The 55,257-nt window shown below is 72.1% G+C and carries 55 protein-coding genes and 1 pseudogene (1 of these 56 only partly in view); 26 read left to right on the plus strand and 30 right to left on the minus strand.

The genetic code is table 11. From position 1 onward, the window contains the following. Positions 1-313 precede the first annotated feature (313 nt). Positions 314-2,266 carry a glycoside hydrolase family 9 protein gene (locus tag ACZ52R_RS33845; protein ID WP_465754734.1) on the minus strand — a complete coding sequence of 651 codons (1,953 nt, stop codon included), beginning with the start codon at positions 2,264-2,266 and terminating at the stop codon, positions 314-316. Positions 2,267-2,490: 224 nt separating this feature from the next. Here ACZ52R_RS33845 and ACZ52R_RS33850 point away from each other — a divergent pair, with 224 nt between their 5' ends. Together ACZ52R_RS33850 and ACZ52R_RS33855 are read left to right on the plus strand one after the other, a co-directional pair. Beyond that, positions 2,491-3,165, plus strand: a complete 675-nt coding sequence (locus ACZ52R_RS33850; protein WP_465754735.1) for a winged helix-turn-helix domain-containing protein — start codon at positions 2,491-2,493, stop codon at positions 3,163-3,165. Continuing rightward, positions 3,162-4,415 carry a sensor histidine kinase gene (locus tag ACZ52R_RS33855; RefSeq protein ID WP_465754736.1) on the plus strand — a complete coding sequence of 418 codons (1,254 nt, stop codon included), beginning with the start codon at positions 3,162-3,164 and terminating at the stop codon, positions 4,413-4,415. The genes ACZ52R_RS33850 and ACZ52R_RS33855 overlap by 4 nt, the downstream gene beginning before the upstream one ends. A 26-nt stretch (positions 4,416-4,441) precedes the next feature. Here ACZ52R_RS33855 and ACZ52R_RS33860 read toward each other — a convergent pair whose 3' ends face one another. The 4 genes from ACZ52R_RS33860 to ACZ52R_RS33875 are packed head-to-tail and all read right to left on the minus strand — an operon-like array spanning position 4,442 to position 6,057. Further along, positions 4,442-4,777 (minus strand): hypothetical protein, encoded by a 336-nt coding sequence (locus tag ACZ52R_RS33860; RefSeq protein ID WP_465754737.1) that lies wholly within the window; start codon positions 4,775-4,777, stop codon positions 4,442-4,444. A 31-nt stretch (positions 4,778-4,808) separates the two neighbouring features. After that, a complete protein-coding gene (locus ACZ52R_RS33865; RefSeq protein WP_465754738.1) occupies positions 4,809-5,120 on the minus strand; it encodes a TfoX/Sxy family protein in 312 nt (103 codons plus the stop codon). Further along, positions 5,117-5,464: a nuclear transport factor 2 family protein gene (locus ACZ52R_RS33870; RefSeq protein WP_465623846.1), complete on the minus strand. Its 348-nt coding sequence runs from the start codon at positions 5,462-5,464 to the stop codon at positions 5,117-5,119. Before ACZ52R_RS33870 ends, ACZ52R_RS33865 begins: the two co-directional genes overlap by 4 nt. Then, on the minus strand, positions 5,461-6,057 hold the full coding sequence (locus tag ACZ52R_RS33875; protein WP_360502583.1) for a TetR/AcrR family transcriptional regulator: 597 nt from the start codon (positions 6,055-6,057) through the stop codon (positions 5,461-5,463). Before ACZ52R_RS33875 ends, ACZ52R_RS33870 begins: the two co-directional genes overlap by 4 nt. A gap of 210 nt (positions 6,058-6,267) precedes the next feature. On the opposite strand from ACZ52R_RS33875, the pseudogene ACZ52R_RS33880 reads away from it, so the two are divergent. From ACZ52R_RS33880 to ACZ52R_RS33895, 4 genes and pseudogenes are all read left to right on the plus strand, one after another. Beyond that, positions 6,268-6,494, plus strand: a pseudogene (locus ACZ52R_RS33880) (NUDIX hydrolase); the annotation flags it as partial. A gap of 496 nt (positions 6,495-6,990) precedes the next feature. Beyond that, positions 6,991-7,479 carry a hypothetical protein gene (locus tag ACZ52R_RS33885; protein WP_465623848.1) on the plus strand — a complete coding sequence of 163 codons (489 nt, stop codon included), beginning with the start codon at positions 6,991-6,993 and terminating at the stop codon, positions 7,477-7,479. A gap of 222 nt (positions 7,480-7,701) precedes the next feature. Continuing rightward, positions 7,702-8,598, plus strand: a complete 897-nt coding sequence (locus ACZ52R_RS33890) for a polysaccharide deacetylase family protein (RefSeq protein ID WP_465754739.1) — start codon at positions 7,702-7,704, stop codon at positions 8,596-8,598. Between the two features lie 245 nt (positions 8,599-8,843). Further along, positions 8,844-10,406, plus strand: coding sequence for an amino acid permease (locus ACZ52R_RS33895; RefSeq protein ID WP_465754740.1), 1,563 nt, complete (start codon positions 8,844-8,846; stop codon positions 10,404-10,406). Here ACZ52R_RS33895 and ACZ52R_RS33900 read toward each other — a convergent pair. The 3 genes from ACZ52R_RS33900 to ACZ52R_RS33910 all read right to left on the minus strand — a co-directional run bounded on the left by ACZ52R_RS33900 (position 10,357) and on the right by ACZ52R_RS33910 (position 13,293). Then, positions 10,357-11,031: a TetR/AcrR family transcriptional regulator gene (locus ACZ52R_RS33900; RefSeq protein ID WP_465623852.1), complete on the minus strand. Its 675-nt coding sequence runs from the start codon at positions 11,029-11,031 to the stop codon at positions 10,357-10,359. The genes ACZ52R_RS33895 and ACZ52R_RS33900 overlap by 50 nt on opposite strands. 103 nt (positions 11,032-11,134) lie before the next feature. Then, positions 11,135-12,385: an MFS transporter gene (locus ACZ52R_RS33905; protein WP_465754741.1), complete on the minus strand. Its 1,251-nt coding sequence runs from the start codon at positions 12,383-12,385 to the stop codon at positions 11,135-11,137. After that, a complete protein-coding gene (locus ACZ52R_RS33910) occupies positions 12,382-13,293 on the minus strand; it encodes a pirin family protein (protein WP_465754742.1) in 912 nt (303 codons plus the stop codon). The genes ACZ52R_RS33905 and ACZ52R_RS33910 overlap by 4 nt, the downstream gene beginning before the upstream one ends. Positions 13,294-13,788: 495 nt before the next feature. Between ACZ52R_RS33910 and ACZ52R_RS33915 the strand changes: the two genes are divergently transcribed. The 4 genes from ACZ52R_RS33915 (at position 13,789) to ACZ52R_RS33930 (ending at position 18,913) form a co-directional block, all read left to right on the plus strand. Next, positions 13,789-14,628, plus strand: a complete 840-nt coding sequence (locus ACZ52R_RS33915; protein ID WP_465754743.1) for a TrmH family RNA methyltransferase — start codon at positions 13,789-13,791, stop codon at positions 14,626-14,628. A 157-nt stretch (positions 14,629-14,785) separates the two neighbouring features. After that, the gene (locus ACZ52R_RS33920) at positions 14,786-15,958 is read left to right on the plus strand and encodes a serine hydrolase domain-containing protein (protein ID WP_465754744.1); all 1,173 of its coding nucleotides are present in this window, start codon (positions 14,786-14,788) and stop codon (positions 15,956-15,958) included. 138 nt (positions 15,959-16,096) lie between these two features. After that, a complete protein-coding gene (locus tag ACZ52R_RS33925; RefSeq protein WP_465754745.1) occupies positions 16,097-16,933 on the plus strand; it encodes a phytanoyl-CoA dioxygenase family protein in 837 nt (278 codons plus the stop codon). A 501-nt stretch (positions 16,934-17,434) separates the two neighbouring features. Continuing rightward, the gene (locus ACZ52R_RS33930; RefSeq protein WP_465754746.1) at positions 17,435-18,913 is read left to right on the plus strand and encodes an alpha/beta hydrolase; all 1,479 of its coding nucleotides are present in this window, start codon (positions 17,435-17,437) and stop codon (positions 18,911-18,913) included. 65 nt (positions 18,914-18,978) lie between these two features. On the opposite strand, the gene ACZ52R_RS33935 is transcribed toward ACZ52R_RS33930, so the two are convergent. The 3 genes from ACZ52R_RS33935 to ACZ52R_RS33945 all read right to left on the minus strand — a co-directional run bounded on the left by ACZ52R_RS33935 (position 18,979) and on the right by ACZ52R_RS33945 (position 23,590). Further along, a complete protein-coding gene (locus ACZ52R_RS33935; RefSeq protein ID WP_465665647.1) occupies positions 18,979-22,281 on the minus strand; it encodes an AfsR/SARP family transcriptional regulator in 3,303 nt (1,100 codons plus the stop codon). 360 nt (positions 22,282-22,641) lie between these two features. Continuing rightward, positions 22,642-23,001, minus strand: coding sequence for a hypothetical protein (locus tag ACZ52R_RS33940; protein ID WP_465664569.1), 360 nt, complete (start codon positions 22,999-23,001; stop codon positions 22,642-22,644). A gap of 226 nt (positions 23,002-23,227) precedes the next feature. Further along, a complete protein-coding gene (locus ACZ52R_RS33945; RefSeq protein ID WP_465623865.1) occupies positions 23,228-23,590 on the minus strand; it encodes a peptidoglycan-binding domain-containing protein in 363 nt (120 codons plus the stop codon). Positions 23,591-23,793: 203 nt separating this feature from the next. Here ACZ52R_RS33945 and ACZ52R_RS33950 point away from each other — a divergent pair, with 203 nt between their 5' ends. Then, the gene (locus ACZ52R_RS33950; protein WP_465623866.1) at positions 23,794-24,813 is read left to right on the plus strand and encodes a S66 peptidase family protein; all 1,020 of its coding nucleotides are present in this window, start codon (positions 23,794-23,796) and stop codon (positions 24,811-24,813) included. A 370-nt stretch (positions 24,814-25,183) separates the two neighbouring features. Further along, complete coding sequence (locus ACZ52R_RS33955) at positions 25,184-26,497, plus strand: hypothetical protein (RefSeq protein WP_465754747.1); 1,314 nt, start codon at positions 25,184-25,186, stop codon at positions 26,495-26,497. Positions 26,498-26,686: 189 nt separating this feature from the next. Here the strand turns inward: ACZ52R_RS33955 and ACZ52R_RS33960 are convergent, their stop codons facing one another. After that, complete coding sequence (locus tag ACZ52R_RS33960; protein WP_360502624.1) at positions 26,687-27,052, minus strand: hypothetical protein; 366 nt, start codon at positions 27,050-27,052, stop codon at positions 26,687-26,689. Positions 27,053-27,142: 90 nt separating this feature from the next. On the opposite strand from ACZ52R_RS33960, the gene ACZ52R_RS33965 reads away from it, so the two are divergent. Next, on the plus strand, positions 27,143-28,186 hold the full coding sequence (locus ACZ52R_RS33965; protein ID WP_465754748.1) for an ArsR/SmtB family transcription factor: 1,044 nt from the start codon (positions 27,143-27,145) through the stop codon (positions 28,184-28,186). A 387-nt stretch (positions 28,187-28,573) separates the two neighbouring features. Here the strand turns inward: ACZ52R_RS33965 and ACZ52R_RS33970 are convergent, their stop codons facing one another. Next, positions 28,574-29,578 carry a S41 family peptidase gene (locus tag ACZ52R_RS33970; RefSeq protein ID WP_465754749.1) on the minus strand — a complete coding sequence of 335 codons (1,005 nt, stop codon included), beginning with the start codon at positions 29,576-29,578 and terminating at the stop codon, positions 28,574-28,576. Positions 29,579-29,635: 57 nt separating this feature from the next. Between ACZ52R_RS33970 and ACZ52R_RS33975 the strand changes: the two genes are divergently transcribed. Together ACZ52R_RS33975 and ACZ52R_RS33980 are read left to right on the plus strand one after the other, a co-directional pair. Then, positions 29,636-30,157 carry an ArsR/SmtB family transcription factor gene (locus ACZ52R_RS33975; RefSeq protein WP_465623872.1) on the plus strand — a complete coding sequence of 174 codons (522 nt, stop codon included), beginning with the start codon at positions 29,636-29,638 and terminating at the stop codon, positions 30,155-30,157. 155 nt (positions 30,158-30,312) lie between these two features. After that, a complete protein-coding gene (locus ACZ52R_RS33980) occupies positions 30,313-31,002 on the plus strand; it encodes a hypothetical protein (protein WP_465664573.1) in 690 nt (229 codons plus the stop codon). A gap of 205 nt (positions 31,003-31,207) precedes the next feature. Here the strand turns inward: ACZ52R_RS33980 and ACZ52R_RS33985 are convergent, their stop codons facing one another. Continuing rightward, positions 31,208-31,378 carry a zinc-binding dehydrogenase gene (locus tag ACZ52R_RS33985; RefSeq protein WP_465623875.1) on the minus strand — a complete coding sequence of 57 codons (171 nt, stop codon included), beginning with the start codon at positions 31,376-31,378 and terminating at the stop codon, positions 31,208-31,210. Positions 31,379-31,413: 35 nt separating this feature from the next. On the opposite strand from ACZ52R_RS33985, the gene ACZ52R_RS33990 reads away from it, so the two are divergent. Next, positions 31,414-31,650, plus strand: coding sequence for a winged helix-turn-helix transcriptional regulator (locus tag ACZ52R_RS33990; protein ID WP_465623876.1), 237 nt, complete (start codon positions 31,414-31,416; stop codon positions 31,648-31,650). A 303-nt stretch (positions 31,651-31,953) separates the two neighbouring features. On the opposite strand, the gene ACZ52R_RS33995 is transcribed toward ACZ52R_RS33990, so the two are convergent. From ACZ52R_RS33995 to ACZ52R_RS34005, 3 genes are all read right to left on the minus strand, one after another. After that, positions 31,954-33,753 carry a hypothetical protein gene (locus tag ACZ52R_RS33995; protein WP_465754750.1) on the minus strand — a complete coding sequence of 600 codons (1,800 nt, stop codon included), beginning with the start codon at positions 33,751-33,753 and terminating at the stop codon, positions 31,954-31,956. 57 nt (positions 33,754-33,810) lie between these two features. Then, a complete protein-coding gene (locus ACZ52R_RS34000; protein WP_465623879.1) occupies positions 33,811-34,029 on the minus strand; it encodes a hypothetical protein in 219 nt (72 codons plus the stop codon). A gap of 197 nt (positions 34,030-34,226) precedes the next feature. Then, entirely contained in the window at positions 34,227-34,604 is a 378-nt protein-coding gene (locus ACZ52R_RS34005; RefSeq protein ID WP_360502636.1) for a peptidoglycan-binding domain-containing protein, read from the minus strand. A gap of 309 nt (positions 34,605-34,913) precedes the next feature. Here ACZ52R_RS34005 and ACZ52R_RS34010 point away from each other — a divergent pair, with 309 nt between their 5' ends. Next, entirely contained in the window at positions 34,914-35,171 is a 258-nt protein-coding gene (locus ACZ52R_RS34010; RefSeq protein WP_465664575.1) for a DUF5302 domain-containing protein, read from the plus strand. Between the two features lie 271 nt (positions 35,172-35,442). On the opposite strand, the gene ACZ52R_RS34015 is transcribed toward ACZ52R_RS34010, so the two are convergent. Continuing rightward, positions 35,443-36,168, minus strand: a complete 726-nt coding sequence (locus ACZ52R_RS34015; protein WP_465623883.1) for a hypothetical protein — start codon at positions 36,166-36,168, stop codon at positions 35,443-35,445. Between the two features lie 151 nt (positions 36,169-36,319). Further along, on the minus strand, positions 36,320-37,114 hold the full coding sequence (locus ACZ52R_RS34020) for a DJ-1/PfpI family protein (RefSeq protein ID WP_465664576.1): 795 nt from the start codon (positions 37,112-37,114) through the stop codon (positions 36,320-36,322). Between the two features lie 163 nt (positions 37,115-37,277). Between ACZ52R_RS34020 and ACZ52R_RS34025 the strand changes: the two genes are divergently transcribed. Beyond that, a complete protein-coding gene (locus ACZ52R_RS34025; RefSeq protein ID WP_465664577.1) occupies positions 37,278-38,306 on the plus strand; it encodes a GlxA family transcriptional regulator in 1,029 nt (342 codons plus the stop codon). Between the two features lie 178 nt (positions 38,307-38,484). On the opposite strand, the gene ACZ52R_RS34030 is transcribed toward ACZ52R_RS34025, so the two are convergent. Beyond that, the gene (locus ACZ52R_RS34030) at positions 38,485-38,877 is read right to left on the minus strand and encodes a hypothetical protein (protein ID WP_360502650.1); all 393 of its coding nucleotides are present in this window, start codon (positions 38,875-38,877) and stop codon (positions 38,485-38,487) included. Positions 38,878-39,337: 460 nt separating this feature from the next. Here ACZ52R_RS34030 and ACZ52R_RS34035 point away from each other — a divergent pair, with 460 nt between their 5' ends. Both ACZ52R_RS34035 and ACZ52R_RS34040 read left to right on the plus strand, forming a co-directional pair. Next, on the plus strand, positions 39,338-40,975 hold the full coding sequence (locus ACZ52R_RS34035) for a serine/threonine-protein kinase (protein ID WP_465664578.1): 1,638 nt from the start codon (positions 39,338-39,340) through the stop codon (positions 40,973-40,975). A gap of 129 nt (positions 40,976-41,104) precedes the next feature. Beyond that, positions 41,105-41,902 (plus strand): DUF1963 domain-containing protein, encoded by a 798-nt coding sequence (locus ACZ52R_RS34040; protein WP_465754751.1) that lies wholly within the window; start codon positions 41,105-41,107, stop codon positions 41,900-41,902. Between the two features lie 285 nt (positions 41,903-42,187). Here ACZ52R_RS34040 and ACZ52R_RS34045 read toward each other — a convergent pair whose 3' ends face one another. The 5 genes from ACZ52R_RS34045 to ACZ52R_RS34065 all read right to left on the minus strand — a co-directional run bounded on the left by ACZ52R_RS34045 (position 42,188) and on the right by ACZ52R_RS34065 (position 47,611). Then, a complete protein-coding gene (locus ACZ52R_RS34045) occupies positions 42,188-42,997 on the minus strand; it encodes a PLL family lectin (RefSeq protein ID WP_465754752.1) in 810 nt (269 codons plus the stop codon). Positions 42,998-43,702: 705 nt separating this feature from the next. Next, positions 43,703-44,281 carry a GNAT family N-acetyltransferase gene (locus tag ACZ52R_RS34050; RefSeq protein WP_465623893.1) on the minus strand — a complete coding sequence of 193 codons (579 nt, stop codon included), beginning with the start codon at positions 44,279-44,281 and terminating at the stop codon, positions 43,703-43,705. A gap of 220 nt (positions 44,282-44,501) precedes the next feature. Beyond that, entirely contained in the window at positions 44,502-44,993 is a 492-nt protein-coding gene (locus ACZ52R_RS34055; RefSeq protein ID WP_465623895.1) for a hypothetical protein, read from the minus strand. A gap of 218 nt (positions 44,994-45,211) precedes the next feature. Continuing rightward, positions 45,212-46,348, minus strand: coding sequence for a nucleotide disphospho-sugar-binding domain-containing protein (locus ACZ52R_RS34060; protein WP_465623896.1), 1,137 nt, complete (start codon positions 46,346-46,348; stop codon positions 45,212-45,214). Between the two features lie 462 nt (positions 46,349-46,810). Next, complete coding sequence (locus tag ACZ52R_RS34065; RefSeq protein WP_465754753.1) at positions 46,811-47,611, minus strand: MerR family transcriptional regulator; 801 nt, start codon at positions 47,609-47,611, stop codon at positions 46,811-46,813. Between ACZ52R_RS34065 and ACZ52R_RS34070 the strand changes: the two genes are divergently transcribed. After that, on the plus strand, positions 47,612-48,088 hold the full coding sequence (locus ACZ52R_RS34070) for a DUF6194 family protein (protein WP_465754754.1): 477 nt from the start codon (positions 47,612-47,614) through the stop codon (positions 48,086-48,088). 170 nt (positions 48,089-48,258) lie between these two features. On the opposite strand, the gene ACZ52R_RS34075 is transcribed toward ACZ52R_RS34070, so the two are convergent. Together ACZ52R_RS34075 and ACZ52R_RS34080 are read right to left on the minus strand one after the other, a co-directional pair. Further along, on the minus strand, positions 48,259-48,861 hold the full coding sequence (locus ACZ52R_RS34075; RefSeq protein WP_465754755.1) for a hypothetical protein: 603 nt from the start codon (positions 48,859-48,861) through the stop codon (positions 48,259-48,261). Positions 48,862-49,010: 149 nt separating this feature from the next. After that, a complete protein-coding gene (locus ACZ52R_RS34080) occupies positions 49,011-49,412 on the minus strand; it encodes a nuclear transport factor 2 family protein (RefSeq protein ID WP_465623902.1) in 402 nt (133 codons plus the stop codon). A 141-nt stretch (positions 49,413-49,553) separates the two neighbouring features. Here ACZ52R_RS34080 and ACZ52R_RS34085 point away from each other — a divergent pair, with 141 nt between their 5' ends. Beyond that, on the plus strand, positions 49,554-50,480 hold the full coding sequence (locus ACZ52R_RS34085; RefSeq protein ID WP_465754756.1) for a LysR family transcriptional regulator: 927 nt from the start codon (positions 49,554-49,556) through the stop codon (positions 50,478-50,480). Positions 50,481-50,701: 221 nt separating this feature from the next. Beyond that, positions 50,702-51,730 (plus strand): hypothetical protein, encoded by a 1,029-nt coding sequence (locus ACZ52R_RS34090; protein WP_465754757.1) that lies wholly within the window; start codon positions 50,702-50,704, stop codon positions 51,728-51,730. A gap of 128 nt (positions 51,731-51,858) precedes the next feature. Here ACZ52R_RS34090 and ACZ52R_RS34095 read toward each other — a convergent pair whose 3' ends face one another. Both ACZ52R_RS34095 and ACZ52R_RS34100 read right to left on the minus strand, forming a co-directional pair. After that, the gene (locus ACZ52R_RS34095) at positions 51,859-52,008 is read right to left on the minus strand and encodes a hypothetical protein (protein ID WP_465754758.1); all 150 of its coding nucleotides are present in this window, start codon (positions 52,006-52,008) and stop codon (positions 51,859-51,861) included. A 160-nt stretch (positions 52,009-52,168) separates the two neighbouring features. Then, on the minus strand, positions 52,169-52,546 hold the full coding sequence (locus ACZ52R_RS34100; protein ID WP_465623908.1) for a hypothetical protein: 378 nt from the start codon (positions 52,544-52,546) through the stop codon (positions 52,169-52,171). Between the two features lie 166 nt (positions 52,547-52,712). On the opposite strand from ACZ52R_RS34100, the gene ACZ52R_RS34105 reads away from it, so the two are divergent. After that, positions 52,713-53,201, plus strand: coding sequence for a hypothetical protein (locus ACZ52R_RS34105; protein ID WP_465623910.1), 489 nt, complete (start codon positions 52,713-52,715; stop codon positions 53,199-53,201). Between the two features lie 195 nt (positions 53,202-53,396). After that, positions 53,397-54,002: a DUF6461 domain-containing protein gene (locus ACZ52R_RS34110; RefSeq protein ID WP_360502699.1), complete on the plus strand. Its 606-nt coding sequence runs from the start codon at positions 53,397-53,399 to the stop codon at positions 54,000-54,002. A gap of 45 nt (positions 54,003-54,047) precedes the next feature. Here ACZ52R_RS34110 and ACZ52R_RS34115 read toward each other — a convergent pair whose 3' ends face one another. Then, positions 54,048-54,446 carry a VOC family protein gene (locus ACZ52R_RS34115; RefSeq protein ID WP_465623911.1) on the minus strand — a complete coding sequence of 133 codons (399 nt, stop codon included), beginning with the start codon at positions 54,444-54,446 and terminating at the stop codon, positions 54,048-54,050. Positions 54,447-54,540: 94 nt separating this feature from the next. Here ACZ52R_RS34115 and ACZ52R_RS34120 point away from each other — a divergent pair, with 94 nt between their 5' ends. Then, positions 54,541-55,257, plus strand: the 5' portion of a protein-coding gene (locus ACZ52R_RS34120) for a helix-turn-helix transcriptional regulator (protein ID WP_465623913.1). 276 nt of this gene lie beyond the right edge of the window; 717 of the gene's 993 nt are visible here — the first part of the coding sequence; it begins with the start codon at positions 54,541-54,543; its stop codon lies off the right edge, out of view.

Raw genomic sequence — 55,257 nt, forward strand, 5'->3', positions numbered from 1 at the left:
TGGCCGCGCCGGATACCGCCTCCTACGCCAGCGCATCCTGCTCAGCTGACACACACTCAGAAACGATCACAGGCTACGAAAATCTTGTATGAGCCTGATTCATGACACTCCCCACCTGGTGGTGGTCGGCGCCCCGCCGCCTGTCAGAACCCGCTGCGACGCACGTGCGGAGGAGCGGGCCCAGGCGTGCTCGGTGCCGCGCAGCGCGAGGGCCGTGGTGCGGTTGCGCCAAGGGTCGGATCGGCTCGCCGCGGCTGTGCTCCAGCGCGTCCGGTGCGCGGTGGCGCGGCGGCGTGCTGCTTGTTGCTTGGTGTCAGCTGCGGCTGGTCTCTGGGCTCTGGGGTGCGGCGGAGAGGGTGAAGGAGAGCAGGGCGGTGGCGGTGAAGTCGTCTGCGGATTCGACGGTCTGCCAGGCGCCCACGTGGTCCATGAAGCCGCTGCCGTGGCCGTCGAACGCGGCGAAGGGGTTGCCGTCGTTGGTCGGGCACTTGCGCATGCCGGGGAAGGAGTTGAGGTCCTTGAGCTTGTCTGCCGCGTTGGGGCCGTTGACGACGCCGCCCCGGAGGATGTCGCCTTCGCCGTTCAGGTCACCGGCGAGGTTGGCGGGCTGGTGTTCGGGGCAGTGCGGGAAGGTGCTGCCGGCTCCGATGACGAAGGAGGAACCCCAGGCGTTGGCGCCCAGTGTCCAGTTGCGCTGCTGGGTGGCGAACGCCTCGTAGTGGGAGTCGCCGGTCACGCGCTGGTACAGCTGGGCCGTGGCGGCCAGGCCGAAGGTGTGGGGTACGGAGTCGAAGTCGGTGTAGACGGCGCCGGCCCGGAAGGGGTCCTTGGCGGCGCGGGAGCTGCCGTCGTCGAGCTGGCGCTTGAGGTCGGCGACGAGGTCGCCGCGGGTGGCCTCGGTGCTCTGGGCGCCGGAGTCGAGGAGCTTGGCGAGGTCGGCGTGCGCGAGTGCGCTGACGTCGCCGAGTCCGAGGGTGCCGAGGGTGTCGGAGGCGAGGTACTGCTTGGCCCAGTGGCCGGCCTGCTTGGTCCAGCCGGCCGCCCGGCTGTCGTCGAGGGCCTGCGCGGCGAGGGCCATCTCGGTGGCGCCGAATTCCATGTCGTCCTGCCAGGACGCCTCGGGGTAGAAGCTGTGCGGGAAGGCGGTGACGAGCTTGTCGCCGGGAGTGGTGTCCGCGAGTGCGTAGACGTGCGCGGCCTTCTCCAGCTCCTCGTGTGCCCGGGCGGGGTTGTCGGCGGCGTCCAGCTGTGCGGCCAGGGCGAAGGTCGCGGCCACGCGCCCGGCGAGGTTGGGGCTGATGGGCTTGCCGGGGGGCGCCGCGCGGAAGACCGGGCGGTGCTTGATCAGGTAGTTCGGGTCGCCGGGCTTGACCTGCAGAGCGTCGTCGGCCTCGGGCAGGCGCCAGTCGTCGTGGTCGGAGCGGATCTTGCCGGAGCCGTCGTCCGTGTCGCCCTTGCCCAGGCCGACCTGGGCGTAGAGGGTGCGGGACTTGTCGTCCCACATCTTGTCGAGCCAGTCGAGCCCGTGGCGGGCCTCGGCGGCCAGTTCCTTGCCGCCGACGGGCGTGGTCCGCTGCGCGAGCAGGAGACCGGCGGTGGAGTAGGACGCGGTGTGCGTGAACTTGAGGAAGTCACCGGCGTCGTTCCAGCCGCCGGAGACGTCGACCGGGCCGCCGACCGGCTTGAGGGGCGCGGTCAGGACCTTCTCGTCCCCGTCGTAGGCGGGGGTGTCGTACACGGTGGCCTGGCGGTCCGTGAGGTGGGAGGGCTGGCGCCGCAGCTTGGTGGGCACGACGTCGGCTCCGTCGCGCTGGGCCTGGAAGAAGCCGACGTTGTCCTGGATGAGCTTGCCGAACAGTTCACCGGCGGGTGCGATGTGGAACTGCGGGGAGACCGCGTTGATGTTCCCGAACACCTCCACCCGGTAGTCGCCGGGCTCGGTCAGGCCGGACAGGTCCAGGGTGTGAACGTTGCGGTAGGCGTCGTTCCACCGCCCGGTATAGCCTCCGACCCTGCCGCTCAGCACCTCCTTCCCGGCCGCGTCACGTACCCGGAAGGACGCCGTCGACGCGGGGTGGGAGGACATGAGGTAGGCGTGCTTGGTCTCACCGGGCGTGTAGCCGACCTGGTCGACACGCACCTCGGCGCGGGGTGCTCCCGCCAGGGCGTCGGATCCCTGAGCGGACTGGACACAGAAGACCGCGACGACCGAAGCGGCCAGGCCTGCGGCGGTGATGCCGATTACACGAGTACGAATCTTTGCCATGCCCGCACACTGTCAGCCGGCCCATGAGGCCAACATGAGGAAGCCCGGGCAGCCCCCAGAACCAGATTCCCCGGCCCTCCGACGGCACAGACACACCGCCCCGCACGCGGAAGTCCATCCGGCCGCGGCGTGACGGCACCGGGCCTTCGGACACCGACCGGATAACGGCCAAGCACCGCTACAGCGGCGTTCGTACCCTTTTCGGCCCAGTAGGCTCGCCCGTCATGCGTGTACTTGTCCTGGAGGACGACCCCGAACTCGGCCCCGTGATCATCAGAGGCCTGCGCGAAGCCGGCTTCGCCGTCGACTTCGCCGGCGATCTCGCCGACGCCGACTTCAAGCTCGCGGTCAACACCTACGACTGCCTCATCGCCGACCGCATCCTGCCCGACGGCGACGCGCTCACCCTCCTCGCCGCCCAGCGCTGGCGGGGCTCCACCCTGCCGGTCCTCCTGCTCACAGCCCTGGACGCGGTCACCGACCGCGTGGCCGGCTTCGAGCACGGCGCCGACGACTACCTCGTCAAACCCTTCGCCTTCGCCGAACTCAGCGCCCGGGTGCGGACCCTGTGCCGTCGCGGCCAGCCCGCACGGCTGCCCGAGCTGCGGGTCGGCGACCTGGAACTCGACCTGCCGCGCCGCCGGGTACGGCGAGCGGGCGTGCTCCTCACCCTCACCGCGAAGGAGTTCTCCGTCCTGGAGGTCCTGATGCTGCGGGCCGGCGACGTGGTCACCCGCACCGACCTCATCGAACGCTGCTGGGACGAGCAGGCCGAACCGCTCTCCAACGTCGTCGACGTCCTCATAGGCCAACTGCGCCGCAAACTGGGCCCGCCCGAACTCATCCGGACGGTGCGCGGTGTCGGCTACCGCATCGACGACCAGGCCCCGGGCCTGTGACAACGCGCACTCCCGCCGTCGCACGCCTGCACCGCGCCCGCTGGGCGATGACCCTGCTGTTCGCCGCGACCACCGCCGCCTGCCTTCTGGTGCTCGCCGTCATCGCGGTGCGCACCGACGGCCGGTCCCGGACGGACGAACTCGACAACGGCGTCAGCCACCGGGCGGACGGGCTCGCCCGCACGACGTACTACGACGGCGGCGTCCTGCACCTCGACGCGCTGTCGGAGGACGACCTGGCCCGCAGCGCCGAGATGCTCGGCGTCCTCCAGGCACCCGAACACGCCCGGCCGCAGATCCGCTACGCCCGCGACTCCCCCACCGCCCTTCCCGGCCAGGCGGCGCTGGACGAGATCTGGCAGCAGGTCCAGCACGACCAGGAGACCGTCCTGGTCAGCGCCGACGTCGACGGCCGGGAATACCAGTGGGCCGCGGCCCCTGTCTGGGACAACGACAGGATCGGCGCCGCCGTCCTGGTCGGCGCCGACCCCGCCCGGAGCCTGGCCGCCCACACCCGACTGCTGCACTGGCTGGCCGCGGGCTGCGCGGCCCTGGTGCTGGCCGCCGCCGCGGTCGGCCACCTCCTGTCCGGGCGGGCCATGCGACCCGCCCTGCAGGGGCTCGAACAGCAGGAACAGTTCCTCGCCGAGGCGGCACACGAACTGCGCACCCCGCTGGCCACCCTGCGGCTGGTGGTCGAAGGCGGCAGCACCACGCCGACCCGGGCACCCGCAGCCCTGGACGAGGCCGTCCGACTGGTCGACCGCCTGGGCCGCCTGGTCACCGGCCTGCTGGCCCGCGCCCGCGTCGAAGCCGGCACCCAGGAAATCGAGCTGACCCCGCTACGGCTCGACCAGCTCGTCGAACAGACCGTCGAGGAACTCCCCGACCACACCGGCGTCACGCTCACCACCGAGGCCGCCATCGTCAACGGCGACCCCGAACTGCTCGCCCAGGCCGTCCGCAACCTCGTCGAGAACGCCCTGCGCCACGGCGGCGGCACCCCGGTCGACGTGAGCGTCACCCCGGGACGCATCACCGTCCGGGACCACGGCCCCGGCATCCCCGCCGAAGACCGCGCCCGGGTCTTCGAACGCCGCGTCACCGGACCCGCGAGCACCGGCACCGGCACCGGCCTCGCCATCGTCCGCTGGGTGGCCGAACTCCACGGCGGCACCGCCCAGCTCTCCCCGGCCCCCCGCGGCGGGACGCTGGCCGAGCTGCTGCTGCCCCAGCACACCGACACCTGAGCCGGCCCCGCCCGGCCCGACCATCCCTACCGGTCGGCCAAGCGCCGAGGTCGGAGCGAGCAGGAACCACGTCGCCGGTGAAGCGGGCCGGTTCGAAGGCCCGCATCACCGGCGACGTGGCGTTCCCAGGCCTCGCCCATGGCCGGGAGGTCCTGCGCCGAGAAGGAGTCGAAGGAGCGCTCGACCAGTGTCCGGATGACCTGTTCGCGAGTCAGCGGCGTCCCGTCGAGCGTGCCGTCCGGTCTACCGGCGGGTGCCTGGAACATCTCCTCGCGGCTGACCCGCAGGCGGGCCTGGGCGACGAAGTTGCGGAACGGGATCGGGGCCGCCGCCCACGCAAAACGGGCCGTTCCCTGAGACATCCCAGGCGGGTTACAGCAACGGATCGGCTGATCAGCGGAGTGCCGTGCGGGCCAGGGAGCACAGCTCAGCCTGATCGTCCATCGCCTCCACCGGGACGCTGTAGTAGGAGTGCACCACCACCTCGCGGCCTGCGGCGTGGTAGGTGAACGGCTTGGATCCGGAATTCGCATGGGACGAGCGGGCCGCGCTGTCGACGCGGAGGTAGAGGGTGTCCATCACCATCGCGAACTGCCTGCCGTGGCGGCGCAGTGCCCAGCCACCGAAGTAGCGCTGGATGGTGACCTCGCCGAGCGGCGCCAGTTGATCGGCGACGTACTCGGCGAGGCTGCGAGATCCGCTCACGCGGGGAGGAAGAACCCGGTGATGTCGGCGAGTCGGCCGTCGCGGTGGAGCGCGGTGCTCACGCCCGCCATGGCGGGTTCGTCCTGCTCGCCGAGCTGGGTCCACCGCGCGAGCGAGCGGTCATGGTGGTCGAGGACCTCGTCTATGCGGAACCGGTGCCCGGGGAAGGCTCCTGCGAATCCGGTCATGTAGGCGGCCAGCTCGGTCAGCCCGCTGACCTCCGTGCCCGGGTCCCGGTAGGCGACGTCTTCGACCGCGACCGTGCGAAGGGCGGCGAGCCGCTCGCCGGGGTCGGCCGACCAGCACGCGGCATAGTTCGTCCAGAGCTGCTGTGAGTCACTCATCGCTGTCCCTCTTTCATGGGGCCGATCGACGCGATCGCGCCATCGGTGATGGTGTGCAGTTTCGTGTGGGGCGTGCCGGCTCTGACCAGCACCAGGAGCCCCTGATAGAGCGCCAGCAGCCGGGCTGCCGACACCTCGACGTCCAGATCCGCCGACAGCAGGCCCAGGGCGCGGGCCCGCGTCAGCGCGTCGGCGAAGCCGGACTCGATCACGTCCAGCCCTCGGCGCACTCCGGCGGTGGCCTGCGGAACGGTGAAGGACTCCACGGCGGTGTTGGTGAGCAGACAGCCCGGATCGGGATCGAGGCCGGTCTCGAACGCCGAGGTGAAGAACGACCGGATGCCCGCCACGGGGTCAGTCGGTTCCAGGAGGTGGACCCGGACCCGGCCCTGCACCACCTGGTCGTTGTAGGCGTCCAGGGCAGCGCGGAACAGGCCGTCCTTGCTTTCGAAGACCCGGTACAGGCTGCCCGGGTGCAGCCCGGTCGCCTCCTCGATGTCCCGCAGCGAGGCGCCGAGGTAACCCCGGTGGCGGAACAGTCGCATGGCGGAGGCCAGTACCTCCGCCTGATCCCAGAGCTGTCTGCGGCCCACCGAAACCTCCGTAGTTGAACGACTGCTCACAAAAAATAGCACGCCGGCCCGACCAGTCGCTCCCGGGCAACTCCACCAGGCCCACCAACCGACCCCACGGAAGGTCGCCGACAGCGTTGTCCTCGGCAATCGGGACTGAGCACGCGACCCTGTACCTGGAGCTGCACCGGATCGAGGCCCTCGGTGTGGTGCGGGCCGCCGCGGCGCGGCCCCGGCTCGGTCACCGAGCGGCTGCACTTCTACGCCGCCCCTACACCCCGGCCCACCGCACCGGAAACGGCGGCGGCCTCGAGGAGGACGGCAAGGACATCGAGGTCCTCGAACTTCCCTTCGCCGGCGCCCTCGCCATGGTCCGCGACGGACGCATCACGGCTGGCAAGACCATCCTGCCCCTGCAACGGGCCGCCCCGGACGGCCCCTTCGTCACCACGGCGGGCACCGGCTCACACCGCCGCCCCGGCCCTGGCGCTCCGCCAGGGCCGGGGCGGCGGTGGCGCTACGATACGCGCATGCATGCCATCAGTGCCGGTGTCCGCACGCTCATGAACGCAGTCGTCAACGGCGATCCGCTCTGGCCTGCGGTGACGCTCTTCCTGGTGTCCTTCCCGATCGCGATCGTCATCGGCGCGGTTCGCGCCTCCCGTAGGTAGCGCGGCACGCCTGCCGCGCCCGTTCACCCGGGTCACGACGCCGCCGGTCCCGGGCACCCGGGGCCGGGTCGGCTCGCCGTCATGCTGCTCCAGCCGTTGCCGAGGAGATGTGAAGTCCACACCGTCGTTGCGGGACGGTATTCAGGGCGAGATACCCGAGTGAGGCCGGCCTCATCGCCATGAATACGAAGGGCGAAATATGCCTTTTTTGGGGGGGAGTTGCGGGAGTTACGCGACTGAAAGGGTTTTACGAAGACCGGCCCCCATCGTAGGCTCCACGATCATGAGCGATTCCCCCGCAAAGCGTCACTGGCGCATGTCGATATTCCTCTGGATCGGCTTGCCCTTCATAGCCTTCGTCGGCATTGCCAAGGCCGCGCCTGATCTCGTACCGGCCTGGAAGGCGCAGAGCGGCAGCGGAGTCGTCGGGACGTTCACTGCCGTCCGGGAGTCCTGCAGCCACGGGTCCTGCGACTTCTACGGCGGCTGGAAGGCGGCGGACGGCGCTTCCACGCGCACGGACGTCCTCCTTTACGACGGACCGGATTCCATGCGGATCGGCGGGACGGCCGCAGCACTGGACTCCGGTGCCCCTGGCGGAGTCTTTTCAACGGGGGGCGGTTCTTCCTACCTGCTGGTGACGGCCTTTGCCGTTGGCGGTCTGGCGGCAGCAATTGCCTGGCCGGTGTTTCTCTGGCGCACCTGGCGCACCTGGCACTCTTCGCGCGGGCGCCGCACTTCGTCACCGGAGTCAGCTGAGGCAGCCGCCTGACGCGGCATCGAGAGAACGCGCCTCCGCAGTTCGCTGAACTGGGCCGAGTAGGAGCCTGGCACCGCCGCCCGGGCGGCGGTGCCGGCGGCGTCGGTGAAGGACGGCTCGCTCGTCAGTTGGTGATCGGCAAGCTCGTGGATGTTCACGAGAGTTGACGGTGGTGTCGCCTCGGGGCAGGCATATTCCGGTGCGTGACTTCCGGCTGGGTCTCAGACTGCGGACATGGATGAAACCACCAATCCCGCGGCCGTCGCGCCTGCGGAGCAGTCGAGTCAGTTACTGGGGTACCCACCTGGTGCGCGGCTGTTGATCGTCAACTGCGATGACTTCGGGATGTATCCGGCGATCAACGCGGCGGTGATCGGGTCGATCGAAGAGGGCATCGCGAGTTCGTGCAGCCTGATGGTCCCGTGTCCCGCGGCGCCGCAGGCCATGGAGATGCTCAGCCGACGCCCTCGGATCCCGTTCGGAATCCACCTCACCCTGGTGTGCGAGATGCCCGGCTTCCCGTGGGGGCCGCTGACCGCCAAGGAACGAGTCCCCTCACTGCTGGACCACGCAGGCGAGCTGTTCTCGCCGTCGCCCGCCGGACGGGCGGCCTTGCTCGGCCAGGCGCGGCTCGATGAGATCGAACTCGAGTTCCGCGCCCAGATCAACGCCGTCGCCGACGCCGGGCTCACACCGACCCACCTGGACTTCCATTGCCTGGCCGATGGCGGCCGCGACGACATCCTCGACCTGACCGTCGTGCTGGCCGCGGAGTACGGCCTCGCGGTCCGGGTCTGGCTCGAACCAGGGCGCCGGACGATGCGCGAACGCGGGCTTCCGGTCACCGACAACGACTTCCTGGACAGCTTCTCCCTGAGCATCGAAGGAAAGACGGCCGGATTCGTTCGAATGCTGCGCGACCTGCCGGCTGGACTCAATGAGTGGGCGGTGCATCCCAGTCTGGGCGACGAGGAGTCGCAGGCCGTCGACGGTGGCTGGCCCGTGCGTCGGACGGACTACGAGTTCCTGACTTCGCAGCAAGCCCGTGATGTTCTCCAACAGGAGGACATAGCCGTGATCGACTATCGAACGGTCCAGCACGTCTGGTCCCGGGGCACGAGCTTCGGATGAGCGATCCGGCCCCTCACACGTGCGGTGACGGGCCGCTGATCGGCCGCGGTGGTCAGCCGGCCTTCGCCGGCGCGTGGCGAGGCACCGGCAGGCTGGGGAATTTCACCCCGGGGCCGGGCCGACGGCCGTCCCGCACTCCGGTCGACGGGTGTCCACGCCTCGGTCGGACCGGCCGGAGGACTTGATCACGACGGGCGGTCGGGGCCAGGATCTCCCCCGGTTGGATCACAACGGGGGGAGACGTGATGTCCGAGGACCGGTCGGTCAGTCGTGGGCTGAGACAGCGCCACATTGCCATGATCGCGCTGGGTGGTGCGATCGGAGCCGGGCTGTTCGTCGGCTCCGGCGTCGGGATCGCAGCGGCGGGGCCCGGGATCGTGGTGTCGTACGTGGTGGCCGGGGTGCTCACGGTGCTGGTCATGCGGATGCTCGGCGAGATGTCCGCCGCCCGCCCCGGCTCCGGGTCGTTCGCCGCGCACGCCACCCGCGCCTGGGGGCCGTGGGCCGGGCTGCTGGCCGGCTGGATGTACTGGGCGCTGCTGGTGGTGAGCGTGGCCGCGGAGGCGATCGGGGCGTCCCGGATCGTGGCGGGATGGCTGCCGCAGGTGCCGGCCTGGGTGTGGGTGGCGGCGTTCATGGCGCTGTTCACCGGGACGAATCTGGCGGGTGTGCGGCACTTCGGCGAGCTGGAGTTCTGGTTCGCCGGGGTGAAGGCGGCCTCGATCTGCGCGTTCATCCTGCTCGGCGCCGCCGCCGTGCTCACCGGCCGGACGCCGGCCGCGGAGAACCTGACCGCGCACGGCGGCCTGCTGCCGCACGGCTGGCACGGGGTCGCGGTGGGCACCATCGCGGCGGTGTTCGCGTACGGCGGGCTGGAGACGGTGACCATCGCCGCCGCCGAGTGCGAGGACCCGGTGGCCGCGGTGCGCCGGGCGGTGCGCACGGTGCTGTGGCGGGTGGCGCTGTTCTACATCGGCTCGATGGCGGTGATCGTCGCCGTGGTGCCGTGGGACGACCCGGCGGTCGCCGGCGGCCCGTACGCGGCGGCGATCGGCCGGATCGGGGTGCCGGGCGCGGCGCAGCTGATGAACGCCGTCGTGCTGGTGGCCCTGCTGTCAGCGATGAACGCCAACATCTACGGCTCCTCGCGGATGCTGCACGCCCTCGCCACCCGCGGCGACGCCCCACGTCTGCTGACCCGCCGCGGCCGGTCGGCCGACCGCGGCGGCGACGGCTCGGCCGACGCGGCCGGCACCTCGGCTGCCCCGACCGGCACCGGCCGCGCCGTGCTCGCCTCGGCCGCGTTCGGCTTCGCGTCGGTGGTGCTCAGCCTGCTGTGGCCGCGGACCGTCTTCCCGTTCCTGCTGAACTCGATCGGGACGGCGATCCTGGTGGTCTGGATCCTGATCGCCGCCTCCCACCTGCGGCTGCACGGCCGGCCGCAGCGCACGGACGGGCCGCAGCAGGAGCACGGGCCGGAGCAGCAGCGCGGGCCGCAGCAGGCGGCCCCGATGCGGGGCTTCCCGTACCTGGGCTACCTGGCGCTGGCGGCGATGGCCGGGGTGCTGGTGTTCATGCTGGTGGACCCGGGCAGCCGCAGCCAGGTGCTCTGCACCGGCGCGTGGACGGCGGTGCTGCTGCTGGTGGCCGGGCTGCGGCGGCGCCGTCGCCGGCCGGACGCCGCTCCGGCCGCGGCGCCGACGTCCGCTGCTCCGACCGTGACGGCGGCCCCGGCCGCCGGGCCCGCCGTCGCCGTGGTCACTGCTCCCGCGCGTACCGTGCCAGGAACAAGTCGACCCCGGAGCTGATCATCCGGTGCATCTCGGCCTCGTCCAGTTCGGCCTCCGGGCTGAACGTCCGCACCAGCTGCGGCACGCCCACCGTGCAGGCGACCAGCTGCTGCACGGCCAGCGCCGGGTCCTCCACGGCGAGCACGCCGCGGCGGTCCAGTTCGGCGAAGGCCTCGATCAGCGGGCCGTTGTTCATGTCGTAGCTGACCCGGTACCAGAGCTGGCCCAGCTGCGGGAAGCGGTCGATCTCGCCGATCACCAGGCGGCGCAGCGACATGATGTCGGGGCGCAGCAGGATGCGGGTCCAGTCGAGGGTGAGCGTGATCAGTGCGGAGCGCAGGTCGTCGGCCTCGGCGATGGTGGAGTTCCACGGCTTGAGGTCCTCGTAGGTGGTGGGCAGTATGCCGCCGATCACCGCGAGGAAGAGCCGTTCCTTGTTCCCGAAGTGCTTGTAGATGGTCGCCTTGGAGACACCGGAGCGCGCGGTGATGGCGTCCATCGAGGCGGCGGAGTAGCCCTCCTTCAGGAACTCGGCCAGGGCCGCGTCGATGATCGCCTGCCGGCGCCGCTGGGCGGCGTCGACCGGGCTCGGGATGATCGGGATGCCGAACTCGTCGGTCGGCTGGGGGCTGTCGGCGGCCATCGGGGTTCTCCTCGGGGTGCTCGGGGGGAGACGGTACGGACCAGCATAGGAAACTGAACGGTTCGGTCGGTACTCCTGGCGCCCGGCCCGGCGGCGCGTCCGGTCAGTGCACCAGCGAGGCGACGTACGGGCCCAGCCCGGCGATCCGCTCGCCGAACACCGCCAGCTGCGGGCCGAGCGCCGCCCCGAGCAGGAACACCAGGTTGAACAGCCCGATCGCCTCCGACCGCCGCTGCGGCGCCACGGCCTCGGCGGCGGCGCCGGTCAGGACGCCCTGGCCGCCCGCGGTGACGGAGGCGCTGGCCCCGGCGCCCAGCAGCACCAGCGGCGCCCAGGGGCCGAACGCGGCGAGCGCGAGTGCGGCGAACGAGACGCCGAGCAGCAGGCCGGTGGTCCGCCGCAGGCCCAGCCGGGGCGCGGCGCGCACCAGCGACCAGGAGAGCAGCGCGCCGGTCAGGGTGGCGAGCGAGCCGACGGCGCCGGTCTGGACCGCGCTCCAGCCGGTCAGCGCGGCGGCCCGCCGGGGCGCGCCGTACACCAGGCCGAAGTTGACGGTCGTCAGGACCAGCATCACCGCCGCGACGGCCCGGAAGCGCGGCACCGCCAGGGCGTCCAGGCCGAGGAACGAGCGGCACGCCGCACCCGCGCCCGCGCCCCGCGCCGGCTCCACACCCACACCCACACGCGCGCCCCGGGCCGCCTCCGCCTCCGCACCCGTGCCCGGCGCCGCCTCCGGTCCGGCGCACCCGCGCAGTGCGGCCGGCAGCACCGCGAAGGTCAGCACCGGCAGCACCAGGCAGGCCCGCCAGCCCAGCCCGGCCGCCACCGCCGCGCCGATGAACAGCCCGGCAGTGCCGCCCGCCGCGCTGCCGATCGCGACGACCCCGGAGGCTCGTCCGTCCGGTTGGCGCGCGGCCAGCTGGAAGGCGGCCACGTTGAATCCGGCGGCGCCGACCGCCAGCAGAGCGCGCCCGGCGACCAGCGGGCCGAGGGCCGCCCCGGCGGCGAGCGTGACCAGCACGCCGAGCAGCAGCGCCCCCGCGGAGGCGAGCAGCAGCGCCCGGGGGCCGCGCCGCCCGGCAGTGCCGGTGAGCAGCGGGGTGCCGAGCATCATGCCGAGCCCGTAGCCGCTCATCAGCCAGGCGGCGGAGTCGGGGCTGGTGTGCAGCTCCCGCGCGATGGCGGGCAGGACGAGGCTCGGACTGGAGAGTCCGGCCGCTCCTGGGGCGGCGACCGCCGCGAGCAGCAAGCCGGTCCGGAGCGACCCCTGTACGCCCCGGCCGGCGCTGCCCGTCGGCGGCTGCGCCGAGCGCGTGCCCGCCCCTGCCGCCGTGTCCAGCACTCCCGGACTCACGCCGGGATCCTCCCGAACTTTCCGTTCGAGAAGTCGAGTTGGGCCTGCCGGAGCTCGGCCGCGGTGTTCATCACGAACGGGCCGCCGCGGGCCACCGGCTCGCCGATCGGCTCGCCGGCCAGGACCAGTACCTCGGCCGGGCCGTCCGGCGCGGCGACGGCGATCCGCTCGCCGTCGTGCGCCAGTACGGCGAGTTGGCCGTCCGCCAGCGGCGCGTCGGGCAGTTCGACGGCGCCGGAGAGCACGTAGACGGCGGCGTTGTGGCCGACCGGCACGGTGAATTCGGCCCGCCCGCCGGCGGCCAGCACGGCGTGCGCGAGCAGGACCGGCAGGTGCGTCTCGAAGGGTCCGGCCACGCCGTGGCTGCGGCCCGCGATCACCTTGACCCGGCTGCCGTCCTCGGTGTGCACCACCGGGATGGTGTCGGGCCCCTGGTTCTGGCTGCGGGCCGGGAGGTCCTTCAGCCGGGCGGGCAGGTTCACCCAGATCTGGAGCATGTGCTGGCGGCCGCCGTGGGCGAGCAGTTCGGCGGTCGGCTCGTTGGAGTGGACGATGCCGGCACCGGCGGTGAGCCACTCGACCTCGCCGGCGACGCTGGTGCCGCGCCGGCCGGTCGAGTCGGCCCAGTCCATCGAGCCCTCGATGAGGTAGGAGACCGCCTCGAACCCGCGGTGCGGGTGGGCGGGGGCGCCCTTGGCCTCGCCGGGGGCCAGCAGCAGCGGACCGGTCTGGTCGACCATCAGGAACGGGTCGAGCATCGGGAGCTCGGCCACCGGGAACGGGCGGCGGACGGGGAAACCGGCGCCCTCGAAGGTGTGCACGGGATCGATGACGGTGGTGGTCGAACGGACGGGGGCGGTCGAACGGACGGGGGCGGCCTGGGCCGCGGCGAGCTGAGTCGTCGTCATGCCTCAACTGAACTACACGATCCAGTTCAGAGTCAAGACTGAACCGTCTGGTTGATCAATTGAACTGAACGGTTCAGATTCATCCGGACCTCCCCCGGCGGCATACCGATGGGACAACAGCGCCTCCTGGAGCGCTCGTCGGCTTCGACACCACTGGGAGTACCAAGAGGCCCTGCGCTCGTGCTCGGCAGCCGTCGCAGCCACCCGTCCGAGACCTCCGCTCGGCCGCCACCTCTCAGGGTCGAAACGGCAACAGCCACGCACTGTCGTGCTCCTCTCCCGTGGCCGCAGCATGTCGGCGACTTCGCCCGCAGCGGTCGGCATCGACGGGCGACGCACGCGAGTTCAGGGTCTGAGTTGCCGTCAGCACCGCTTCTGCGCACTCGCCGCCACGGGCCGGTCATGATCTTGCGGGGTGTAGTGTGTCGAGAGGTGCTGGTGCGGACTCCGTCGGGGTGGAGCGCACTGCAGATGGCGGTCGACTTGGGGGGTCAGGTGCCGGCGATTCAGCGGATCATGTCGCGCAACGCGCGCTTCCAGCAGTGGGAATCACTGCTCGGCAACCGCAACAAGCGGACGCGGGCGGGAGAGTTCCTGGTCCAGGGCGTACGTCCGATCTCCTTGGCGGTCCAGTACGGCTGGCCCGTCCGGGCGTTGATCTTCGACTGCAAGCGGAAGCTGTCCCGATGGGCGCAGGAACTGCTGCGGACGCTCGACGCCGAACAGATCGCCATGGCACCCGAGATGCTGGCGGATCTGGGGGAGAAGAACGAGAGCGCGCCGGAAGTGGTCGCCGTGGTGGAGATGCCGGCCGACGATCTGAGTCGGCTGCGACGGGCCGGGAACAGCTTCCTGGGTGTCCTGTTCGACCGGCCGACCAGCCCCGGCAACATCGGCAGCATCATCCGGTCCGCGGACGCCTTCGGTGCGCACGGGCTCATCGTCTCGGGCCATGCCGCAGACGTATACGACCCCAGGGCGGTTCGGGCCAGTACGGGATCCCTGTTCGCACTGCCCGCCGTGCGCGTGCCGTCGCCCGACGACGTGATGGCCTGGGTCGGCGAGCAGCGGGCCGAGGGGCAGCCGATCGCCCTGGTCGGCACCGACGAGAAGGGTGACTGCGACGTCTTCGACTTCGACTTCACCCAGCCGGTGCTGCTGCTGATCGGCAACGAGACGTCAGGGCTGAGCAGCGCTTGGCGGGAGTTGTGCGACCACACGGTCAGCATTCCGATGAGCGGCTCGGCGAGCTCTCTGAACGCGGCGAACGCCGCGACCGCCGTGCTGTACGAGGCTTCGCGGCAGCGGCTCGCCGCCGTGAACCGCCCGGCCTGACCTATACCCCTCCCGGCCCCTTCGACCCGACCAAAGCGCTCCTCGAAGGGTCGGGTCGACTCACCGTCACCCCTCCTAGCGTTGGTGCTACGACCTGCGCCGCCCCGGTGTGTCCGAGGCGCAGGCCCGGTTGGACCAGCCACCCGAGGAGGAAGAGATGACCGTGAACGACACTGGCACGACAGGGGGCGATGCCGGCCTGGCGCCGCCCGACAGTGCGTTGGCCGGTTTCGTCGAGGCCACCGCGACCGGGTCCGGGATCCCCGGTGTCGCCGTGGCGGTGTGGGCGAACGGCCAGGAGACCTTCGCCTGCCACGGTGTGACGAGTGTCGACGACCCCCTGCCGGTCACCCGGGACACCGTGTTCGCCCTGGGGTCCGTGACGAAGACGTTCACCGCGACCGCCCTGATGTGGCTGGTCGAGGACGGGCTGGTCGACCTCGGCTCGCCGGTGCGCCGCTACGTGCCGCAGCTGCGGCTCGCCGACGAGCAGGCCGCCGTGCAGACGACCGTGTCGGACCTGCTCAACCACACGGCCGGACCGGACCGCGGCCCGGTCCTCGACACCGCGGAGGGCGACGACGCCCTGGCCGCCGAGGTGGCCCGGCGGATAGACCTGCCGCTCCTGGCAGCACCCGAGGAGCGGGCCTCCTGCAGTCAGGCCGGCTACAACCTGCTCGGACGGGTGATCGAGAAGGTCAGCGGGATGCCCTACGAGCAAGCCATCGCCGAGTTCGTCCTCGACCCCCTAGGACTCGAAGACTCCCTCTTCGCATCCGGCGACGTGCCGAGGTGGCGCTTCGCCGCCGGACACACAACAGACGCAGAAAGAAAGTCGGCGGTCTCGCGACGCCGGAACGGAACCCGCGCGAACAGCCCCGGAGGGGGCCTGTCCTCCTCGCCTGCCGACCTGTTGCGCTGGGCACGGTTCCATCTCGGCGACGGTCGGACGCAGCGTGGCGAACACCTGCTCCCCGCCGACTCGCTGCGGCAGATGAGGGAACCACCCGGCACCGTGCGCTCCAGCGCACTCGCCGACGCGATCGGGACCTGCTGGGTCCTGCGCGATATCGATCAGGTACGCACCGTCTGGCAAGGCGGCTCGGCCTTCGGTCAGTTCGTCGAACTGCTCCTGGCGCCGGAACGCGACTTCGCCGTCGTGTCCGCCTCCAACGCCGGGCCGCAGGGCATCCCCGGCAGCCATGCCATCGTCCGATTCGCGCTCGAGCACTACGCGGGCCTGGTCGACCGTGACCCCGAGGACGAGCACGGCCGCGCCCCGGGCGTCGACCTCGCCGACCGGCACGTCGGCCGGGCACCGACATCCTGACCGGAACAAGCGGCGACCGGCCGGACACCCGGCCGGCTCCCGGACGTGGCCGAACGGGTCGGCGGTGCCATGAAGCGCCGGTCTGCGCGGCACCGGAAACCCACTAGCCGTCCACCGACTGCGATGGAAAGTAGCAGCATGCGAGATGTTCTGACGTCGGATCAGATCGACCGATTCGTTTCCGATGGCTTCATCCACCTCGAAGAGGCATTCTCCCGGTCGCTGGCCGATGAGTGCCGGGCGTTCCTGTGGCGCGAGACCGGTCTTGATCCGGACGATCCCGCCACCTGGACCCAACCGGTGGTCAGGCTGTGGGGATACGCGCAGGCGCCGTTCCAGCGCGCCGCGACCACCGAGCGCCTGCACGGTGCGTTCGACCAACTGGTCGGCCCGGGCCGCTGGTTGCCGCGTATCGGCCTGGGCACTTTTCCCATTCGCTTTCCGCACCCTGACGATCCCGGCGACACCGGGTGGCACATGGATGCCAGTTACACGCCAGAGGGGGAGACCGGCTACTGGCTCAACCTCCGCTCCCGTGAGCGGGCGTTGCTGATGCTGTTCCTGTTCTCGGACGTCGACGCCGACCACGGGCCGACCCGGATCAAGGTCGGCTCGCACCTGGACGTTCCCGCCTTCCTGGAGCCGGTGGGCGAACGCGGTATCGACGGGATGGAGCTCTGCCGGACCATGGACACCGCGGGCAAGCTTGATGCCCCTGACCGCCCGCCGGCGCTCGCCACCGGGCGAGCCGGAGACGTCTACCTCTGCCACCCGTTCCTGATCCACGCCGCCCAGCCCAACCGCGGCACCCAGGCGAGGTTCCTCGCTCAGCCTCCGCTGTACTCGGCCGCCCCGCTCGACCTCGACCGCACCGATGGCGCGTACACACCGGTCGAACGCGCGGTGCGGCTCGGACTGCGCCAAACCAGCGGCTCAACGACTCGGCAGGGGCAGCCACCCCTGGGCCGGCAATAGCCGCCGAACCACCGGCCACTGGTGGAGGCTGCCGGATTGCCTTCTTCCCAGGCGAGTTGGCCGATCGCCAGAACCAGGCAGGCACGTGTCACAGGGTCGTCCTCGCGAGTGAGGAGGGCAGGCAGGGCGGCCGGGGGTCTCCGGGTGGGGGCAGCGCGGCTGCCAGGGCGTAGGCGGTGGCCACCGCCCTGCCCCGCCCTGCCACCGCCCTGGCGGACGGTGCCCGAGCCGCTGCCAGCGGGATGCCAGCGCTCTGCCAGTGAGGTGCGGAACTGTCGGATGTGCCGGGCGGTACGCCGCGACACAGGAGCGCGCGACTGTCCGGCCCGTTGACGAAAGGGCACTCACGTGACTCGCACCTCCCCTCCCACCAGCCCCGCGGCAGGCCCACGCCGGCCCAAGACTTCCCGTGCTGCAGTCCGACGGTCGGTGGCCTCGTGGCGGCTCGGCGCGGGAGCCGCCGCGGCCGCGCTCCTGGCCGCGGTGTGTCCAGGGACCGCCGTGGCCGCGCCGGACACCGCCCCGGTACCGCGACTCGCCTGGGCGACGTGCGCGGACGGCTTCGAGTGCGCGACCGCCCGCGTCCCGCTCGACCACCACGATCCGCGCGGCGCCGGGATCGACCTCGCCGTCATCCGGCACCCGGCTGGCGACCCGGCCCATCGGATCGGCTCGCTGTTCTACAACCCGGGAGGCCCTGCCGTGGCCGGCACCGTGGCTCTGCCCCTGATGCTCGGCCAGTTCCCCGAGGAGGTGCTCAAGCGCTTCGACATCGTCAGCTTCGACCCGCGCGGCACCGGCGGCGGCGCACCCGTCCAGTGCTTCGACGACCCGGCCGACGAGCAGGCCCTGCTGGCCGGCACGGCCGCCGGCTACCCCGAGGGCGCGGACCAACAGAACGCCTGGGCCGACGCCTACCAGCGCCTCGCCCGGCAGTGCGCGGCCCGCAACCCCGCCCTGCTGGCGCACATCTCCACCGCCAACGTGGCCCGCGACATGGACCTGCTCCGCCGGGCGGTCGGCGACCGGCAGCTCACCTACCTGGGCACCTCGTACGGCAGCTACCTCGGCGCCACCTACGCCAACCTGTTCCCCGGCCGGGTTCGCGCCATGGTCCTCGACAGCGCCCCGGACCCGGTGGCCTGGTCGACCGGCCACGGAAACCAGGCCACCACCACGGGCCCCCTGCTGCGCAACGGCAGCGACGTGGCCGCCGACCGCGTCCTCGACGCCTTCCTCGACCGGTGCGGCCAGGCCGGCCCCCGGACCTGCTCCTTCTCCGCCGGAACGGCTGCCGCCACCCGGGCCAGGTACGGCGAGCTGCTCCAGCGGCTGCGCACCCGGCCGGTCGCGGTCGGCGGCGTGACCTTCACCGCCGGCTCGGCCGTGGAGGCGACGATCCTCTCGCTCTACGCCGCCAACCCCGTCCCGAACCTGCCCGGCACGGGCTGGACCCGGCTCGGCGCAACCCTCCAGGCGCTGTGGGCCGCCACCGAGGCCCCGGCCCCGCCGGGCACCCCGCTGCCGCCCGTCCTCCACCGGTCGCCGGACCAGGCGCTCGCGGTGGCCTGTTCGGACAGTGCCTACCCGCCCGCCCGGGCCGACTACCCGGCCCTGGCCGCGTACGCCCGGGCCCGCTCCGGCGAGGCCGGCCCGTACTTCGCCTGGACCGACGAGCGCTGCGCCGACTGGCCCGCCCGGGACCGCGACCGCTACGACGGCCCCTGGAACCACCCGACCGCCCGGCCGATCCTGGTGGTCGCCAACACCGGCGACCCGGCCATGCCGTACGAAGGGTCCCACGCGATGGCCCGCTCGCTCGCCCGCGCGCAGCTGCTGACCGTCGACGGCTACGGCCACACCGTGCTGGCCAACCCCAGCGACTGCGCCGCCCGGCACGAGACCCGCTACCTGATCGACGGCGCCCTCCCCGCCTCCGGCACGGTCTGCGCACCCACCCAGCCGCCGTTCAGCGGCTGATCGCACATCCGCCCTGTCGCGCCACCCACCCAGGGTGGCGCGCCGGACGCGCTCCGGAGAGCCGGTCAGCCGGCCTCCAGGAGTAGCGACTCCGGTCGCGACAACGCCCGGCCGCATTCCCAGGCGGCCCGGAAACCGGACTCGCCGAGGGCCTCGGCGCAGCCGTCCAGGATGGCCCGCAGTTCCGGGTCGCCCACGTCATGGGCCCCGCGCAGGCCGTACGCCGCGCCCAGAGCCGCCGCACCGCGCGCCGCCTGGCCGAGCGCGAGGCAGTACTCGGCGTACCCCTCCAGGACGTCCGCCCGCACCGGCTGGTCGCCGCTGTCCGCGGCAAGTTCCAGGGCACGGCGGTGCAGCGGGTCGGCCGCGTCCGGCGCGCCGCGCCGCTGCTCGGTCCGGGCCAGGCCGGTGTGCAGCAGGGCCAGCAGGTGCAGCCGCGCCGGGGCACCGGGGCCGGTCGCGGGCAGCCGCTCCAGCCGCCGCAGTGTCTCCTGCTGGCGGTCCAGCGCCGTCGCCAAGTCGCCGGTGCGCCGGGCGAGTTCACCGAGCGCGTAGCCGACGGCGGCCTGCAGATGCCGGTCCCGGTCACGTTCGGCGGCGGCCAGCGCGCGCTCCAGGTCCACTCGGGCTGCGGCCGGTTCGCCGCAGCGCGCCCGCAGCCGGCCCGACAGCAGCAGCGACAGCGGCGCCTCGCCGGAACCCCCCATCTCGGCATCCCGTTCACCGGCCTCCGCCAGCGCCGCGAGCGCCTCCTCGGCCGCGCCGGTGACCGACAGCAGCGCGGCCAGAGTGACCAGCGCCAGGGCCAGGCCCCAGCGGTCGCCCAGGACACGGAATCCGTCCACGGCGGTCCGCAGACAGTGCTCGGCGCGCCCGATCCGGCCCGCGCCCAACTCGATCCGGCCCAGCACCAGATGGGCGGCGGCGCGTATCCACCGGTCCGGGTGCTCGCCGTACCGCTGCGCCGTGGCGCCCACTGCGTCCGGCGGCCCCGCCATGGCGAGCAGCAGTGCGGCGGCCAGGGCGACGGGGTGCTCGGCCCGCTGCGCCGCGACCAACGCCCCGCCCATCGCCTCCGGCGGGATCACGGTGTCGCCGGGCTCCCGGAACGGGGAGGTGAGCTGCGCCAGGATCACGCACAGGGCGTGTGCCTGCTCCAGACCGGGCGGCGCGCCGAAGCCGTGCGCAGCGAAGACGGCGGACGTCCACGCACCGGCCTCACGGCCCTGACCGCGCATCAGCCAGGGCCAGGCCCGGGCGGCCGTCAGCCGCAGGGCGTGTTCCGGCGGGCCGACAGCGACCGCCCGGCGCAGCGCCGCGTCCAGGTTGCCCTGTTCCGCGTCGAGCCGGGCCATCAGGGAGATCTGACGGTCCGTCCGGAGCAGGGGTTCGGCGTTCTCGGCGAGCTCGACGAAACGGCGCAGGTGGGCGGCGCCGGTCGGGCCGTCCTCGCCGGCCTCGACGAGCCGTTCTGCGGCGTACGCGCGGACCGTCTCCAGCAGCCGGTACCGCACCAGCCCCGGCTCCCGGTCGACGGCCGCGACCAGGGACATGTCGGTCAGGGACCTGTCGACCAGGGATCTGTCGACCAGGGACTTGTCGACCAGGGAGGACAGCAGGTCCTCGACGGCCGTCGGGTCGGGCGCCGGCCCGTGCGGCCAGTCGCCGGCGCAGACCAGGTGCGCGTCGGGGAGCGTCGCCCCGCCGGCGAACACCGAGAGCCGTCGCAGCAGGACGCGCTCGTCCTCGTCCAGCAGCTCCCAGCTCCAGTCGACGACGGCGCGCAGCGTGCGGTGCCGGTCGGGGCCGGTGCGGGAGCCCCGGTCCAGCAGCCGGAGCCGGTCGTGCAGCCGCGCCGCGACCTGACCGGGGTTCAGGGCGCGCAGCCGGGCCGCCGCCAGTTCGAGGGCCAGCGGCAGGCCGTCCAGCTCCCGGCAGATCCGGACGACCGGCTCGACGGTGTCGTGGTCCAGGGCGAATCCGGGACGGGCCGCGGCGGCCCGCTCGACGAAGAGGGCGACGGCCGGGTGTGCGAGCGCCTCCTGTGCGGTGGAGCCGGGTGCGGGTACGGCGAGCGGCGCCACCGGCCAGAGCACCTCGCCTGGGACACCGAGCGGTTCGCGGCTGGTGGCCAGCACGCTGAGCCGGGGCGCGGCGGCCAGCAGGCGGTGCGCCAGCAGGGCCGCATCCTCGATCAGGTGCTCGCAGTTGTCCAGGACGAGCAGGACGTCACGCCCCTCCAGGGCCCGGACGATCCGCTCGACGGGGTCCCCGGACTGATCGCCGGCGGGCAGGCCGCCCGCCAGCACCCCGGCCTCCGCCGGTCGACAGACGGCTGCCAGCACGACCCGGGCCACCGCGTCCGGGCCGTCGGCACCCGCGAGTTCGGCGAGCCGGACGTCCGTCGCGGGCGGCGCGGTCGCCACGGCCGCGACCGCCAGCCGGGTCTTGCCGACACCGCCCGGCCCGGTCAGGGTGACCAGGCGGGAGCAACGCAGGCGCTCCCGGACCGCCGTCAGTGCCTCGTCGCGGCCGATCAGAGCGGTGAGCCAGGTCGGCAGTGCCGCACGGCCGACGGGGTTCCCGGTGGAAACGGGGGCCGGCCTCGGCGGAGGCGACTGTGCGCCGGACAGTACCCGCAGGTGAGCATCCCGCAGTTCGGCGGACGGGTCGGCGCCCAGCTCCTCGGCCAGCGCCCGCCGGGTCCGTTCGAACACCTCCAGCGCCGCGGCCTGCTGTCCGTCCGCGTGGAGCGCGCGCATCAGCCTGACGGCGGCCCGCTCGCGCAGCGGGTGGGTGACGCAGAGCCCGGTGAGCTCGGCGACCAGCCGCGGCAGCGTGCCGACCTCGCCAAGGGCGAGCAGGGCGTCGGCCCGGTCCTCGACCGCCGACAGCCGCAGCTCCGCCAGCCGGGCCGCCGGCGCCGCGGTGAACCCGGCGCCCTCGCCGTCCGCGAACGGTGCCCCGCGCCACAGTTCCAGCGCCCCGCCCAACAGCGCGATCGCCTCGGTGAACCCGCCCGCCGCCAGCGCAGCCCGCCCCGCCGCCACCCGCTGCTCGAAGTCCCAGGCGTCCACGCTCGCCCGGGGCAGGTCGAGCAGGTACCCGGCGGGGTGCGAGCCGACCACGGACCGATCGGTCCCCAACACCCGACGGAGCCGGGAGACCAGGGACTGCAGGGCACCGGCCGGCTCCTCCGGCGGGGCGTCCCCCCAGAGGTCGTCCACCAGACGCTCCCGGGTGACCACGCGCCCTGGATCGAGCGTCAGCCGGAGCAGCAGCAGCCGAAGCCGCGCTCCGCCGATCTCGAGGGCCGTCCCGTCCTCACCCCGGACGACCTGTAGCGCCCCCAGAACGTTGATCCGCACCCGCCCACCCCTCGCTCAGCACCACCGACCAATCAAGATCATTATCCCGACGCCTGGGCGGCGCCGAGCGCGGGGCGCCAGGCAACCAGTCAGGATCACTTGACGGACGGTCAAAACCATGTGAGACGGGGCAGCTGACACCAGGGGGTCCACGCGCCACGCGGACGGGGGTTCCCCAGCAGCCGGACAAACCCGCGTCCGGCAGCGGACGGCGGGCACCGCCACGCACGAGCACCAGGCCGGGCGAGGGAGGCCGAGCTCCACCCGGCCGCGCTGCGTGACCGGCCGGCGACCGAAGCGAGCCGGCTCAGCCGGGTCGGCCGCAGCCGCGCCCGGGAGGTGGTGCTGGCCGAAGGCCACCTACGGGAGCACCACGCCTGGGCCGGCCAGTTCGCTCGCCTCGCGGCCGAACGGTTGATCCGCAACGGACTGACCCACGGTGCCCGAACCCGCGACGGCGAGCGCGATCTCGTTGTACAGGAATCCCTCGAAGCCGAGCGGCTGCCCGGTCTCGGGACTGGGCGCTGCCGATGGTGTGTAGAGGTGCAGCTCGTCGCTGATGCTGACCATCCCGTACCGGTCGGCGAACGCCCGGTAGTCCGCAGGTAGTTGGAAACCGAGCGTCTCGGGCCCCAGCTCCCACGGGACCGGGACCACCCCGCCCACAGGCGGCGGCCCGATCACCGCACCGAGCCGGTCCAGCATCCCCTCGATGTTCACGTCCACTCCCGGCAGCCACCCGTTCTCGCCGGAGGGTATCCGTTTCCGCTGGCGTCGCCCGTCGTGCAGCGGTCTGCGAAACCGAACACCGCCGCCTCCTGGCGGGCCTTCGTCGCCGCCGCCCGCGCGGGCTCACTTCCCGTCGAGGGCCGACACCGACCCCAACGGCGTCGGGGGCAGGGCATCAGCGGATGCCCTGCCCCTGACGCTGTCCCTACCGGCTACCTCAGCAGTTGGGGTAGGCGTTCACAGAGCTCCACCAGTCCAGCGCCCCCCAGGTCTGCGAGCCGACCTGGCCGTCCACCTGGAGGTATCCCATGCACTTCTGGAAGAAGTAGACGGAGTTGAGGGTGTCCTGGCCGAACACCCCGTCGACGGTGATCTTGGCGTGCTTGTCGGGGTTGATCGAGTAGTTCAGCTCGCACTGAAGCTCCCGTACGGCATCGCCGGTGGCACCGACCTTCAGCAGCGGCTCGCTGGTGCTCCACTCACCGCAGCGAGACCCCGCGGCGTTGGCGGTGCCGGCGGTGGCGACGGTGCCGGCGAGGAGCAGGCCGGTGGCGGCCAGCCCGATGACGATCTTGCGCATGGTTGTTTCCCTCCCGTTTGGCATGCGCCTGGCGGCGCAGCGCGTGCCTCGACACTAGCCAGCACGATGCCCCCGCGGGGTATCCAATCGGGCACCCGGTTCCGTGGGCCAATCGGACAGCCGCGGGCCCCTGCCCCGGCTCTGGGGCCGACGAGCGGCGAAAGTCGGGTGACCCTGCCGGTGGCACCGGCGACACTGGCGCCATGACTGGTTCCGCACTGCCGCAACTGCTTCGACCGCGTGCCCTGAGGCCCGGAGATCTCGTTGTCATCGCCGCGCTGTCCGGTCCGCTGCCGGCCGCTCATGAGCCCAACGTCGAGCAGGCGGTGGTCGTGCTCGAGCGGATGGGGTTCCGCGTGCGTCGGGCTCCGCTGCTCCAAGCAGGACGGCACCACTGGTGGAGCGCGGCAACGCCGGCCGAGATCGCCGGGGAGTTCAACGGCCTTCTCCGTGATCCTGAGGTGCGTGCGATCGTCGCGAGTGACGGCGGTCAGACGGCGCTCGGCTACCTCGACCTGATCGATGTCGAGGCGGTCAGGGCCGACCCCAAGCCGATCCTCGGCTACAGCGACATCTCGCTGCTGCATCTGGCGCTCTATGCGTGCACCGGTCTGGTCGGGTTCCACGCCGACATGGCCGTCCCCGGCTTCGGCGGACACTGGCAGCGCGCGCCCGTGGCGCGCCGGGCGGAACTCGAGAGGCTGTACTCCAGGCTGCTGACCGGTACCGAGGCGATCGGTGCGCTGCCTGCGAGTGCGTCGTGGGAGTGCTGGCGTCCTGGCCGTGCCGAGGGCCGGCTGATCGGCGGGGTGATCAATCGCATCGTGCTGGCGCAGGCGACGCGTTTCGCGCTGCCCCTCGAACGGTTCGACGGTGCGGTGCTGTTCTGGGAGGAGATGGGCGGCCTGGCATCGCACGTGTGGAGCTACCTGCAGGTGCTGCGGCACGGCGGCATCCTCGACCGGATCTCCGGCATGGTCGTGGGCGTTCCGCGCGAGATCAGCGGACTCGAGCCCGGCGCGTCCCCGACCCTGCCCGAGATCGTCCTCGACGCCCTCGGCGACCGGGACATCCCGGTCCTGGGCAACGTCGAGTTCGGGCACGCCGGCCCGAACCTGCCGATGCCGGTCGGCATCCGCGTCCGCCTCGACGCGCAGCAGCGGACACTGTCGCTGCTCGAACCGGCGGTAGGGCCCCACGCGACGATCGGGCCCGTCGGCTGAACACCGCGGATCAGTGAGCCGACAGCGTCGCGACGTCCGGTCCGGACGCTCGGCTCCTGACGTCGGGATCAGCAAGGCGGTGAGCCCGTGCGGAGAGGTCCGGGCGGCCGAGACGGTGGCCGGCGGGTCCACCGGGAAAAATTCTTCGAACCCGCCTGCAACCCGGGCGGGTGCCGCACGTCTGTACAAGTGAGAGGCGCGGAAGGGGGCCACCTTCCGCAGGCGGGGGCGATCTCTCTGCGTCCGTGGTCCGGCAGGGTCACGGGCCCGCCCCGGCCGCTCGATCTTCCACTCGATCGTTCATCCGCTTCCGGCGTAGCCGAACCCCATGTTCGTCATGCCCACAACAAAGTTGCTTCCAGGGGGAACCATGTCCACCACCCGTATCCGCCGCTCCCGCTCCCGCCACGCCGTCTCCGTCGCGGCCGCGCTCGGTGTCGCCGCGCTCGGCGGCACGCTCGCGCTGCCGGCGCAGGCGGCCTTCGCCGAGGGTGCGCCGCACGACACGCACAAGGGGACACTGACCGTCCAGGCGCCGGCGGCGGTCGGCTTCGCCGGGCAGCCGGTCGCGTTCACCGAGACCCTCGCCAACACCGGCACCGAGGACACCGCCTTCGCGCTCCTCCTGCAGACCACCACCGAGGCCGGCACACCGCCGCACGCGATCACGATCGACTACAAGGACCCGGCGGACGGCGCGTGGAAGTCCGTCCCGCTGGGCTTCCACGCCGGGCTCTACGAGGCCACCTACGACGGCGCGACCGGCGCCATCACGGTCGCGGCCGGCAAGACCGTGAAGCTGGACCTGCGCATCGGCGCCCCGATGGGCCTGCCGCACGACGGAGCGACCAATGGCGGCTTCCGCTCCATCACCCTGGACTCCCGCCTGACCGTGCCGGGATCGGGGGAGAACCTGGCCGATGAGGTCAAGACGATCAAGGTCGACTCCATCGGCAGCTCACTCGCCCACGTGCCGGCCACGGCGGTCGCCGGCGGGGAACCGATCGAGTTCGACGCGGTACTGGCCAACCCCACCCCGTCCGCGTACGTCAACCTCGGCAACGTGCTCTTCGTCGACCCTCACGCCACCGTCCAGGTCCGCAAGGCCGACGGCTCGTGGACCACCCTGCAGAAGGTCTCCGACCAGATCCCGGACGACAAGCCCGGCGTCTACCTCCAGGGCCGCGACTCCTCCATCGCGGCGAGGAAGACCACGGTGACCCGGGTGCGGGTCTCCTACGACGCGGCCACGCCGCCGGGCGCGACCCAGATCAGCCCGTGCGTCTTCGTCAACGAAGGAGCCCCGTTCCGCGGGACCACCAACTGCGGCCAGGGCACCACCGTCAACGTCGTCGCCCCCGAGAAGAACACCGACAAGAACACCGAGAAGAGCACCGGCACGAGCGCCGACAAGAGCGCCGACAAGTCCACCGGCGCCGAGCCCGGCACCGGCACCGGCACCAAGCCCGGCACTCAGGCGAAGCCTGCCACCGACACCGAGCCGGCCACCGACACGGCGCCCGTCCCCGCCCCGGCCGCCCCCGCCCCGGCCGCCCCCGTCACGGGTGAACTCGCCGCCACCGGCGCCCAGTCCGACGGCATCACGGCCGCCACCGCCGCGGCACTCGCCGCCCTCGGCACCGGCGCGGTCCTCCTCGCCCGCCGCCTGCGCCGCCGGTCCTGAACCACCCGCCGACCCGCGCCTGCCCGGGCGTCCGGCCTCGTCGGCCGGGGCCGTCGGTCAGGACGCGGGCGGCGTCCTCCTCCCGGGCTCGGCGGCGGTACCCGGGGCGGTTCGGCTCCGGGACGTGCCGCCGGTCCCGTCATGGTCCGGTCCCCCGAGGCGGGGCCAGGACGGAACCGGCGACGCCTGTCAGTACGAGGCGCTGGTGGCGCACCGGCGGGAGTCCAGGTTGCACACGACGACGTACGAGGTGATTCCGGCGTCCAGGAGCTTCGCCGTCCAGGCCGTGTCGTGAGGGATGCTGGTCCAGTTGCTCGAGCGCCCGCCGTTCGACTGCGTGAGCACCACGCTGCAGCCGTCGCCGGTGGTGGAGGTCGCGTAGCCCTGCACGTGGTCGTGCCCGTCGGCGAACGTGACCACCATGCCCCCGGCGCAACCGGGGACGTTGGCCGTGTAGGTGGTACTGGCCGACGCCGTCGCGGCGCTGAGGCCCAAGCCGGCGGTGGCGGCGACGACGACAGCGCCGAGGCGGACAGCGGTGCGCTTCCTGATCATCAGTGTCTCCTGGTGTTCGGTGTGTTCCTGACTCAAGGCAACCGGCTGACGGGACCGCCCCTCGAGTGATTCGATCAGGTTCGAACACTCATGACGCCGACCGCACGGGCGGCCGGCAGCCGACCTCCGGGGGGTGTCGTGCTCCACCTCGACATGGACCGCACCGTACTCGCGAACACCCAGTTCGCGATCTCGCCGCTCAGCACCGGGATCGGCGCGCTGCGCCTCCTGCGCGACAACAAGCGCCCGGGCGGCGACGGTTGGCGGGGCAGAATCCAGGAGACCGTCCGTGACCGCAAGCTCGTCCTGCTGGGCTCGCTGTTCAGCGGCTCGTGGGACTACGTACCGGACTTCCTGACACCCCAGCCGCACGCCCCCGAGACCGGACTGCACGAGGAACTGCACACCGTCGCCACCACGGATCCCGCCCGGCTGCGCTGGGAGCTGCAGGTCATGGCCCAAGGGGTCAGCGAGGAGCACCTGGCGGGCCGGGCCACTCCCGTGGCCCTGCGCGACGCCCTGGAACGGGGCGAGCACGACTTCGCCGAACGGATGGCGGCGGAACTGCACCGGCTGTGGGAACGCGCCCTCGCCCCGCACTGGACGGCCCTGCGTACCCGTATGGAAGAGGACATCACCCACCGGGCGCAGACCACCGCCCGCCACGGCCTGTCCGGCATGCTCGCCACCCTGCACCCCAGGATGCTCTGGAACGACGACCACCTGAGTCTGACCAGCCGCTTCCACGCCCGGACCAGCGCCGCCACCGGCCTGGTCCTGACCCCCTCCGTGTTCACCACGGACCTACGCGTGGTCATCGACTCGATACCCGCACCCGCCACACGTCAGCCCATGCTCGCCTACCCCTGCCGCCCCGGACCGGCCACCCGCCCCGGACCGGCCATCCACGCCCTCCTCGGAGCGACCCGCACACGACTGCTGTCCGACCTGTACACCCCCCGCACCACCGCGGAACTCAGCGAACGGCACTTCCTCGCCACCAGCACCGTCTCCTACCACCTCGGCATCCTGCACCGCACCGCACTGGTCACCCGCACCCGCACCGGACAACACGTCCTCTACCGCCAAACGCCCCGCGCCACCGACCTCCTGGCCACCCCTCAACCCCACTGACCCCACTGACCCCGCAACCGACCATAACCGACACGACCGCTACCGGACCGGTGCCTGTGCCTGTGCCTGTGCCTGTGCCTGTGCCTGTACCTGTACCTGTGTCGGCGTCGACGTCGGCGTCGACGTCGGCGTGGCCAGGCTGTACGGGACCACCGCCGCCGGGGCAGGACCGCGGGGCGGACGGGGCGTATGGGGCGGGCCGGCCGGCGACAGCCCCGGCCCGCCGGTGGAGCGTGTCAGGAGCACACTCCACCCGCCGGTCAGCCTCCCGTCGATGCGGGCCCCGGCCCGCCCGCGCAGCCGCACGCCGGACCGGAAAACCCGGGCCGCCTCGCCACCGGTCCGGTGGTGGCGGCCGGTGGCGGTGTCCGGGGTGGTGGGGCGGTGTCAGGAGCCGTACTGCGCCAGGCGCGTCACGGCCAGTTCCAACGCGCGCTCGAGTGCGGTTTCGGCTCGGCACGGCACGTCGGGCTGGACGCCGGTGCCCTCCCAGTTGGTGCCCGAGACGGGGTTGAGCGCGCGGGCGACGGGGACGGAGAGTTCCAGGTGCGGGTGCACCGTCCAGCCCTCGCGCGGGTGCGCACCGCCGCGGGTGCTCTCCCCGACGACCTCGGCGCGCCCGAGTTGCTGCAGGTCGTAGGCGAGTTCCTCACCCGCGGAGAAGGTCTTCGCACTCGTGAGCACGTAGAGCGGCTTGGTGGCGCCGTAGCGGGCGCCCGGGACGAACGGGGGCGTCCAGGACTGCTCGGCCTTCTCCCCCTGCCGCGAGACGATGGTGTTCAGGTGGGTGCGGCCGTCGAGCAGGTAGCCGCAGACGAAGGCGACCGTGTCCGGGTCGCCACCGACGTTGCGACGCAGGTCCAGGATCAGCGCGCGGGCCGGGGCCACCAGGGAGAGCGCCGCGGCCAGCGGCTCGGCCGCCCAGTCCAGGGGGAACATCGCGGGTGCGATCTCCAGGACCGCGACTCCGGAATCGAGGAGCTCCACCCGCGGAACACCCCCCAGGCCCTCGTCGAACTGCCGCCGCATCGCGGCGAGTACGGCCGCGCCCCGCTCCGACGGTACGGGCTCGGCATGGAACTTCAGAGCCAGGTGCTGGTCACCGTTGACGGACCGCAGGTCGGCGGTGACCCCTTCGGCCAACTCCTCCGCGGTCGCGGCCCGGTAGGCTCCCTCCGCACACCGGCTTCGCAGCAGGGCCGCCAACTGCCGGGCGACATCGGGGAAGACGTAGTTCCCGGCGACCAGGTCGGCGATCGACTCGACGACGCCGGCAGCGTCCGGGACGGGGACGGCGGTGAGGCCGGCGGCCGTGACGGTGTCGGTAACGGGGGCAGTGGTGTCAGCGGCGGTGGCGTTGTCCAGCGCGGGTGACGAGGTGGTGGTGGTCATGGCAGGGAGTAGACCAGCGACTTGTCAAAGCGTCAACCGCACTTAACACTTGATTCGGTGAGCCATCAACCAGACGAAGACGTCCAGCAGATCAGCACACCCCAGCAGCACGCCGCGCTCGCCCACCCCGTACGCCAACGCCTGCTCTTCGCCCTGAGCGGGCAGCCCTCCACGATCAGCCGGCTCGCCGCTCAACTGGGCGTGAACAAGGGCAGTGTCTCCCACCACCTGCGAGTGCTGTGCGAAGCCGGACTGGTCCAGGACGCCGGGACTCGGCAGGTCCGTGGCGGCACCGAGAAATACTACCGGCGAACCGCACAACGCCTCCTCGTCGACGAGCCACAGGCCGAAGGCACAGCCGCGATGCTCGGCGCGGTCGCCGCCGAGACGGACCGCTCCCCCCTCGAACACACCCTGACCCTGCGCCACCTCCGACTCAGCCCCGCCAAAGCCGCACAGCTGGCCCAGGCGCTGACCCGCCTGGTCGACGAAGTGGAGGAAGACCCCGGCGAACCCGTGCACGGCCTGCTCGTCACCCTCTACCAACAGCACGACGCCAGCACACGAACCCGCCCCTGACCCCGCACCCGTCGACCCACAACCCACAACCCACCAACCCCTGTCCAAGTCCCGGACCAAGGACCGAAAGCGCTGCTGCGCCGCGAAGATCCCCGACGAGCGGGACTTCCGCACCGTGAGCGTTTAACCTCGACTGATCACAGAACGTCACACACATGATCGCAGTGTCGAGGGGTTTCGCGGTGGAGCTTGTGCCGGATGACGATTCGCTGGGTGGTGTCCGACCACTTCTGGAACGTGGCGAGGCCATTGTGGGCTACGAGCCCCAGGAGGGGTTCCCGGATCGCTGCTGGGTTCTGCACACCGTCACGGTGCGAGGGGAACGGGTCCGGTGGGACGACGTGCTGGCGCACGCCGGCAAGCGACTGGAGGACTGGCAGTACACCCCCTCGTTCCGGGTCTTCGAGGGGCTGGACCTGCCCGAAGACGTAGAGGGCCCGGACCTGGGCGAGATTGACCGCGGCAGCCTGGCCCGCCTGGTCGAGGTCCTCGCCCGGCACAGCCCTGATGGGCTGCGCACGGAGTGCTACTGGGCCCAGGCGGGGATCGAGGACGCGGGCCGCCCCATCCCGGCCCGCCGGGGCCGGCTGGAGGAGGCGCTTGCTCACCACGATGCCTGCGCGTGGCCCGACCGAACCGTCCACACCCAGTTTCCCGCGCACTGGTGGCCCGTGGAGGGCTCCTGGTTCGTCCTGACCGACTGGGACCTGAGCGCGACCGAGGTGTTCGGCCCTCCGGCCCTGATCGCCGACCTTCTCGCCGATGACGGGCTGGATGCCGTGCGCCACCCCAGCATCGCCGAGGTCGAGGGCAGCGTCGCGCAATGGCGCGAGCAGGCACCATGAGCCCGCTGCGCATCCTGCCGGCCCTCTGACCTCGAACAGCGTCGCGAACGGTGTCACTCACCAGGGAGTTCGCGGAGGCGACCCACTGCCCGCTGGCCGTGGTCCTCCAAGACCGGCATGACCAGCACGGACGTCGAGGCTCCCAGCCGGACCTGTTCGATTCCGCCCCGGGTTGGTTCTCGCCCGGCGGACTGGACCCAGGAGCTCACGCCCCCGGGTCGACGCACGTGTCGGCGGTGACGCTGAGGACGATCTTGCCGCGGGTACGGCCCGACTCGCTGGCGGCGTGGGCCTCGGCGGCGCGCTCAAGGGGCAGGGTGCGTTCCAGACGGACCCGCAGCAGGTCCCGGTCCACGAGGTGGGCGAGGGACTCCACTGCGCTTCGGCCAACTGCGCCGTCTGCTCGACGGCGTGACGCAGAAGATGCTCACCCAGACCCTGCGCTCCCTGGAACGCGACGGCCTGGTCACCCGCACCGTCTACCCCACGGTGCCCCCACGCGTCGAGTACTCACTCACCGACCTGGGCCAGGCCGCCGGCCGGCTGACCACCGCCGTCGCGGACTGGGCCGTCGACCACGTCGCTCTGATCCACACCGCCCGCGCCGTCTACGACGCGCGGCCCGAGCAACCCGAACCAGCGAGCTGACGACACCCGGCCGGGACGGGCGGGCATGCGGGTGGACGGAGCCTTAGGGCGAGGGCGCCTCTTCAGTCGACGCGGGGAGCAGGCACCCGGGCGGCCAGCGAGCCAGGGCCAAACTACCTTCCGCCCGGCCGAGGAGACCACTTCTTTCCGGGGACCCGCGAGGCAGACCGGTTTGCGGACCATGGGTCAGCTACACGATCCCATCGAAGCGCTGCGAGCCGTGGGAAGACCGGTCCCGTTCGCGTCCCGACGAGCCCGTCCGCGTCCGGGACCGGGGCGGGCCGTCCGTTGTGTGCGGCAGCGTCAAATCCTCGGCCCTCCCTCCTCTCGGACCAGCCGCCAGGCCTCGCTGAACAGCTCGGGAAGCGTGCCCGGGAGCAGCTCGAAGGCCGTCACCTCGCTTTGGTCGGCGCTCAGCCGGGCGCCGACCATGGGTGCTTTCCGGGCCTCCATCGGTGGCAGCGGCTTCTTGGCGTGTGCCCACAGGCCGGGCAGGAACAGGGAGCGCCCGGCGCGGGGCCGGCGGTCTTCCACCACCAGGCCGCGTGTCACCAGCTCCGCGGCGGCCGACTTGTGGCGGGCCGGTGTCCAGGCGTTCCAGCGCCGCACGTTGCGGTCCGACGGCACGGGCAGGGCCAGGAGTTGGAGGTAGAGGGTGGCGGTGTCCTCGGACAGGTCGAGGGTGGTGGCGACGTCGGCGACCAGGTCGGGGGTGCAGGCGCGGGGGTCGGATTCGTAGCGGCCCGCGGGCAGGTCGTCGGCGGTGATGCGGGCCATGACACGGTCGCAGGTGCCGCCGGTCAGCCAGTCCCAGCGCCGGCTCCCCCGGTTGCCGCGGCTCAGCGCCGAGTGAAGGACCCGGGCCGGGGAGTCGCCCCGCGCCAGTGCCTTGCGCAGGTGGCGGACGGCCTCCGGTGCGCCGGCCCGTACGGGGTCGCCGGCGGGGAGGTCCGCGTATGCCCAGGGGAGGCCGGTGAAGACGGCCTCCGCGACGGTCTCGGCGTCGTAGTCGCCCATGACGTCCCATGCGGTGCGCAGGTGGCGGTGTTCGGGCGGGCGGGGCCAGATGCGCAGGTAGAAGCCGGGCGGCAGGGTGGCGTTCGCCGGGTCGAGGAGCAGGTGGCACAGGTGGGCGGCCGGCATCCGGGTTTCCAGAGCGACCGCGGCCTGCCAGGTGCTCCACGGCGCGTGCCGGCGGGCGCCGTGCTGCTGCGCCCAGGCCCCGGCGGTGCGCTGCGCGACGCGGGCGAGGCCGCCCGGCTCCCACAGGTCAGCGGGGTCTGCGGGCATCACGTCGGCGAGCAGGGCGAGCCGCTCGTCGTCGTGCAGCATCGACAACTCGGCGCGCGCCGATTCGACTTCGCGGGCCTTGAAGCCGTAGGTGGCGAGCTCGTGCTCGTCGAGGAAGGGCACACGGTAGCCGCCCGCGCCAGGGTTGCCGGCCAGGACGAGGGCGGCGGCGGGGCGGCTCAGGCCGGTCGCCTCGCTCAAGGCGAGGACCGCGTCCACATCCCAGGCGAACGGGCCGCGCTCTCGAACGAGCTCCGTCAGGCGCAGCAGCTGCCCGGGGGTGCCCCAGCCCCAGGGGCAGTCCTCGACGTAGAGGGGTTCCTCGGGGCGGGGGGCGGCGTGGCCGCCGGGCAGGACGGCCTCGAAGTAATGGGTCCTGCGCGCGGCGGGCAGGTGGGTGCCGAAGGAGGCGCCGTGGTGGTCGCGGACGGTGAAGGAGGTCGTTCCGGCGAGCCGGCCCACGCGGAAGCGGTAGGCGGGGTCGGCGAACGTCGTCCGGGCCCACACCTCCAGGAAGTCGAGCAGGAGCTCGCGGCGCTCGGGCCGGGTCGCGGGCGCGGCGGCGCGCAGGGCGAGCGCGCCTGTGCGTCCGATGAGGTCCGTCCAGCTGCCCGCCGCGGGGAGCCGGACACCGCGTTCGCCCGGCCCGGGTTCCCACGTGCCTTCGATGTAGCGGCTGACGCGCCTGATGCCGACGAAGGAGTCCTTGTCCCACATACCCAAGGCACCGACCAGCCCCTGCAGGGCCGCGGATGCGGCGAATCCGTCCCACGTGCGAGGGGTGCGGGCTGCGGACGTGTCGATCTCGGTCATGTGGCTGATCATGACGGCCGGCACCGACAGCGGGCCGCCGGGGTGCCACGGCCCGCTTCACGCATTGAGCGGCCCGCTACCGGAAGCCGCGGACGGTGTCATGTGCGTGTTGCTGTCGGCGGTGTAAGTCAGGAGGCCGCCGGGGTCTGGATAGCGCCCATGGGCGTCGACGGCAACGACGGTGTGCAGGTGGTCGCCACGCTGTTCGACAGCCTTCGCCGCGGCCCGGACTCGGTCCACGTCCCAGGTCAGCGTGCCGTAGTCGGTTTCGATCACATGCTTCGACCGCGCCCGCCAGACGGCGCCCCCAGCCCCCTGCCGAACCGACACGAAGCCTCCCCGAACATGAACGGTGGTCCTTGCCTTCCACAACCGGACGACAAGGACCGCCGTCACGCTCGGACCCCATTCCCAGCAGTGTCACCTGGCGGGACCCGCCAACCCCGATGCCTACCGGAGTTGAGCGTCGGGTGTCACTTGAGGGTGGGCAGGTAGGGGTAACAGCCGTAGTAGTCCTTGGTGGCCTCGACCATGACGTCGCCGGTCCTCGGGCCGACGACACCGTCCTGCTGCAGGCTCGCCCACTTCTGGATGGCCACGATAGCCCCGTAGGTGTCGGGGCCGAACGAGCCGTCCACGTCGACCGTGTGGTAACCGGTCTGGTAGTGCAGGTCGTTGGATATCTGCTGGACGCACTTGACGCTTGCGTAGGTGTTGCTCTTGCCGTAGCCGACCCAAAGGGAGCCGGAGTTGGGCACTGCCTGGGCGGTGCCGCCCAGGGCGCCGACGGTGACAAGGGCGACGGTCGCGAACAGGAACGCGCCGCGACGCTTGATGGAAGTGCTGTTCAAGGGAGCCCCAAAAGTGGCATACAAGTGATCGTCGGACCCTGGACTATACGGGCGGACCTACCGACGGGTCGCCGGCGCGGGCCCAGCTACCGGACAGCTCCCGCCCGGCTACCGCGATCAGCCACGGCAGAGCGCGGCAGAGCGGCAGCCGACGCGGACACCGATACGCCCGCCGGGACAAGCTCACCGCCGAGCAGGTCGGGCAGCTGGAGGCCCTCGGGGTGGCCTGGTAGGCCGGGCCGGTTTCGGGGCATGACATGGTGTCCCGTGAAGGCATCAACCCGACACCACCCCACCAGGAGGTCCTGCATGAGCAGCGGCGTAGCGTCATCCGAGAACCCCGAGAACCCCGAGAACCCCGAGAGGTCGGAGGCCGACCAGGCCGCCGAGGTCCCCGCGGCCGCCGCCCAGGACGACGTCAAGGCCCAATTCCTCGCCGCGCTGGAGCGCAAGCACGGCGCCAAGGGCGGGAGCACGGCCGGCGGTCCGAACAGCGAATCGAAGATCCACGGCGCGCACGCCGCGGCGGGAGGCAAGCGCAACTTCCGCCGCAAGAGCGGCGGCTGACCGCGCTGGTGCGCACCGGAGCGGCCGGGCCTCGGCGGGACGGGCTGGGCCGCTTCGGGTGTGCGCGTGCCCCAGAGCCGGGGCACCCGGGGCCGGCGGACGTTTCGGCCCGAATGGCCGGTGGGGTGTCGCTGTCCGGACACGCAGGTGTCTGCACCGGGCAGGCCGATGTGGAGCTCCACGGCGAGGGCCGTGGAGCTCCGGCCGGGTGACGGCATCGATGCGGCGATACCGCTACTGCCCCCACTCGCAGCCGCGCGGCCGGACCGATCTACAGCCCGCTCGGCCAGGTGTAGCTGCTCGGGACCGGGACTGCGGCGTTCTCGGCGGCCGTCCCGTAGACCAAGGCGACCTCGTCGTGGTCGTGCAGCAGGATCGCGGCCGGGTCGCCGTCGACCTCCTTGCCGTTGACGTAGGCCTTCAACGTGTGGGTCCCGTCGGTCTTCAGGCCGCCGAGGTGGTCGGCGGAGGCGGAGACCTGCCATTCGGTGAGGAACTGCCCGAGGCTGAAGTCCGCGCGAACCGGCGACTCGACGTGGATGACACCGCTGGTGTCGTGGCTGTGCAGCGGGCTGATCCGCTGCGCGCTCTCGTCGACGCCGATCAGCGCCGGCACCTCGACGGGCCTGCCGTCCGCCAGGACGTCCAGATGGGTGTGGATGTGCAGCGCCGTGCCCTCCGCGCCGAGCATCGGCAGCCCGGCCGCCGCCACGGCGGCCGCGACGTCACTCGGCGCGTCCCACGGCGGCAGTGTGGTGCGGCCCACAGCCGTGGTCCGCGGCTGTGCCGGGATCCCGTGGGAGGAACCGGTCGAGCCCTGGTTCGTCGCGATCACGGCGGCGATTCCCCCGACCACCGCCACGGCGACCAGGCCGATCGCGCCGCGAGCCAGTAGCCGCCGGCGCCGTTCCCGGCGGGCTTCCTCCGCCCGGAACGCCGCCGTGTGGGCCCTGCGGTCGGCCGCACCCGGCTTCCGCCCCGGTTTCGGCTCAGACATCCGTACGGACCTCCTCGCGCGCGACGGCGCCGCTCGGCACCACCCCGTCAGCCTGCCAGAGGCGGATGCGATCGGCGCGTCGAGCACCGCGGGCTCCGACTCGCCGTACTCCGGCACGAGCAGCCCGGCCGGCTCCGCCGTGCTCAGGTGCTCAGGTGCTCAGGTGTGCCAGGAGGGCGGGGTGGTCGGCGAGGGCGTCGTGGAGCAGCCGGCGGGCGAAGGGCGTGTACTGGCCGCTGTCGGCAGCGGTCCAGTCGATGGGGCCGAAGGGCGGTTCGGGGTCGTACTCGATGAACAGCTGCACCGTGCGCGCGACGTCGAGGCCGGCGAGGCGGCCGACCAGGTGCAGTGCCATGTCGATGCCGGCCGAGACCCCGGCGGCGGTGATGACGTGTCCGTCCTCGACCCAGCGCTGGGTGACAGGCGTCGCCCCGAAGCGGGGAAGCAGGTCGCGGTACATCCAGTGCGTGGTGGCCCGGCGGCCCTCCAGGAGGCCTGCCGCCGCGAGCAGCAGCGAGCCGGTGCACACCGAGCCGACGACCTGGCAGCGTGCCGCGGTCCGGCGCAGCTTGCGCAGCAGGCTCTCGTCGGCCATCGCGGCCAGGGTGGGGACGAGGCCGCCGGGCACGATCACGGCGTGGAGATCCGCTATGTCCTCCATGTCCTCGAAGGTGTGACTGGGCAGCAGGGACAGCGGGGTGTCGCTCGGCACCGGCTCGATCCGCTCGCCGACCGCGATCGTGCGGTAGCCGGGGACGAGATCGCCCAGCGCGGCGAAGACCTGCATCGGGCCGACGACGTCCAGTGCGGTGAGCCCCGGGTACAGCACGAAGGCGATGGTCTTCACCGGGTCCGCGGACGGCTCGGACGGGCCCGCGGACGGCACGGGCAGGTCTGCGGACGGCACGGGCAGGTCCGCGGACGGCTCGGGCGAGGTTTCGGTCATGACGGGACTCCTGGAAGTCGGCGGGAGGCCGAGGGCCTGGCAGCGGGATGCTGCCTCGGCAACCCTCCCCCGCCGCCTCCACCGCGGACCGGAACCGTTCGGACTCCGTGTCCGAAATCCTGGGATACCTGTCTTCCGGACGGCTTTCGGTAGTGTCGCAGGCATGACGACAGCTCTCCGCCACCGCGTGGTGGTCGTGGCCTACGACGATGCGGAACTCGTGGAGATCGCCTGCGTGACCAGCGTCTTCGACGGGGCGAACCGCCTGGGCGCGAGTCCGCCCTACGACGTCCTCCTGGTCACCCCGCAGGGCCGCCCGGTGCGCTGTTCCTCGGGACTGGTCCTGGCGGCGCAGGCGTCGCTGGAGCGTACCCGCGGCCCGGTCGGCACGCTGCTGGTCGTCGGCGGGTGGGGCCACGCCGCGGCGGCGCAGGACACCCGGCTGGTCGAGCACGTGCGCCGGCTGGCCGGCATCGGCCGTCGGGTCGCGTCGGTGTGCACGGGGGCGAGTGTGCTGGCGGCGGCCGGACTGCTCGACGGACGGCGTGCCACGACCCACTGGGCGTTCGCGCGCGACCTCGCGCAGCACCACCCGGCCGTCCACGTCGACGCCGCGCCGCTGTACCTCCGCGACGAGCACGTCTGCACGTCAGCCGGGGTCACCAGCGCGCTCGACCTCACCCTCGCGTTCGTCGAGGAGGACCACGGCCCGGCCCTCGCCCGGACGCTGGCCCGGATGATGGTGACCTACCTCCAACGACCGGGCAACCAGGCCCAGATCAGCATGTTCGTCGACGCGCCGGCCCCGGAGCACCGGACCGTGCGGCAGACCGTCGAATACATCACCGCACACCTCGACGGCGACCTCACCACCACCGCGCTCGCCGCGTACGCGGGAGTCAGCGGACGTCATCTGTCCAGGCTGTTCCTCGACCAGCTCGGGCAGACGCCAGCCCGGTTCGTACGGACCGCCCGCATCGAGGCGGCCGCACAACTCCTCGTCTCCACCGCACTGCCGCTGGCTTCGGTCGCGAGGCGCTGCGGGTTCACCTCCGCCGAGACGATGAGGCAGGTGTTCCTGGACCACTACGGGACGACACCCAGCCACCACCGCGCCGTTCACAACACTCCCCGGGCCGCACCGACGGTGCCCGGCACCATGGGTGAGGCCGAGAAGCCGGCAGGGAGCTGACGGCGTACCGCTACCGGATGCTCGGCTCCGGGTCCTCGCACCGCAGCACCGCAGCACCTCGGTCAGGCCGATCGGGCCGGTCAGCGCCGGCAGCACTCGCAGGCGCCGGCCGGCCCCGCCCGCCCCGACCGGCGAGCGGGCCGGCGGGGCGGGCGGGGCGGGCGGTGTCAGGCGGCCGTCAGCACTCCGGCAGGCCGTTGTGGAAGTACCAGTTGCCGTCGGCGTACGCACCGTAGACGTAGGCCGTGCCGAAGAAGTTGCCGTTCGTGCCGCCCACCCGGTACCAGACGTTGCCCTGGTTGTTGATCGTCTCGCCCCTGGTCCAGCACTCGATGTAGATCTCGTCCGACGACCACGAGTACGAGTACACGTCGGCGGCGACCTTGGGCGTCCAGGAGTACTGCTGCGCGTAGACGCCCACACCGTGACCGCTCGCGTGGTAGCGGAGCGCGTACCAGCCGTCGGCGGCCGCGCTGCCCGCCGAGACGCCTACCGCGCCCGCCGCCACCGCCACGACGGCCGCCGCGGTCGCGCCACGGCGGCCGATCCTCTTGAGAATGCCCTTGGCCATTCCAACTCCCATGTTCGGTCGAGACGTTGACGTGCCGCCCGGTCCGACCTCGGCGGCGGGATACAGCTGATCCGACCACCAGCGCTGTTCGATACCGCCTGACGGGAACTGACAACACCTGACAGCGCCCGGCGAACGGCCCGAACGCCCCCTCCTCCCACCGGATTCCACGGATCGCTGATCACCGCCGTCACCCGTCACCACGATCCGTGCGCGGCAGGCCGGCGCCGGCACCGAGGGACCTGACATCTGACAACGGGGACACCGCGACGGGGTGGAAGCGGCCCCTGCCCGCCGCCGCGATGGGGAGGAAGGGGAGCGGCCTGCGGTGCGCCCGCCGGGCGGCGGACGTCGAAGGCCTCGCGCCTGACGGCCCCTCTGCCGGAACCCGTGCCCGCCGCCGGGTGGCGCCGCCGGGTAGTAGTGTGCGCGCGGGCGACGGTGACGGGGAGGGCGGGCGATGGAACCACTGGGCGACTCGGACCCGAGGAGGATCGGCTCCTACCGGCTGCTGGGCCGGCTCGGCGCCGGCGGCATGGGGCGGGTGTACCTCGGCCGCACCGAGGGCGGGCGGACCGTCGCCGTCAAGGTGGTGCGCGGCGAGCTCGCCGACGACGCCGAGTTCCGCGCCCGGTTCCGCCAGGAGGTCGCCGCCGCCCGGCGGGTCGGCAGTCGCTGGACCGCCCCCGTCCTGGACGCCGACACCGAGGGCGACCCGCCCTGGGTGGCGGGGGGCTACGTCGCCGGACCGTCGCTGGACGCCGCGGTCCGCCGGCACGGCCCGTTGCCCGTTCCCGCCGTGCACGCCCTCGGCGCGGCGCTCGCCGAGGCCCTGGCGGCGGTGCACGGCCTGGGCCTGGTCCACCGTGACGTCAAACCGTCCAACGTGCTGCTCGCCCTGGACGGGCCCCGCCTGATCGACTTCGGCATCGCCCGCGCCCTGGACGCCGCGACCGCACTCACCCGCTCCGGGTACCTGGTCGGCTCGCCCGGCTACCTCTCGCCCGAACAGGCGGCCGGCGAGCCGGCCGGCCCCGCAGGGGACGTCTTCTCGCTCGGCGCCGTCCTCGCCTTCGCCGCGACCGGCGTCCCGCCGTTCGGCGAGGGCGTGAGCGCGGCCGTCCTGCTCTACCGGGTGCTGCACGAGCAGCCGGACCTCGGCGGGCTCACCGGAGCGCTGCACGACGCGGTGCGCGCCTGCCTCGCCAGGACCCCCGCCGACCGGCCTTCCCCGGACGAGCTGCGCGCCCTGCTCTCCCCCGGTGCCGCCCCGCTCGCGGACGGCGGCTGGCTGCCGCCCGCGGTCTCCGCCGAGGTGGCGCGCAGCGCCGTCGAACTGCTCGACCTGGAGGCGGAGGCCGAGGTGCCGGCCGGCGCCGCGGAGCCCGTAGCGGAGCGCGTAGCGGAATCCGGACGGGACCGCTCCCCCACCCACCTCGACCGGCCCGCGCCGCCGGTACCGCCGGGGCAGCCCGGGCCGTCCGGAGAGCGCGTGGGTGCGGGCACCGGGGCCTCGGCGCCCGCGCCGCGTTCCCGGGGGCGGCGTCCGCTCGTGGCGGCCGCCGCCGTGCTGGTCGTGCTGGCGGCCGGCGGCGTGCTGTGGCAGACCGTGTGGCGCGACCGGCCGGGCGACCACGTGAGCCACGACGCCACCGGCGCCCCGCCGGCCTCCGCCGACCCGTCGACCCCTGCCAACCCTTCGACCTCCGCCAACCCTTCGGCCTCCGTCGCGCCGCTGCTGGGGACGCTCCCCGCCGGCTACCTCGGCACCTGGAGGGGCACCATCACCACCGCCGTCGGCGGACTGCCAAGCACCTTCACCGTCAGCTTCGCCCCCGGGAAGGTCGGCGAGGTGGTCGGGCGGACCGCCAACGCCTCGGCGTTCAGCAGCACCGTCTGTCGTGGCGAGCTCACCCTGCTGTCCGTCACCCCCGACCGGATCGAGCTCCAGGAACACCCGAAAGGCAGCGACCAGGGCTGCACCGGCGTCTCCGAACAGCAGGCATACACCCCGGCCGGGCCGGGCGCGATCCACCTGAAGGTCACCGGCCAGCCCCTGGGCATGGACCCGTCGGGGGACCTCGCCAAGCAGGGGTGAGCGGGCGGCAGCGGCCTCACTCTGGTAGCTCGAGCGGACGCCGGAGCCGGTACGCGTCGGTTCGGACGCTTCACTGAGCCTGGTGGGGGGTCGTGCAGTGCGGTGCGCGGGGGTTGAGAGGATCGCCTCATGGATTTCGATGACCCGGCCGCCATGCGCCGGCTGTGTGTGGAGCGGCTCGGCCCGGAGACCGGGCGGCAGTTCGCGGCGATGGCCCGGCGCGGCTTCCGGCTGGTCGCGGCCTCGCCGGAGGCGCCCGCCGCCGGCCGGTCACGGCTCGGTGGGCCCGCGCTGCTCGAACCGGGCACCGCGTGGCCCGCGCTGGAAGGCGTCCCGTTGTCCCTGCACGCGGTGCTCGACACCGATGCGCTCGCCGCGTGGCTCGGGGACCAACTGCCCACCCGGCCGGGCCTGCTCAACTTCTTCTACCTCGATCCTGACGTGCCGTACGAGGAGTACCGCGAGCTGGACTCGTCCAGTCCCGACGCGTGGCGGGTGATCCCCGCCGATCCCACGCGGGCGGTCACGACGACCGCCCCCGGGCCCGCCCGGCGCTACCCGGCACGGCCCGTCCACGCGGTCGAGGTGACCATGCTCCCGGACAGTTGGGACCTCCAGGACGACGACCTCACGTACGACGAGGACCAGCACTGGGGCGCGCCCTCACTCATCCTCAGTGAGATGGACGGCCTCGACGGGAACACCGCCGGCCACCACTGCGCGTTCGGCTGGCCCGACACCTCGTACACGGTGCCGGTGACCTCCCGCGACGACGACGGTCCCGCCGTTCACCTGCTCCAGCTCGCCGAGGACGCCGACCTCGAGTGGGGCTGGGGCGACGCCGGAACGATCTACTTCACCATCCCCGCTGGGGCGTTCGCGGCGGCGGACTTCGGCAAGGCCGAGGCGATCGGCTGCTGCTGCTGAGGGTGCAGGCGGTGTCGGACTCGGCGGCGTGCGCTGCTCAGGAGGCGGGCTTAGCGGTGGTGGTCGGTGGCGGTGAAGGCGTAGAGGTCGAGTACCGACACCGGGGGCCGTCCTCCGCCATGGAGGACGGCCCCAGGACGTGCACTGCTCTTTCCCTGCTCTGCTCTGCTCTGCTCTTCCCTGCGCTGCTCTTCCCTGCTCTACTCTTCCCTGCTCTGCCCTGGTCTGGTCATCCGAAGGTGAGGCCGGGCGTCAAGGCCTTGCACCTGCCTTCGGCTGCTCGCGTCAGAACGCGGCGCTGCCGACGTGGAGAGGTCCGCCCGTCAGGCCCACGCTGTAGACGGCGAAGTCGCGCTGGCGGGCGTCGATCTGGGTCGCGCTGCCGGCCCATGACGTCGCGCCGGGGGCGAGCGTCCGGTCCCAGATGCCGTAGCCGGGGACGATCGCCTCCAGGTGCGTGGTGCCGTCCGACACCGTGCTCGCGGCGATGCGCGTGACGGACGGGTTGGTGTCCACGACCGTGGGCTGCGACCAGAATCCAGCGGCCCAGGTCAGGTCGGACACCCCGGCAGCCGGCGTCAGGATCTGGACGTGCAACGTACCGTCCGGCCGGGACGCCGCACTCACGTCGGTGACGCACGGGCTGTTGGTGTCGCTCGTGGTGCAGCCCACTGCGATCGGCGTCCAGTTCGTCCAGCTACCCGACGAGGTGCGGGTGCGGTCCCACACTCCGGCGCCGGGAACGACGGTCTGCACGTGCATCGTGCCGTCGGGCAGCGCGGCGGCGCTGATCCGCGAGATCTGGCCGTTGAGGTCGATCTGGGTCGACGCCGACCACGTTCCGGCGACGCTGCGGGTGCGGTCCCAGACGCCGTAGCCAGGAACCAGCGTCTGCACGTGCAACGTCCCGTCGGGCAGCGCGGCGGCGCTGATCTGTGAGATCTGGGTGTTCGCGTCGATCGACGCGGGGTCCGTCCAGGAGCCGCCGGACAGGGCACGGTCGGAGACCGCGCCGTGCGTCGCGTCGCCGACGGCGTTGTAGGACGGGTTCCAGACGCGTGCGCGGTAGAACCGGGCGCCGGTCACCTGGCGCAAGTTGTGCGTGGTAGCCGATGGTGCCGTTCGAGGTGTAGAAGTCGACGATGTCGGTGCACCACGTGTTGGCGGTGCAGCCGCCCGCCGGGGACGGGTCCTTGACCTTGTCCACCTGCGTCATCACCAGCACACCCGACGGCTGCTCGGTGATCGACTTGACCGAGGGATTCGTGACGAGCGACGTGAAGGGGTTGGCGGGTTTGGAGGGGTCGGAGGGGTCGGGGGCGGGCCACTTGTTGTACGACCACGTCTGCGTTCCCGTGCTCAGCAGAAGCACGTTCGGGTTCTTCGGATCCGCACTCAGGTCGTGGGGGCGCCCTCCGGCAAGGCGGTCTGCCTGTCCATGGTCAGGTGCGGCTGCGCGGCGCTCCCGCAAAGCGTGTCTTGCTCATCAAGCCCCTCAAGTATCTTCACATGAACGCCAGTTGATCATGCGGGTCGTGATCATACCGTCATACCACCGGCGGCATTCCGCACCCACCGTGGCGGTACCGCGCACACGCCCGGCGCCGGAACCGGCCACCGCGCAGCCGGGCCTGCGGTGGCACCCGACGAAGACCCCAGGGGAGTTTCACCATCCGTGCCGCTGCCACCGGGCGAGCGCACACCCGGCGGCCCACCCGCCTGGGCAGCCCACGTGCTCGGGCCGTAACCTCCGCACAGCTCGGCGCCGGCACGGGGATCACCTGCGGTCAGCTGCGGAACTCAGTGGGCGGGAACCGGCTCGGACGACGGCTGCCACTCCCGCCTGATCAGCCCGTAGACCCACGAGTCAGAGACCTCACCGTTGACGACGCAGTCTTCCCGCAACGTCCCTTCCCGCACGAAGCCGAGCTTCTCCAACACGCGGGCAGAAGCCGCGTTGCGCGTATCGGCCTCGGCTTGCACGCGATTCAGGTCCAGCGTGTCGAATGCCCACCGCAGCAGAGCGCGCGCGGCCTCGGTCGCGTAGCCACGGCCCCACGCCGTATCGCCGTAGCAGTAGCCGAGCGACGCGCTGCGGTAGTCCGGATTCCACCCGGTCAGGCTGCACCAGCCGATGAACGCCCCGTCGGAGACACGCTCCACGGCCAGCCGCGCCCCGGTGCCCTCCTGTGCCATCTGCCGACAGGCCGTGATGAACTTCTCGGCACGCCCGCGTTCCCTCCACGGTGGCGAGTCCCAGTAGCGCAGCACGTCGGCGCTGCTGTGCAGTGCGAAGAGGTCGTTGGCATCCGCGTCTTCGAAGGCACGCAGCCGAAGGCGAGCGGTGGGCAACGAGGGCGTGGGCAGCGACGGCCCCATGTTCCCTCCCTGGCCGGTGGCCGATCAATCAGACATCCGATGCAGGTCACTCGCAACGGGTTTTCTCGGCGCGCCGGCTGACGTGTCCGCTCATCGGCGCGACCGAGGGCCCCCGGAGGGCGGCAGCTGAGGTGATGCCCGGTTCTGCCGATCCACCGCTTCTGCTGGGCTGGGGCACCAACCCCGTACCGCACCCCGCAGGCGGGCATCCTCACGCTTTTCAGGAGGTGCTGTTTTCGGCGGCCGACCGATGGAGGGCCTCGGGGAGGCCGACGGCGATCACTGCGCCCTGGGCTTCTCGCCAGAGCTGCAGGGAGTCACCTGCTTTCTTCTGCATCGCGGCCGATTCCCCAACCCCTTCCATCCTGACCGCCATTGCCTTTTCGGAGCATCCGACGGTCGCGAATGTGAAGGGCTCCAGCCGGGCTGACGCCACGGTGTACTTCCCGTCGAGAACCGTCCCGGGAAATTGCCGGTGGGCGTCCGAGGATCCGGTGTGGCCCGTCGGCCGGGACGATCCGAGCGCGGTCGGAGCAGTCGTGGTCGGCTCGGCCAGGGAGCCCGGCAGGAGCGCCACCTGACAGACTCCGTCCCTCACCGAGAGGACCACGTCAGTTCCCGAAATCCCGGCAACCCCGAGGATCTTCGCGACCCCCTTGAAAGGAAGGGCGTCGATGCTGCCCTGGATCGGCGCGCCGACGGGCGTGGCCACGAGTCCGTTCAGGGCCCAGGGCCCGTCCCCGTCTCGAGGCGCGGTACCGCCACCGGTGCATGCGGTCGCCAGACCGGCTGTGAGGAGGAGTACCGTGCCCGCGAGTCGGCTCGATCGACGCATGCTGAACTCTCCTGTTTGGCCCAGTGGTTGTCGCAGCAGCCTACCGGGCGGTAGGCATCGCCGCCGCCCTCCCCACACCGGCTACCAGGCGTCCGTCACACGGTCCGGGCCGCGCTGGAGAAGCTCAGTGATTCGAAGTTCGCGACCAGGTCGGCAGGAGACGGGAGGGCGTCGATCTGCGCTTTCATGGCCGCGGCCGACTTGCGCAGGGCATCGTCGGTGAGCAGCCGGTCGAGCAGGGCGGTGTCGACGGCGTCCAGGCTCGAGGACAGTGCGAAGCCGTTGGCCCGGCCGGCGGCGGCGTTGGCGAAGTTGTCCGCGCCCTGGGGGAGGATCAGCTGGGGGACGCCCAGCGCGGCGGCGGTCATCATGCTGCCCGAGCCGCCGTGGTGGACGACGCCGTCGCCGGCCTGGAGCAGCTGGCTCAGCGGCACCCACGGCAGCGGGCGGACGTTGGCGGGCAGCGTGCCGAGCGGCGTGAGGTCCTCGTCGCCGGCGGCGAGCAGGATCTCGGCGTCGAGCGCCCCCGCCTGCTCGATCAGCCGGGAGATGGGCGCGATGCCCTCCCACTCGGTGAACACCGTGCCCAGCGTCACCGCGATCCGTGGCTTGGTGCCGCGCCCGATCAGGTCGGCGGGTATCGTCCCGCCGCCGTTGAAGGGCACGTACCGCACGCGCCAGCCTCCGCCGTCCCCGCCGAGCGACGCCGGCACGACGTCCACGACGGTGGAAGGCTCGGTCGCCTCGACGCCGTGTGCGCGGTAGTCGTCGGCGAGAAGTCGGCGCAGGCGGGCGGCCGCCCCGCCCGAGGTCACCCCGAAGTTGTGCGCCACGGCGGGTATGCCGAGCTTGGCGGCCACCAGCGGCGCGGCGCCCTGGAAGGACTCGTGCACGATGATGTCCGGCTGCCAGCGCTGCGCGACCTCCAGCAGGCCGTCGATGGTCGACCGGCCGAACTCGGCGAAGCCGAGGGCGCTCAGTTCGTTCGTCTGCTCCTCCGTGCGCTCCTGGTCGGCGAATCGGACGTCCTTCGGGAGGGCCCGGGCGAAGGCCTCCCTGAGGGTGGTGCCGTCGCCGACCTCGACGACGGGCAGCCCGGTGCTGCGCAGGTTCGCGATCGGATGCTGACCCGCGAACAGGACGTCGTGGCCGGCCGCCCGCAGGGCCAGCGCGGTGGGGATCACGGGGAAGATGTGGCCGACCGCCCCGGGGGCGGTGAACAGGACTCGCACAGTGGGCCTCCTGGTGCAAACGGTTGCTCTTGGTCGGACGTGCTCGAGATGCGGGGAGGCAGAACCGTCGCGGCCGACGGACCGGGTCGGGACATCCGGCCTTCCGTCCACCGGTCTGCGCCGCGTACGGGACGTCCCACGCGTCACTGCGTGCCGCGCACAGGACATCCGGGTCCACCTCGATGTCGGCTGTGGCCACGTCGCCCCTGTTGAGCCGGTGACCGCCCCCCGGCGGCCACTGGGCGCAAGCCTGTCACGGCCCACACTGACCAGGCAGTCGTCCTTTCTGACAAACGTTCACCTGATGGACGACCGGCTTTCCTCCTAGCCGATAGGGGCCGTCCCCTTGAAACGCTGCCCGGCGCATGTCCTCACGGCCGGGAACCGCAACCGCTCCGACATCCTCGGTCCGCGCGCTCCCCCGCCGGTGGTCGGCATCCGGTCCGGGCAACTGACGAACCATCAGTCCTGGACGGCAAGGGCGGCGGCCAGCGAGAGCGCGGCACTGAGCGCGGCGGCGCCGTCGAGGAGGGACTTGGAGCGAGCCGCGATGACGGCGTCTCGGGCGGCCAGCGCGGAGGCGACATCCTCCGAGCGGCGGGCGCACCGCAGTTGAGGCATGAGGGCCCGAAGGGGCGTGATGCGGTAACCGGCCTTGCGCAGTTGGTGAACGATCCGCGCATCCCGCACCTGGGTCGGCGTGTATCGTCGCGTCCTTCGCACGGGGTCGCGGTCGGGAACGACAAGACCCTCCGCGTCCCAGTGCCGCAACGTCGAAGGACGCACGCCCAGAGCGGCGGCGAGTTCGGAGACGCTCATCGAGTCCGCTACGCGTACGTCTCCGATCGGCTCACCGGAGATCGCCAGGGCAGCCTCCTTGGCCTGCCTCAGCTCCGTGCGCTCTGCGTCGAGCCGAGCGTGCGCCGCGTCGAGAAGGGCAAGCACCCGGTGTGAGGCAGGGAACCGGTGCACGGCCCGCACGATCTTCTTGGCCTCAGTCGGACCCGCGCCTGCCGCGAGGCCTCGGTAGGCCAGCGCGGACTGTACATGTATCTCTCCATAGATGCGGTAGCCCGTGGCTGTGCGCGCCGCCGGCGGGAGCACACCGTCCCGCTCGAGATTGCGAGCCTGTTGGACCGAGTACCCGACACGCCGCGCGACATCGACGGTGCGCAAGTCCCCCGATTTGAGACCTGACATCCTGAACCTCCTCAGTGTCAGCCTCAAAGCCTCCACAAGCACCTCAATGTAACGCTGGAGCACATGACCATGGACGAGATCATCAGCTTCGTGGACGGCCTCGACGGCGTCCTGACCATGAGGCCGGCACCCGGCGACGGCTCGCCGGAGATCAGCTGGGGCGACACGTTCTTCTACTACGCACCTGACGGCGCCACCCCGACCACGACCCAACCCTTCGCGACGGTCGTGACCAAGGACCATCCCGGCGACGAGGCATCGCGTCTGGACCGGCCGGACACCTTCCGCGTGAACATCTCCGCCGGGAAGGACGCGTTCATCCGGTGGACCGGTCACGCACCACGCGAACCGGCCGGCACCGAGCCCGACCCCAGCGCCACCGACACCGTGCTCGCGCACCCCGTCTACGGCACCGCCGGCTGGCTGGCAGTGGTGAATCCGGGCTCGCGTACCGAAGCGGCCATCCGTGAGCTGCTGCGTGCGGCGTATCGCCTCGCTCGCTCACGCCATGAGCGACGCGCTGGATCCACGGCGAGATGAAGTGGCCGAGCCCTGAGCCTCCGTCACGTGGAACACAACGCTGCCCGCTCGGGCCACCATCAATGACGAGCCCTCACAGGGCCCAACGCCCCCGACGGCGCGGGGACCGCCTCGTGTGAGCAGCGCGGAAGGCCGTTGCCCCGTGAGGGCAGCGGCCTTCATACGTGCGATCAGCTCAGGTCGAATTGCCAGTACGCGGTCTCGCGGTATCCGGCGGACATCGGGGTGACCTCCACCGTGACGAAGCTTCCTTCCTTGTCGGGCTTGACCCGCACCGGCACGGTGCGCTTCTGGTCCTTGCCGAGAGGCGGCATGAGGACGGATGCGGAGCCGGCCCGGTCCAGCACGGTCACGCCCCAGCCGGGGATGTCGGGGGCGAGGGCTGTCCCCGCGTGGACCACGATGGGGGCGGAGCCGCTCGTGCCGATGCTGGTGTCCGGTGACGTCCCGCCCGGGCGCAGCTCCTCGTCGGTGCCGTTGTCGTAGGTGACGGTGAAGCTGTAGGTGTCGTCGGATTCCCGGTGCGGTGGGCTCACGGTGATCGTCAGGCCGTCGTCGTAGTGGGTGGCTGCGCCTGGGCGGAGGGGGTCGGACGCGCTTCCGGAAGGGCGTTCGGGGGGCCCGTCCCCGGCCAGGCCTTTCTCGAACTCGGCCAGTGCCACGGCTCCCAGGACGGCCAGGACGGCCAGGACGACCGTCGCGATCCCGCAGCCTCTGGCCCGCCGCGGGTTCACCGAGGTCGAAGAACTGATGGGAGCCGATTCCGTGTCCATGCACGTCACGATAGGAAGCACCCGGGCAGGGCTCATGAGCGAACGTACTCAACAACCGGCTGAGTAGCGCCGAGGCGTTGCGCTCGGCCGGGAGTCCGGCCGCCCGGGTCACGCGGGAGGGCTTCAGACGGAGGAGTCAGTCGAAGGAGTCAGACGAAGAAGGCGTCCATGCCCGGCACGTCCGAGAGGTAGGTCTCGATCGCGCCGATCCGCCCGTCCCGCACGAAGCAGACGGTGGCCAGGTACTCGTCGAGCACCTGTCCGTCGCGCTCGGCGGTGTTGTGCACCGAGAGCGCGAAGTTGTCCCGGCTGACCAGGACGTGCTGGAGGTCGAAGTTCACGCCGTAGCCGGCGATCAGCCGGATCCGCTCGACCACGGCGTCCGCACCGCGCGCCTCGCCGGAGATCCGGTTGCTGCCGGGGAGCGTCCACGTGGCGTCGTCGGTGAGCAGGGAGCGGAACAGCTCCCAGTCGGCGGTGCCCAGGACGGTGCGGAACTGCTCGGCGAGCGCGGTGTTGGTGCGCGTGGCGGTGCTGGGGGTAGTGGACATCTGACGGTCCTCCGGAAGTGGTGTGGGTGGGTGGTGCTGTCCTGTCGGTCGGGCGCCCGTGGGTCCAGCATCCGACGGGCGGCGGGCAAACGGAAATGCCCTCCCGACCTGGGGTTCATGCACCGTGTGCATAATCCCGTCATGACCGTGGAAGAGTTGCGCTGGTTCCTCGCAGTGGCGGAGACCGAGCACGTCACCGATGCCGCCGCCCTGCTCGGCACCTCACAGTCGACACTCTCCCGGGCCATCGGCCGGCTGGAACGACGCGTGGGCACCCGGCTGTTCGACCGGGACCGGCACCGACTGCGGCTCAACGAGTACGGCCGGGTCTACCGCCGGCACGTCCGGCGGGCGCTGGACGAACTGGACACCGCCCAGGACCGTATCGCCGCCCTGCTGCAACCGCCCACCGACACCCTGCGGTTGGCCTACCTGCACTCGCTGGGCGGCTGGCTGCTGCCTGAACTGCTCGGCGCGTACCAGCGGGAGTCGCCCGCCGCCCGGTTCACCCTGCACCAGGAGTCCGCGACCGCGCTGCTGGACCTGCTCCGGGACGGCTCCGCCGAGCTGGGCGTCACCGGGCCGCGGCCGTCCGGCGCCGAGTGGGGCTGGCTGCCGCTGTGTGAGGAACGGCTGCAGCTCGCCGTCCCGGACGGCCACCGGCTGGCGGACCGGCCGGCGGTAGGACTGGCCGAGCTGACGGACGAGCGGGTCATCATCATGCGCCACGCGGTGGGGCTGCGGCAGATCACCTGCGAGATCCTCCACCGGGCCGGCGTCACGGCGTCGGTGGTCATGGAGGCCGGTGAGGTGGCCACGATCCGCGGCATGGTCGGGGCCGGGCTCGGCGTGGCCGTCGTCCCCGCCGGGGGCGGCGGGCACGCCGAGCCCGGTGTGCGGCTGGTGCCGCTCACCGACCCCGACGCGTTCCGCGGCATCGGCCTGGTCTGGCACCAGGACCGGCCGGCCTCACCCGCCGGCCGGCGCTTCCGCGCCTTCGCCGGTCGCCGGTCGCCGGTCGCCGGTCGCCGGTCGCCGGTCGCCGGTCGCCGGTCGGACACTGACTGACTGACTGACCGACCGTCCGGCTCAGGGCTCAGGCCTGGCCGGTCCCGAAACGGCTGACCGGCCGTCCGGGGCGACGGTGAACCGCCGGGGCCGTAGTCACCCGATGCGCCCGTGCTTGTCTGTGAACCCTGAGCAGCAGCACGTGAAATCCAGTGCCCGGCACCAGGCTCTTCGGGCAGGATGCGCACATGGACAATGCGGCGGGGCCGGCGGGGCGCTTGATGACTGCGGCACGAGTGGCGCAGGCCTCGGAGGCGGACCACGACGTGCACGCCTACTGGGATCTGGCCTGGGAGGCGGTGAAGGGGGAGAGCGGGGAGACCGCGCTGCGCTGCGGGTTGGCGTTGTTGGGGTCGGCCGATGTCCTGGAGCGGAAGGTGGGCTGCGATCTGGTGGGAAGCGCGGCCGGCGAGCACGAGGCTCTGCGTGGCGAGGCGGCAGCCGCCCTGATGGCGCTGGCCGAGGTGGAGACGGAGGCCTGCGTGCTGCGTTCCCTCGTCTGCGGCCTGGGCCGGGCGCAGGACCTGCGCGCCCTTCCCGTGCTGGTAGGGCTTTCCGGACACGAGGACGCCGAGGTGCGGCGTCATGTCGCCTCGGACATCACCTTCGTCAACAGCGGACTGCCCGACGGGCCCGATGTCCGGGCGCTGATCCGGCTCACCCGGGACCAGGACCCCGAGGTCCGCAACTGGGCGGCCTTCACGTTGGGATTCCAGCTGGAGCAGGACACGACCGCCATCAGGGACGCGCTGTGGAGGTGCACCACCGACGAGTACGGCGAGGTCCGAGGTGAGGGTGCGCGAGGGCTGGCCAGACGGCACGACCGACGGGCCGTCCCACTGATCGCGCAACTGCTGGGCTCCGACGACTGGTTCCACGACTTGGCCCTGGACGCGGCGGAGATCCTGGGCGTCCCCGAACTCCTACCGGCTCTGGCCGCCTGTGAGCTCGACCCGCCCGGAACCGACCGGGCCATCGCGGCCTGCGATCCGGTGCGGCGGGCCCGGATCGAGGACGACGCCTGGACGGTCGTCGTGGAGTTGGAGCGGCTGCGCCCCGACATCGGCGCGGCGCTCAGCTCACCGCGCTACGAGTCGGTGCACTGGATGAAAGTGACCCACCGGGAGGCGGTCGACGCAGAGTACGACGTGGCCTCACTGCTCACCCGCGCCGGCGGGGACCCGGTGCGGGCGGCCGAGCTGGTGATGGCCGACCTCACCGGTTCTGCCGGGAGCGGGCCTGAAGCCTGACGGACTCCCGAACTCCCGAACTCCCGGACTCCCGGAGTCCCGGAGTCCCGGAGTCTTCGCGGCAAGCGCCACCGAGGAAGTCCGGCTGGCCCCGCACCGGTCGCCCGCACGGCCGGTGCGAGTGGCCGTCAGGTCTTCGGGGGACGCTGCTGCCAGCGGAACGCCGGGCTGTCGCAGTAGTTCTGACTTTGCGTCAACTGATCCCCGGGGCCCGGATGGTCGGCTTCGGGCCAGTGTTTCAGGCCGAACAGCAGGCCGCTGGCGGCGTTGATCACCATGCCGTTGTCGCAGAGCGTCCACACCTGGCTCTGGCCCCCGTTCGCGCAGTTCTCCTGGACGAGCGGGGCGCCGTCGGTCGTGCTGACGCCGGTGCCGACGCACCGGCCGGTGCGAGACGCCCACTCAGCGGCTCCGGGCCGGGGCACCCGGGGACAGGGGTCAGTTCTCGGTCGGTGGGGCGGCGGCAAGGAGTTCGCGCTTCACCTGCCGGTAGTCGGCCAGGGCCTGCGGATCGCCGCGGGTGTAGTCGGTCCAGAATCCGGGGCGCTGCCAGCGGGCGTCGGAAAGGCGGGTGCGGCCGTCGGCGATGACCAGGGTCCAGCCGGGCGGTATCCGGGTGTCCACCGTCTCGAAGCCGGTTGGGTCCCAGAGGAGTCCGGGGTCGGGCGTGTCGGGGCCGAGCAGGCGGATCTGGCAGTCGATGTCGTAGGTGACCATCTCCAGAACGGGGTAGACACCGCCCACCCGGATCCCTTCGAACTCCGTGACCGGGACGTCGGCTGCGGGGTGGATGATCTGCAGGCATCTGACTCTCATGAGAGAAGTCTCGCCCGGCCGATCACCGGTCGTTGTCCCTGGGGCCGGTGGACAGCCGGTCGGGCCCCGCACCGCGCAAAGCCCCCGCGCAAGCCCCCGCGCGCACCCGGTTGGCGGCGCCGGAGTGACGCTTCCTCAGGTCCGCCGGTGGTGCCAGAATCCGCAGGTGAAACACACGACCCACCGCCTCACCCCCGCGCAGCAGCGGCGCCAGTGGATCAGCGGACCGCTCTTCCTGGCAGGCTCGGCCTACTTCCTGCACCTCGCCCTCAGCCGGCCCCTGAACGAACGCACCGCTCTGGTCGCGATCCTGTTCGTCCCCGTGATGGCCGTCATCGGCACCGCCCACCTGCGTGCCCTCTTCACCAGCGTGAGCTTCGACGAGAACGAGCTGTGGTGGACCCCCCTGTGGGGCCGCCGCAAGCGGTTCGCCTGGGCGGACATCACGAACGTCGAGGTGATGAAGAAGAACGGGCGCGCCAACGCCCCGGACATCGTACGGATCACGCACCGGGTCAGCGGCATCGACACCCTGCCGGTGCTGATAGGTCTCCCGGGCATCTGGCGGGACCCCGATTTCGAGGCCAAGGCCGCCGGCCTCGTCAGCACCTGGCGCACCGCCACGGCAGAGGCCACGGCAGAGGCCACGACGTAGGACCGGACCGCACCCCCCGGACGACCCGAGGCGCCGGCCACCACCGCGTGGCCGGCGCCTGCCGCCCCCTGCCGCTCAGCAGGCGAGGAAGGTCCAGGGAACCCGGACGCCGCTCCGTCCTCGGCAGCACGGAGGCCGACCTGTCGTACCGGCTGGCTAGCCTGAGAACGTCGATCACCGCAAGGGGGAGTACGGATGAGTGGCCTGGGTTGGATGTACGGGGCGGACCTGCCGCTGTTGAGCGTCACGTTTGCCCGTGACCTCACGGCACGACAGCTCTTGGAGCGGATGGGGGCGGACCCGGCCACGCTCGCCGAGCGGACGCAGGAGGAGTTCGACGAGGACTTCGACGACCTCCTCTACGAGGACGACGCCTACGTGGTGACCGCCGGCCGATACGGGTCGTGGGCGTGGGTGTGGGAGCACGGCAGTTGGCTGTGCGTCGAGGACGACGACCTGCTCGGCGAGGTGTCGGCGGGGACGGCAGCACTGTCCCTGCACGCCAACGAGAAACCGCTCGTGGATTTCCGCTATGCCGAGAACGGGCAGTTGGTGACAGGTCTGCACACCCTCCTGGGCATCGAGCCCCGGCACCGCACCGGCCGGGAACCTCACCGCTTCGACTCGGCTCTGCTGGCGCTGGGCGCCCGACCGGACACCGGAGAGCTCGGACCGCTGGGATTGCGCGGGCTCTTCTACCGTCTCGCCGAAGAGCTCGGCGCGGGCATGGACCGAGCCGATCTCCTCGCCGAGAACGTCCTCAGCGCCCGGCTTCAACCACGTCCCGACCGGGTGGCATGAGGCGCCTGCCGGGCGAACGGCCCTTCGAGGTCAGTCGGCAATCGCTCAGCGAGCGAACTTCTCGATGGCCGCCGGCGTGACAGGGGTGAAGAAGTTGACGAGGTTGCCGTCGGGGTCGCGGAGCAGGAGCGACCGGTTGCCCCAGGGCAGCGTGGTGGGCTCAGCCACGAAGTCGGCGACGAAATCGGCCAGGTTCCGGTACACGCCGTCCACGTCGGCGACGAGGAATTCGATGATCACGGTGCTGTTGTCGGCGGGGCGGGCGCAGCCGGGCGCGAACAGTGCGACGGTTCGGGTGCTGCCGATCGCGAGGGTCCCCATGGGGGTCCGCAGTTCGGCGAAGTCCTCGGTGGACCACTCCGCCCGTACTCCGGTGGCTCGCTCGTAGAAGTCGACGAGGCGCGCGACGTCGCCGGTGATGATCCGGATCGACACGAGGTCCATGGTGCTCTCCTCAGGTTGCTGAAGCCGTTGCACCTCGAACGCCAGGGCACATAGTGGACAGAATCGGTCCGGTATCAACGCTAGGCTCGTGGACATGGCTCGACCTACCAGCCGCGTGCTCACCCTCCTGGAACTCCTGCAGTCGGGGGGCCTCAGAACGGTGGCCGAACTCGCCGACCGGCTCGGCGTCGACGGGCGCACCGTGCGGCGGTACGTGGACCACCTGGTCGACCTCGACATCCCCGTGGAGTCGGTCCGTGGCCGCTACGGCGGGTACCGGCTCGCCCCCGGGTACCGCTTGCCTCCGCTCATGTTCAACGACGACGAGGCGCTCGCCGTGCTGCTCGGCCTCGTCGCCGGCCGCAGGACGGGGCTACTGACGGCGGCCGGAACTGCGGGCGAGACGGCAGCGGCCAAGATCCGCAGGGCACTGCCCGAGCGTCTCGCCCGTCGGCTCGACGCCGTCATGGAATCCCTCGCCTTCACGACCGGACCCGGCGAGTCGGCCACCCCGGAGACGGGGGTGCTGCTCACCATCGCCGATGCGGTACGCCATCGTCGCCCGGTCTCGATCAGGTACACCGCCCGAGAAGGGCGACGGAGCGAACGCACGCTGCACCCGTACGGGATCGTCACCCATGCGGGCCGGTGGTACGTCACCGGCACCGATCCCGAGATCGGCGAGGACCGGACTTTCCGGCTCGATCGCATCGCGGACGCGAGGACCCTGCCGGGCTCGTTCGAGCCTCCTGCCGCACTCGATCCGGCACAGCGCGTCCTGTCAGGGTTCGCCAAGGCCGCCTACCGGTAC

It is taken from the genome of Kitasatospora sp. NPDC034023, from assembly GCF_055575795.1.

Excerpts from the sequence above, each read along its gene's own strand:
- ACZ52R_RS34070 (WP_465754754.1), top strand. The coding sequence starts at position 47,612 with ATGACCATGGACGAGATCATCAGCTTCGTGGACGGCCTCGACGGCGTC.
- ACZ52R_RS33870 (WP_465623846.1), bottom strand. The coding sequence starts at position 5,464 with ATGAGTGACTCACAGCAGCTCTGGACGAACTATGCCGCGTGCTGGTCG.
- ACZ52R_RS34035 (WP_465664578.1), top strand. The coding sequence starts at position 39,338 with ATGGAACCACTGGGCGACTCGGACCCGAGGAGGATCGGCTCCTACCGG.
- ACZ52R_RS33910 (WP_465754742.1), bottom strand. The coding sequence starts at position 13,293 with ATGACGACGACTCAGCTCGCCGCGGCCCAGGCCGCCCCCGTCCGTTCG.
- ACZ52R_RS34100 (WP_465623908.1), bottom strand. The coding sequence starts at position 52,546 with ATGAGAGTCAGATGCCTGCAGATCATCCACCCCGCAGCCGACGTCCCG.
- ACZ52R_RS34020 (WP_465664576.1), bottom strand. The coding sequence starts at position 37,114 with ATGACCGAAACCTCGCCCGAGCCGTCCGCGGACCTGCCCGTGCCGTCC.
- ACZ52R_RS34095 (WP_465754758.1), bottom strand. The coding sequence starts at position 52,008 with ATGGTGATCAACGCCGCCAGCGGCCTGCTGTTCGGCCTGAAACACTGG.
- ACZ52R_RS33885 (WP_465623848.1), top strand. The coding sequence starts at position 6,991 with ATGAGCGATTCCCCCGCAAAGCGTCACTGGCGCATGTCGATATTCCTC.
- ACZ52R_RS33895 (WP_465754740.1), top strand. The coding sequence starts at position 8,844 with ATGTCCGAGGACCGGTCGGTCAGTCGTGGGCTGAGACAGCGCCACATT.
- ACZ52R_RS34115 (WP_465623911.1), bottom strand. The coding sequence starts at position 54,446 with ATGGACCTCGTGTCGATCCGGATCATCACCGGCGACGTCGCGCGCCTC.
- ACZ52R_RS33890 (WP_465754739.1), top strand. The coding sequence starts at position 7,702 with ATGGATGAAACCACCAATCCCGCGGCCGTCGCGCCTGCGGAGCAGTCG.
- ACZ52R_RS33980 (WP_465664573.1), top strand. The coding sequence starts at position 30,313 with ATGATCGCAGTGTCGAGGGGTTTCGCGGTGGAGCTTGTGCCGGATGAC.
- ACZ52R_RS33995 (WP_465754750.1), bottom strand. The coding sequence starts at position 33,753 with ATGACCGAGATCGACACGTCCGCAGCCCGCACCCCTCGCACGTGGGAC.
- ACZ52R_RS33920 (WP_465754744.1), top strand. The coding sequence starts at position 14,786 with ATGACCGTGAACGACACTGGCACGACAGGGGGCGATGCCGGCCTGGCG.
- ACZ52R_RS33900 (WP_465623852.1), bottom strand. The coding sequence starts at position 11,031 with ATGGCCGCCGACAGCCCCCAGCCGACCGACGAGTTCGGCATCCCGATC.
- ACZ52R_RS34050 (WP_465623893.1), bottom strand. The coding sequence starts at position 44,281 with ATGGGGCCGTCGCTGCCCACGCCCTCGTTGCCCACCGCTCGCCTTCGG.
- ACZ52R_RS33960 (WP_360502624.1), bottom strand. The coding sequence starts at position 27,052 with ATGATCAGGAAGCGCACCGCTGTCCGCCTCGGCGCTGTCGTCGTCGCC.
- ACZ52R_RS34025 (WP_465664577.1), top strand. The coding sequence starts at position 37,278 with ATGACGACAGCTCTCCGCCACCGCGTGGTGGTCGTGGCCTACGACGAT.
- ACZ52R_RS34085 (WP_465754756.1), top strand. The coding sequence starts at position 49,554 with ATGACCGTGGAAGAGTTGCGCTGGTTCCTCGCAGTGGCGGAGACCGAG.
- ACZ52R_RS34110 (WP_360502699.1), top strand. The coding sequence starts at position 53,397 with ATGAGTGGCCTGGGTTGGATGTACGGGGCGGACCTGCCGCTGTTGAGC.
- ACZ52R_RS34030 (WP_360502650.1), bottom strand. The coding sequence starts at position 38,877 with ATGGCCAAGGGCATTCTCAAGAGGATCGGCCGCCGTGGCGCGACCGCG.
- ACZ52R_RS34075 (WP_465754755.1), bottom strand. The coding sequence starts at position 48,861 with ATGGACACGGAATCGGCTCCCATCAGTTCTTCGACCTCGGTGAACCCG.
- ACZ52R_RS33965 (WP_465754748.1), top strand. The coding sequence starts at position 27,143 with ATGACGCCGACCGCACGGGCGGCCGGCAGCCGACCTCCGGGGGGTGTC.
- ACZ52R_RS34015 (WP_465623883.1), bottom strand. The coding sequence starts at position 36,168 with ATGTCTGAGCCGAAACCGGGGCGGAAGCCGGGTGCGGCCGACCGCAGG.
- ACZ52R_RS34090 (WP_465754757.1), top strand. The coding sequence starts at position 50,702 with ATGACTGCGGCACGAGTGGCGCAGGCCTCGGAGGCGGACCACGACGTG.
- ACZ52R_RS33955 (WP_465754747.1), top strand. The coding sequence starts at position 25,184 with ATGTCCACCACCCGTATCCGCCGCTCCCGCTCCCGCCACGCCGTCTCC.
- ACZ52R_RS33950 (WP_465623866.1), top strand. The coding sequence starts at position 23,794 with ATGACTGGTTCCGCACTGCCGCAACTGCTTCGACCGCGTGCCCTGAGG.
- ACZ52R_RS34010 (WP_465664575.1), top strand. The coding sequence starts at position 34,914 with ATGAGCAGCGGCGTAGCGTCATCCGAGAACCCCGAGAACCCCGAGAAC.
- ACZ52R_RS33850 (WP_465754735.1), top strand. The coding sequence starts at position 2,491 with ATGCGTGTACTTGTCCTGGAGGACGACCCCGAACTCGGCCCCGTGATC.
- ACZ52R_RS33970 (WP_465754749.1), bottom strand. The coding sequence starts at position 29,578 with ATGACCACCACCACCTCGTCACCCGCGCTGGACAACGCCACCGCCGCT.
- ACZ52R_RS34080 (WP_465623902.1), bottom strand. The coding sequence starts at position 49,412 with ATGTCCACTACCCCCAGCACCGCCACGCGCACCAACACCGCGCTCGCC.
- ACZ52R_RS33845 (WP_465754734.1), bottom strand. The coding sequence starts at position 2,266 with ATGGCAAAGATTCGTACTCGTGTAATCGGCATCACCGCCGCAGGCCTG.
- ACZ52R_RS34040 (WP_465754751.1), top strand. The coding sequence starts at position 41,105 with ATGGATTTCGATGACCCGGCCGCCATGCGCCGGCTGTGTGTGGAGCGG.
- ACZ52R_RS33860 (WP_465754737.1), bottom strand. The coding sequence starts at position 4,777 with ATGTCTCAGGGAACGGCCCGTTTTGCGTGGGCGGCGGCCCCGATCCCG.
- ACZ52R_RS33925 (WP_465754745.1), top strand. The coding sequence starts at position 16,097 with ATGCGAGATGTTCTGACGTCGGATCAGATCGACCGATTCGTTTCCGAT.
- ACZ52R_RS33945 (WP_465623865.1), bottom strand. The coding sequence starts at position 23,590 with ATGCGCAAGATCGTCATCGGGCTGGCCGCCACCGGCCTGCTCCTCGCC.